Raw genomic sequence first — 52,568 nt, forward strand, 5'->3', positions numbered from 1 at the left:
GATCGGCTTCGTGCTGGCCTACTGGATGTATATCCGCCGGCCGGAACTGCCGGGCCAACTCGCCGCCCAGCAGCCGAGCCTGTACCGGTTCCTCCTCAACAAATGGTACTTCGACGAGCTCTACGACCGGATCTTCGTCCGCCCGGCCAAGGACTTCGGCAAGTTCCTCTGGAAGGAGGCCGACGGCCGCGTCATCGACGGCATGGGCCCGGACGGCATCGCCACCCGCGTCCTCGACGTGACCCGCGGCGTGGTCCGCTTCCAGACCGGCTACGTCTACCACTACGCCTTCGTCATGCTCGTCGGCGTCGCCGCCCTCATCAGCTGGTACATGCTGACCGGCTTGCCCAAGGTCGCCCATTGATGGCCGCCGTCACGTATCGGAGCGCCCGCTCATGTTAGGCCTCGGAATCCTGTCCGGCCTGCTCATCGTGCCGCTCTGCGGCGCGGCCTTCATCCTCACCCTGGGCGAGGAGACGGAAGCCGCGAAGCGCAACGCCCGCTGGGCCGCACTCATCACCACGCTCGCCACCTTCCTGCTCTCGCTGGTGGCCTGGGGCCGCTACGACGCGACCACGGCGAACTTCCAGCTCGTCGAGACCCATGCCTGGCTGAGCGAGGCCACCCGGTTCAAGCTCGGCGTCGACGGCTTCTCGATGCCGCTGATCCTGTTGACCACCTTCCTGATGCCGTTCTGCATCGGCGCCTCGTGGCTCTCGGTGAACGTCCGGGTGAAGGAGTACTTCGTCGCCTTCCTCGTCCTCGAGACGACGATGATCGGCGTGTTCTGCGCCCTCGACCTGGTGCTGTTCTACCTGTTCTTCGAGGCCGGCCTGATCCCGATGTTCCTCATCATCGGCATCTGGGGCGGCAAGCGGCGCATCTACGCCAGCTTCAAGTTCTTCCTCTACACCCTGCTCGGCTCGGTGCTGATGCTGCTCGCCATCATGGCGATGTACTGGCACGCCGGCACCACCGATATCCCGACCCTGCTGCACACCCGCTTCCCCGTGGAACTGCAGACCTGGCTCTGGCTGGCTTTCTTCGCCTCCTTCGCGGTGAAGATGCCGATGTGGCCGGTCCATACCTGGCTGCCCGACGCGCACGTGGAGGCGCCCACCGCCGGCTCGGTGATCCTGGCGGGCATCCTCCTGAAGATGGGCGGCTACGGCTTCATCCGGATCTCGCTGCCGATGTTCCCGGACGCGAGCCACGCCTTCGCCCCGATGGTGTTCGCCCTCTCGGTGATCGCGATCATCTTCACCTCGCTGATCGCCCTGATGCAGACCGACATCAAGAAGCTCATCGCCTACTCCTCGGTGGCGCATATGGGCTTCGTGACGCTGGGTCTCTTTACGATGAACGAGCAGGGCATCCAGGGCGCGCTGTTCCTGATGATCTCGCACGGCATCGTGTCGGGCGCGCTCTTCCTCTGCGTCGGCGTGGTCTACGACCGGATGCACACCCGCGAGATCGCGGCCTATGGCGGCCTCGTGAAGCGGATGCCCCTCTACGCGGCGGCCATGATGGTCTTCACCATGGCCAATGTCGGCCTGCCCGGCACTTCCGGCTTCGTGGGCGAGTTCCTCGCCATGATGGGCGCCTTCCGGGCCAACCCGACGGTGGCGTTCTTCTCGGTCTTCGGCATCATCCTGTCGGCCGGCTACGCCCTCTGGCTCTATGCCCGCGTGATCTACGGCAAGCTCGAGAAGCCCAACCTGCAGGGCATCCTCGACCTGGACCTGCGCGAGAAGATCATCATCGCGCCGCTCGTCGCCCTGACGATCTATTACGGCGTCCACCCGGCCCCCGTGCTCGACACCTTCGCGCCCTCCACGGACGCGTTGATGCAGAGCATGCGGACCGCGCTCTCGAACACGCAGACCGCCGCGGCCACCCTGCCGCCCGCGTCGCGCTGAAGGCTTGACCCGATGAACGCCGCTCAGATCGTCCTGCCCGCGCTCGGGCCCGCCCTGCCGGAGCTGATCCTCAGCGTCGGCGTGCTGGTGCTGATCCTCTACGGTGCGTTCCGGGGCGAGCGCTCCGCCGAGGGCGTCAACGTCGGGGCCCTGATCCTGCTGGTGGTGGCGCTGTTCGCGGTCATGTCCCAGTCGGGCGCCAAGGTCACGACCCTGAACGGCTCCTTCATCGTCGACAACTTCTCCAAGGTGATGAAGGCCCTGATCCTGCTGGGCTCTGCGGCCACGATCCTGCTCTCGCGCGACTATTTCCAGCGGGAGCGCATCGACCGGTTCGAGTTCCCGATCCTGCTGATCCTCTGCACCATCGGCATGATGGTCATGGCCTCGGCCAACGACCTGATCGCGCTCTATCTCGGCCTGGAGCTGCAGTCGCTCGCCGCCTACGTCATCGCGGCCTTCCATCGCGACAACCTGAAGTCGACGGAAGCCGGGCTGAAGTACTTCGTCCTCGGCGCGCTCTCCTCGGGCATGCTGCTCTACGGCGCCTCCCTGGTCTACGGCTTCACCGGCACCGTCTCGTTCCCCGGCATCGTCGCGGCGCTGGACGGCACCGCGGGCTTCGGCATCGTGCTCGGCATCGTCTTCGTGGCGGCCGGCGTTGCCTTCAAGCTCGCGGCGGTGCCGTTCCACATGTGGACGCCCGACGTCTACGAGGGCTCGCCGACCCCCGTGACCGCCTTCTTCGCCTCGGCGCCCAAGATGGCCGCCATGGCGATGACGGTGCGCCTCTTCATCGGCGCCTTCCCGGACGTGACCGCGATCTGGCAGCAGATCATCGTCTTCGTGGCGATCGCCTCGATGGCGCTGGGCTCTTTCGCCGCCATCGGCCAGCGCTCCCTGAAGCGCCTGATGGCCTATTCCTCCATCGGCAATGTCGGCTACGCCCTGGTGGGCCTCGCCGCCGGCTCGCAGGAGGGCATCAGCGGCGTCGTCGTCTACATGATCATCTACCTGGCGATGACGCTGGGGGCCTTCGCGGTGCTGCTGTCGCTGCGCCGCGGCGGCCGGATGTTCGAATCCGTCGACGACCTCGCCGGGCTGTCGCGCACCCATCCGGTCATGGCCTTCTGCCTCGCCGCGATGATGTTCTCGCTGGCCGGCATCCCGCCGCTGGCCGGGTTCTTCGCCAAGTACTACGTCTTCCTCGCGGCCATCAAATCGGGCCTCGTCGCCCTGGCGATCATCGGCGTGGTCACCAGCGTGGTGGGCGCGTTCTACTACCTGCGCCTCGTCAAGGTGATGTATTTCGACGAGCCGGTCGCCGCCTACGAGCCGATGCCGCCGGGGGCCCGCATCGTCCTCGCCCTGGCGAGCCTGGTCGTGGTGCTGCTCGGGATCGTGCCGGGTCCCATCGTGGGCGCCGCGGGTGCGGCCGCCAAGTCGCTGTTCTAGGTCCTTGAGCGGCTACGTCCTCGGCACCCGGGCGCGGGGGGAGGGGCACCGCCTCCACGTCCACGAAAGCCTCGGCTCCACCAACACCGAGGCGCTGGCGCGCTTCCGCGACGGCGAGGCCGGGCCGCTCTGGGTGGTGGCGCGGCGGCAGGAGGCCGGACGGGGCCGGCGCGGCAACAGCTGGCTGTCCGAGCCCGGAAACCTGACCGCGAGCCTGCTCTGGCCCGTGGACGACGTGGAGCCCGGCTTGGTGCCGACCCTCGGCTTCGTCGCCGGCCTCGCCCTGGTCTCCGCCCTCGCGGCGGCCGGCGTCACCGGGTGCCGCCTGAAGTGGCCGAACGACGTCCTGGCCTCGGGCGCCAAGCTGGCGGGGCTCCTGCTGGAGGCCGAGAGCCGGCCCGGCGGGCGCCGCGCGGTGGTGATGGGCTTCGGTGTCAATGTCGCTGCGACGCCGCAGGGCTTGCCTTATCGCGCCACGTGCCTCAGGCAGATGCAGTACGACACGCGCGCCGAGGATCTGTTCGTCCACCTGACGGATGGAATCGTCGACGCCGCGCGGCTTTGGGCGTGTGGCCACGGATTCGCGAGGATCCGCGAGCGCTGGATCGCGGACGCGGCCGGAATCGGCGCGCCGGTTTCGGTGCGCATGGGCGACACGTCCGTACAAGGAATTTTCGAGACGATCGACGAGGCAGGGCGGCTCGTGGTCCGATCGGAGGATGGGACGCGACGGACCGTGACGGCGGGCGAGGTGCATCTGGGAACGGCCGCGACGGCGGCTTGAGGTTTGGACGGACAATGACGACAGGGCAAGACGAACTCGTCTTCGTGCCGCTCGGCGGCGTGGGCGAGATCGGCATGAACGCGGCGCTCTACGGCTTCGGCCCCCCGAAGCGGCGCAAATGGATCATGGTCGATTGCGGCATGGGCTTCGCCGGCGAGGAGGGATTCCCCGGCATCGACCTGATGTTCCCGGACCTCAGCTTCATCGAGGAGCGCAAGGACGACCTCCTCGCCATCTTCATCACCCACGCGCACGAGGACCATATCGGCGCGATCGGTGAGCTGTGGCCCAAGCTCAAGGCGCCCGTCTACGCGACGCGCTTCGCCAAGAACCTTCTGGAGGCCCGGCGCCTCAGCGAGCCGGGCGCGCCCAAGGTGATCCTCAAGGAGATCCAGGCCGGCCGACGGGTGCAGGTCGGTCCGTTCGAGATCGAGTACGTGCCGGTCTCGCACTCGATCCCCGAGTCGAACGCGGTCGCCATCCGGACGCCGCACGGCCTCCTGCTCCACACCGGTGACTGGAAGCTCGATCCGACCCCGATCCTCGGCGACGTGACCTCGGAGACCGCCTTCCGGGCGCTCGGCGACGAGGGCATCCTGGCGATGATCAGCGATTCGACCAACGTCGTGCGCGAGGGGCGTTCCCCGAGCGAGGCGGAGGTCGCCGCCACCCTGCGCGAGCTCATCGCCGACGCCCCCCACCGGGTCGCGGTGACGACCTTCGCCTCCAACGTCGCCCGCATGCGGGCCGTGGCCGAGGCCGCCCAGGCCTGCGGCCGCGAGGTCGTCGCGGTCGGCCGCGCCATGGACCGGGTCATCGCGGTCGCCCGCGAGTGCGGCTTCCTCGACGGGCTGCCCGAGTTCCGGTCGTCGGACAGCTACGGCTACCTGCCGCGCGACAAGGTCGTGGCCCTGCTCACCGGCTCGCAGGGTGAGGAGCGGGCCGCGCTCGCCCGCGTCTCGCGCGACGACCATCCGGACATCACCCTCGCCGCCGGCGACCGCGTCATCTTCTCCTCGCGGGCGATCCCCGGCAACGAGCGGGCGGTGGGCGCGATCATCAACGACCTCGTCAATGCCGGCATCGAGGTGGTCACCGACCGCACCAAGCTCGTCCACGTCTCGGGCCACCCCCGGCGCGACGAGATGGCGGAGATGTATGCCTGGACCCGGCCGCAGACCGCGATCCCGGTCCATGGCGAGGCCCTGCACCTCGACGAGCACGCCCGCTTCGCCCGGGACCAGGGCGTTCCGAACATCGTCAAGGCCCGCAACGGCAGCGTCGTGCGCCTCGCGCCCGGCACGCCGGAGATCGTCGACCACGTCAAGGCCGGGCGCCTGTTCAAGGACGGCAACGTCCTGATCGACGCCAAGGACCGGGCCATCCCCGAGCGCCGCAAGCTCTCGCAGGCCGGCCTCGTCTCGGTGGCCATCGCCATCGACGTCCAGGGCGAGATCCTGGGCGAGCCCGCGATCGACATCATCGGCCTGCCCAATCGCGGCCGGACCGGCCAGGCGATGCTCGACGTCGTCGTGGAGTGCGTGTCGCGCACGCTCTCGGGGCTGTCGAAGCCCAAGCGCAAGGACGCCGAGGGCGTCGAGAAGGCCGTCGACCGCGCGATCCGCTCCGCGGTGAACGAGGTCTGGGGCAAGAAGCCCGCCTGCCACGTGCAGGTGGTCGAGGTATAATGGGCGAACCCTCCCCCCCCTCTGCGGGGGAGGGGTGTCGCCGATGCGGGTGGGTTGCGCGGGACGTCGGCGCGCAGCACACCGTCATCCCGGGGCCGCGCAGCGGAGCCCGGGATCCAGAACCATAGGTTTCGTCGCGTCCGGCACCGTCGGCGGCTCTGGATTCCCGGGCTCGCCTGCGGCGCCCCGGAATGACGCCGCGGTGCCATCGATATCGCCCGCTTCGACGGGGGAGGGGTGGCGGTCGGGATTGAGGGAAGGAAGGGGAGGACACCATGATCGGACGCCTGAACCATGTCGCCATCGCGGTCCGCGATCTCGACGCTGCCTGCGCCATCTACCGGGACACCCTCGGGGCCACCGTGACGGAGCCGCTGCCGCAGCCCGAGCACGGCGTCACCGTGGTGTTCGTCAACCTGCCCAACAGCAAGGTCGAGCTGATGGCGCCGCTGGGCGCGGGCTCGCCCATCGAGAGCTTCGTCGAGCGCAACCCCAACGGCGGCGTCCATCACGTCTGCTACGAGGTCGACGACATCATCGCCGCCCGCGACAAGCTCAAGGCCCAGGGCGCGCGCGTCCTCGGCACCGGCGAGCCGAAGATCGGCGCCCACGGCAAGCCCGTTCTCTTCCTCCACCCGAAGGACTTCCTCGGCACCCTCGTCGAGCTGGAACAGGTCTGAGCCGGATGGGCGCCGTCCTCCAGGCCCTGGCAGCTTCCACCCTGCGCACCGTCGGCGTGATGGTGGTGGTGCTCGCCGGGGTGGTCGCCCTCGCGGTGGGCCTGTTCAAGCTCTCGGTATTCGGCGCGCTCGCCCTCTACTTCGTGGTCTGGTGGACCCTGCTCTTCGTCATCCTGCCCCTGCGCAACCAAGTGGAGACCGACCCGGAGCGGATCGTGCCCGGCCAGGATCCCGGGGCGCCCGCCGTCCCGCGCCTGCGCGAGAAGGCGATCCTGACCTCGCTCCTGGCGAGCGTCGTCTTCCTGGTGGCGATCCAGGTCTTCGAGCTGGCCGGCCTCTGAGGGGGTTCGGCGTGGTCCGGTCGAACCGGACGTGAGCCCGCGCACGGATGTAAGGTCACGCCGCCGTCGTCTTCCAGACCGGGCGCGTCGCTGCCCCCGCGAAGAACGGACGTCGCGCACGCGGGACATCGAACCACGGCCGCAGTGACAGCACCGCGTCATTCCGGGGCGCCGCAGGCGAGCCCGGAATCCAGAACCGCCGACGGTGCAAGGTCTTGCGCCACCTGTGTTTCTGGATCCCGGGTTCCGCTGCGCGGCCCCGGGATGACGGCGCGTCGGCGTGAGACGTCGGTCGGACCGCGACGCAGTGGCGACAGCCTCGCGCAAGCGTCGAGACATAAAAAAAGCAAGGCCTAAGCCTTGCTTTTATGAAGATGGTCGTTTGCTCAGCCTCGATTGTCTCACGCATTGCTGACGGCGTGGCGGCTGAAATTCCTCCCGAGACTCGGACCGTGTGGCGCCACTGCTTGGGCGGCGCATCCATCACGGACGCGCTTATAGGAACAACAATTCTCATTGTCACCTGCTTCGTGAGACATTCCTGCGCTTTTCTACCGGAATGGGAGGCGGCGCTTGCGGGCGGAGCCTGGCTCGCGGGCAACGTTCGGCCGGACCACCCTGCCTCCTGAGGGCGAAACGCCACGCGGCGGACCCGTGTCACCCCTCCGCGCTTGTGTTTTCCCGATGCAATGTGTTGTGTGCCCCGGCGTACCGCCGACCCGCTGGCACGCTGTTTCCAGGGCCTTTCATGCGTCTCTCCCGCTACTTCCTGCCGACCTTGCGCGAGACGCCCAAGGAGGCCGAGATCGTCTCCCACCGCCTCATGCTGCGCGCCGGGCTCGTGCGCCAGGAGGCCGCCGGCATCTATGCCTGGCTGCCGCTGGGCCTGCGCGTCCTGAACAGGGTCTGCGCGGTGATCCGCGAGGAGCAGGACCGGGCGGGCGCCATCGAGATCCTGATGCCGGCGATCCAGTCGGCCGAGCTCTGGCGGGAATCCGGCCGCTACGAGGCCTACGGCAAGGAGATGCTCCGCATCTCCGACCGCCACGACCGCGAGATGCTGTTCGGCCCCACCGCCGAAGAGGTCGTCACCGAGATCTTCCGCGGCAGCGTGCGCTCCTACAAGGACCTTCCGAAGAACCTCTACCAGATCTCCTGGAAGTTCCGCGACGAGGTCCGGCCGCGCTTCGGCACCATGCGCTCGCGCGAGTTCCTCATGAAGGACGCCTATTCCTTCGACATCGACCAGGCCGCCGCCCGCCACGCCTACAACCGGATGTTCGTGGCCTACCTGCGCACCTTCGCGGGCCTCGGCCTGAAGGCGATCCCGATGCGGGCCGACACGGGTCCGATCGGCGGCGACCTCAGCCACGAGTTCATCATCCTGGCCCAGACCGGCGAGAGCGAGGTCTACTGCGACAGCCAGTACCTGGATTTCGAGGTCCCGCCGGTGACCACCGACTTCGAGGACGTCGCCGCGCTCCAGGGCACCGTCGACCGCTGGACCTCGCTCTACGCCGCCACCTCCGAGATGCACGAGCCGGCGGCCTTCGCCGAGGTGCAGGCCGACAAGCAGATGGCCGCGCGCGGCATCGAAGTCGGGCACATCTTCTACTTCGGCACCAAGTATTCCGAGCCCATGGGCGCCAAGGTCACCGGTCCCGACGGCGTCGAGCGCCCGGTCCACATGGGCTCCTACGGGATCGGCCCGAGCCGCCTCGTGGCGGCGATCATCGAGGCTTCCCACGACGAAGCCGGGATCATCTGGCCCGACGCGGTGGCGCCCTTCGACGTGGCGCTGATCAACCTCAAGACGGGCGATGCCGCCACCGACGCCGCCTGCGGCGAGATCCAGGCCACCCTCGAGGCGGCCGGCCTCAGCGTGCTCTACGACGACCGCGACGAGCGCCCGGGCGCCAAGTTCGCCACGGCCGACCTCATCGGCCTGCCCTGGCAGGTCATCGTCGGCCCCCGCGGCCTCGCGGAGGGCAAGGTGGAGCTGAAGCGTCGGGCCGGCGGCGAGCGCGAAAGCATCGCCCCGATCGATCTGCTCGCCCGCCTGAAGCGGCTCTGAGGCACCCCATGGCGGCGACCCTCACGGACAGGCTTGCGGGCCTTCGCGCCCGGTTCCGGCGCGGGAGCACGCCCCCCTTCGCCGGGTTCGAGTGGATCATCGCCGGGCGCTACCTGCGGGCCCGGCGCCGGGGCGGCGGCGTCTCCGTGGTGGCGTTCTTCTCGCTCCTCGGCATCGCCCTGGGCGTCGCCACGCTGATCATCGTGCTCTCGGTGATGAACGGCTTCCGCACCGAGCTCCTGTCGAAGATCGTCGGCATCAACGGCCACGTCTTCGTCGCCCCGATCGACAAGCTCTTCACCGACTATGCCGACCTGTCCGAGCGCCTGTCGAAGGTCGCCGGGGTGCGGGCGGCGATCCCCCTGGTGGAGGGGCAGGCCTTCGCCTCTTCGCCCTATGGCGGCGCCGGCAGCGGCGTGCTGGTCCGCGGCATCCGGGGCGAGGACCTCGACAAGATCGGCGCCATCGCGAGCAACATCAAGGGCGGCAGCCTGGAGGGCTTCGACGACGGGTCGGGCGTCGCCATCGGCCGGCGCCTGGCCGAATCCCTCGGCGTCCAGGCCGGCGACCAGATCAACCTGCTGACGCCGAAGGGCGCCTCGACGCCGTTCGGCACGGCGCCGCGCACCAAGGGCTACACCATCAAGGCGATCTTCGAGATCGGCATGACCGAGTTCGACTCGACCTTCGTGTTCATGCCCCTGACGGAGTCCCAGGCCTTCTTCAACCGGGACGCCGATGTCAGCCTGATCGAGATCTACCTCGACAATGCCGAGGCGGTGGGCACGATGCGGCCCGACCTCGAGATGGCGGCCGAGCGCCCGGTGCTCCTCACCGACTGGCGCCAGCGCAACCGGACCTTCTTCGGCGCCCTGGAGGTGGAGCGGAACGTGATGTTCCTGATCCTCAGCCTGATCGTCGTGGTCGCGACCCTGAACATCATTTCGGGGCTGATCCTGCTCGTGCGCGACAAGTCCAGCGACATCGCCATCCTGCGCACCATGGGGGCGACCCCCGGCACCATCATGCGGGTGTTCCTCATCAACGGCGCGCTGATCGGCGTGGTGGGGACCCTGAGCGGGCTGGCCCTCGGCATCCTGATCACGATGAACATCAAGGGGATCCAGCGGGTGCTGTTCCCTTCCGCCTGGGACCCCACGGTGCGCTTCCTGGCCGAGATCCCGGCCGAGATGAACGCCAACGAGATCACCGTGGTGGTCGTCACCTCCATCGCCCTGTCGCTGATCGCGACGCTGTATCCCTCGTGGCGCGCCGCCCGGCTCGATCCGGTGCAGGCCCTGCGCTACGGTTGAGGCCCGAGCATCCATGACCACGACAGCCGAGGCGCCCGGCGCGCAGCCGGTCCCGGCCCTGTTCTTCGCCAAGGTGGAGCGGCGCTACGCCCAAGGGGCCGGCGCCCTCGAGATCCTGCGCCAGGCGGATTTCGCGATCTGGCCGGGCGAGCTCGTCGCCCTGGTGGCGCCCTCGGGGGCCGGCAAGAGCACGCTGCTGCACCTCGCCGGCCTGCTGGAGCGCCCCGACGGCGGCGAGATCTACATCGGCGGCCGTCCGACCGCCGCGATGGTGGATTCCGAGCGCACCCGCCTGCGGCGCGAGGAGATGGGCTTCGTCTACCAGTTCCACCACCTCTTGCCGGAATTCTCGGCCCTGGAGAACGTGGTGATGCCGCAGCTGATCCGCGGGCTCTCGCAGCGCGAGGCGCGGGCGCGGGCGGACGAACTCCTGAGCTTCCTCGGCCTCAAGGAGCGCCTCCAGCACCGGCCGGCCGAACTCTCGGGCGGCGAGCAGCAGCGCGTCGCCATCGCCCGCGCGGTCGCCAACGGCCCGCGCCTGCTCCTGGCCGACGAGCCCACCGGCAACCTCGATCCGCACACCGCCGCCCACGTCTTCGGCATCCTGGTGGCGCTGGTGCGCGCCTCCGGCCTCGCCGCGCTGATCGCCACCCACAACATGGATCTCGCCGCCCGCATGGACCGGCGCGTGACGATCCGGGACGGGCTGATCGAGCAGCTGCCCTGAGGGCCGGGCACGGGTATCAATGGCGGCGGATCGCTGGGCCGCGGAGGTCCGACGCCTTCGCGTGAGCACGCGGAGCCGATCCGCGACCGATGGCCAAGGCGACGGGATTTACCGGGCCGTAACCACGATGCGGTGCGCCGACGAGTTTTGCTTTACATAGAACAAAACAGGAACAAAACTCGGGGCGTCAACGAAAGGCGAGGCCCATGTTCAAGCGGATGATCCTGACGGGTGCGGTCGAGTTCATGGCCTTCGGGCTCCTGGCGATGTCCATCGCCGCCTGGGCTGTCGCACTGGCGCCCTTGCGTTAGCGTTGCGGCGGGGTCACAGGGGTCGCGCGGTCCACAGGGAAACGCGTCCGGGCCCCGAATTCTCATGGATTGGAAACCACGACTCGGGCTGGTGGTCTCATGGCGCGCATCCTGAAAGACCCGGCTTACGTCCACCTCCACGTTCACTCGTCGTTCTCCCTGCTGGAAGGGGCCCTGAAGGTCGGGGACATCGTGAAGGCGGCGCTCGCCGACCGGCAGCCGGCCCTGGCGCTCACCGACACCAACAACCTGTTCGGGGCGCTGGAATTCTCCGAGAAGGCCGCCGGCGCCGGCCTCCAGCCGATCCCGGGCCTCCAGCTCACCGTCGCCTTCGAGGCGCCCGATCCGATGGCGCGCGTCGGGCAGGGCCAGGCCGGCTGCGCCAACATCGTCGTGCTGGCGAAGGACGAGACCGGCTACGGCAACCTGCTGCGTCTGGCGAGCCGCGCCTATTTCGACGGGGCGCTGGGCGACGCCCCCCGGGTCGGCGTCGAGGCCCTGGCCGAGTCGAGCGCCGGCCTGATCGCCCTGACGGGCGGTTCCACCGGGCCCCTCGACAGCGCCCTGCGGCAGGGCCGGGCCGAACTCGCCGCCGGCCGCCTGGCGCAGCTGCGCGCGGCCTTCGGCGAGGACGGCCTCTACGTCGAGATCCTGCGCCACGGGCTGCCCGACGAGCGCATGGTCGAGCGGGAATTGCTGCGGCTCGCCGACACGAACGGCCTCTCGGTGGTGGCCGCCAACGAGCCGTTCTTCGCCCGGGAGGGCGACTACGACGCCCACGACGCGCTGCTGGCCATCGCGGACGGCCGCCTCGTCTCGGACGACCGCCGCCGCAAGCTGACCCCGCGCCACGGCTTCAAGACCCGCGCCGAGATGGCCGCGCTCTTCGCCGACCTGCCGGACGCTCTGAACGCCACCGTCGAGATCGCCATGCGCTGCGCCTACCGCGTGCGCACCCGCAAGCCGATTCTGCCGAATTTCGGCGTGGTCGCCGCCCTCGACGCCGCCGCCCCCGAGGGCACCCCCGAAGTCCCGGCGGCGCCCCCCCCCGACGAGCCGGCGGAGCTGCGCCGGCAGGCGGAGGCCGGTCTCGAACGGCGCCTCGCCCAGCACGGCACCGCGCCTGGCATGTCCGAGCAGGTCTATCGCGACCGCCTCGCCTTCGAGCTCGACGTCATCGTCGGCATGAAGTTTCCCGGCTACTTCCTGATCGTGTCGGACTTCATCAAGTGGGCCAAGGACCACGACATCCCGGTCGGGCCGGGCCGCGGCTCCGGCGCCGGCTCCCTGGTGGCCTGGTCGCTCCTCATCACCGACCTCGACCCGCTGCGCTTCGGCCTGCTGTTCGAGCGCTTCCTCAACCCCGAGCGCGTCTCGATGCCGGATTTCGACATCGACTTCTGCGTCGAGGGCCGCGAGCGGGTGATCAGTTACGTGCAGCAGCGCTACGGCGAGCGGCAGGTGGCGCAGATCATCACCTTCGGCACCCTGCTGGCCCGCGGCGTGCTGCGCGACGTCGGCCGCGTGCTGGAGATGCCCTACGGGCAGGTCGACAAGCTGACCAAGCTCGTGCCGCAGAACCCGGCCAATCCCGTCACCCTGGTCCAGGCCATCGAGGGCGAGCCGAAGCTCCAGCAGGCGATCGAGGAGGAGCCGATCGTCGCCCGGCTCATGGAAATCTCGAAGAAGCTCGAGGGCCTGCACCGGCACGCCTCGACCCACGCCGCCGGCGTGGTCATCGGCGACCGTCCCCTCGAACAGCTGGTGCCGCTCTACCGCGACCCGAAGACCGGCATGCGGGTGACCCAGTTCAACATGAAGTGGGTCGAGGCCGCGGGCCTGGTGAAGTTCGACTTCCTCGGCCTGAAGACCCTGACGCTGCTGCGCTGCTGCACGGACTTCCTGGCCCGGCGCGGCATCATCGTGGATCTCGCCTCGCTGCCCCTCGACGACCCGGCGACCTACGCGCCGATGAAGCGCGGCGAGACGGTGGGCGTGTTCCAGGTGGAATCGGCCGGCATGCGCAAGGCCCTGGTCGAGATGCAGGCCGACCGCTTCGAGGACATCATCGCCCTGGTGGCGCTCTACCGCCCGGGCCCCATGGCCAACATCCCGGTCTATTGCGAGCGCAAGCTCGGCCGCGATGCCGGCAACGAGGCGAGCTGGTACCCGCACGAGAAGCTGGAGCCGATCCTCAAGGAGACCTTCGGCATCATCGTCTACCAGGAACAGGTGATGGAGGTGGCCAAGGTCCTGGCCGGCTACTCGCTCGGCGAGGCCGACATGCTCCGCCGCGCCATGGGCAAGAAGATCAAGGCCGAGATGGACGCCCAGCGCGACCGCTTCGTGAAGGGCTGCGTCGAGCGCGACCTCACCAAGGCCAAGGCCAACGAGATCTTCGACCTGCTCGCCAAGTTCGCCGATTACGGCTTCAACAAGTCGCACGCCGCCGCCTACGCCCTGCTGACCTACCAGACCGCCTACCTCAAGGCGAACCATCCGGTGGAGTTCCTGGCCGCCGCGATGCAGCTCGACATCGACGTCACCGACAAGCTGGCGGAGTTCCGCCAGGACGCCCAGCGCCTGAAGATCACCGTCGAGCCGCCCTCGATCAACACCTCGGGCGTCGGCTTCGAGGTGCGCGAGGGGCGCATCCACTACGCGCTCGCGGCGATCAAGGGCGTGGGCCGGGGGGCGGTCGAGGCCCTGATCGAGGCCCGGGGGGACCGGCCCTTCAAGGATCTCGCCTGCCTCGCCCGCCGCCTCAACCCGCGCATGCTCAACAAGCGCACCCTGGAGAACCTCGTGGCGGCCGGCGCCATGGACACCATCGAGCCGGATCGCGCCCGGGCCTGCGCCGCCATCGAACCGATGATGAAGCTGGCGCAAGGGGCGGCCGAGGCGGCCAGCACCGGCATCGAGGACATGTTCGGCGGCATCACCGCCGCCGACGTCACCCTGCGGGTGCCGCCCTACGACCCCTGGCCGATGGCCGACAAGCTGAAGAAGGAATACGAGGCGATCGGCTTCTTCCTGTCGGGCCATCCCCTCGACGAGTACGGCGACCTCCTCGGCAAGCTCCGGGTCCAGACCTGGGCCGAGTTCTGCCGCGCCGTCCGGGCCGGCACCACCAGCGTGGGCCGCGTGGCGGCCTCGGTGCTCGACCGCTCGGAGCGCCGGACCAAGACCGGCAACAAGCTCGGCATCGTCATCCTGTCCGACCAGACCGGGCATTTCGAGGCGATCATCTTCTCGGAGGGCCTCGGCCAGTACCGCGAGATCCTCGAGCCGGGCCGGCCGCTGGTGCTCCAGCTCCAGGCCAACCTCGAGGGCGAGGACGTGCGCGCCCGCATCATGACCGCCGAGCCCCTCGACGTGGCGGTGGCCCGCCACCAGAAGGGCATGCGCGTCTACCTGCAGGACGAGCGCCCGATCCCATCCGTGCAGCAGCGCCTGCAGGTGCGCGGGGAGGGCGAGGTCTCCCTGATCCTCCTCCTCGACGGCGCCCGCGAGGTCGAGGTCAAGCTGCCGGGCCGGTACCAGGCGACGCCCCAGATCGCCGGAGCGCTCCGGGCGGTGCCGGGCGTGGTGCAGGTCGAGGTGAACTGAAAGGACCGGCGACGGTCAATGATCGTCGCCGTGGAAAATCTAGATGTCACTTAGATTCAAGTAATGCCCATTCTGTTGCAAAGGTATCCTGCTTTTTTCGTGCAACGTTTTTCTTAAAATCCTTTTCCATATTTCTTGTTAGGTTTTTAACCCATTCGTCATCCTTAATTTTTCTTCGATAGTCAAAATTCTCGTCGAAATCATCACTCTCGACGTTGATGTCGATTATAATGTTGGCGACAAAACCAGATATTACGAGTCTAAACCTTTCGCGCGAGCTCTGGTTGCGCATGTAATCCTGAGGGCGAGCAACGATCTTCTGGAATGTTTCATCATCGCTAAGCATTTCTTGTATGATATATATTATCATAAAACGAGTAAGTTTATATTTGGCAAGTAGTTGCTCTTTTAAGTTGCCAAGTTGTGATTTTATCTCATTGTCAATAACTCGAAGTAGCACGATACGATCAGCGGTTACTTCGGGTCTTCCAAATAAGGCGCTATGTTTATCTTCGAAAACTTCATATTTATAGTGTGTTCGCCAGGGCTCTTTGTGGTCAAAAGCCATGAGATACAAGCCGGCTTCTTCATTTGAAATGGGCTCTCCTGATATTGAGGTTTCGCCCCTTTTTATTTCATAACTAAAAAGTCCTTTGTAATTTTGATTGAACTCATTTTGTAAACGGATCTGGATTGAGCTGTTAGACTTGAAATCGCGCGATCGAACGCCGTTCTGATTGTTTGAATATTCAGTAATAAGTCTAGCTTTGGGCGATGCTGGATCCATTGAGATAAATTTTGCTAGAACTCTGAGTTCATCTGTAATCGCATCTTTATTTTCATGTAGCGACGTCAAGCTCTGACATCCGTTGATGACGTAATACTCTTCGATGCTAAGACTGTCTTTTTCTAAAAATATACTTTTCGCGATTATTGTGATGCCATTATGAAATAGTGGAAACATCTTGTGAAGACCGACATCCCTTATGCTTTTACGAGATCTTTGTTTACGCTTGTTCTCCCTAAAGGTCCTCGGACATTATACGAGAAGACAGATTGATCTTTAATACCATCAAGTTCGACAAGTTGTCTGGCTTTAACCGGGACTATCATCGCTCCAATTTCGCTGTCGACTTTGTATACGCCTACATCAAATCCATAAATATCGAATGTCGCTGGCTTCTGAATGGGTAAATCGCGTTCATTTGAAATGTAGCTGTCAACAAGTTCAGTTCTTCCTACAAATAATATTTTGTCTCCATGTTGTTGTAAGAAGTCTTTTCCATTCTGGTCAAGGTCGATATTTGTGATAAACTCGCCTCTGAGCGTGTAGGAATCTAATTTTGAGAGAAGGCCTGACCTTCTGATCAAGCTTGCGACTTGCGTATTATTCGCGGTCTGCATCAGATGAGTAGCTGACTCAACTGACTCGAATTGCTGCAATGTACCTAGGAAGTCACGCAAGGCTGCATCGCCAACGGTCGAATTGAGGCGTTGAGAAATTTTTGACTGGAATATGGTTATAGTAGTATTGCTATCATTAATAAAGATTCCATCAACACCCTTGTCGCCAGCCTGATCGCATACAGCATCAACCGCTTCAATCGGATCGAATCTATAATATTGCTCTAGATACCAGATCAGGAATGATGCGCTTTCAGACCTTTTAGGGGCAATATGCTCTTGGAAATTTTTGAGAAGATCCGGATAGTCGACATTGATCGCCATGATTAAGTCGATGCTCGCTCGCCTGTGAGTTCCCACCCTGTCATATGGGTGACAAATGCGACGAGACGCAATGCTGAAAATCGCTCGCTGTTGAGCCGGTAATGCCGGTTTTATTGGCGCCTAGTTGTGCATCATGTAAAATTAGGATATGCGTCTTCGCCAATACCTGGGTGAGTCCTATAAATCTAAAACTCTATTTAAAAAATTCCATCTCCACAAAATATCCCGCAATATTCGTAGGCCTCATTGTCCTTGGGGATGAGGGCGTCACTACCCTTCTGCATAACAATCTTCAGCTGCTCTGCTTTTTTGAAAATGCGCCCCTTCATCCGGCTCGAGATGCAAGCACCGTGCGGCCCTCATCATCGAAGGGCTTTAAGAACCGGCAGTGCTCGAATCGACCGGATCGATCAAGCAGAAGCCATCTCGCATCCGATCTGATTTATCTTTTCGGAATGGCGGATTTGGGAATGGCATATCCGGGCTTCACTTGGGCGCTACGCGGCCTTGTTCGGCGCCGCGCGGGCTGCTTGTCCATGCCCCGGTCTGAGCAACCGACGCCGCGTCTCACGCCGCGCGGATGGCGGCGAGGAAGCCCTCGACCTCCTGGCGCACGGTGACCGACTGGACCGAGAGTTCGCCCGCCGCCATCAGCACCTGCTGGGCCGCGGAGCCGGTGTCGCCGGAGGAGGCGAGGACCTGGGCGACGTTCGTCGAGACGTCCTGGGTTCCGCGGGCCGCTTCGGCCGCGTTGCGGGAGATCTCGCCGGTGGCCGCCGTCTGCTCCACCACCGTCGCGGCGATGCTCTCGGTGATCGCGTTCACCGACACGATGGTCTGGCCGATCTGGCGGATGGCCGCGACGGCCTGGGCGGTGGCCTGCTGGATCGCCGCGATCTGCCCGCCAATCTGGTCGGTGGCCCGGGCGGTCTGGCCGGCGAGCTCCTTGACCTCCGCGGCGACCACCGCGAAGCCGCGTCCCGCCTCGCCGGCCCGCGCCGCCTCGATGGTGGCGTTGAGCGCCAGCAGGTTGGTCTGGCTGGCGATGCCGGAGATCATCGTGACGGCCTCTCCGATCCGGTCGGCGGCCTGGATCAGGCTGCCCATGCTGGCGTCCGTCGCTTCCGCCTCGCGGGCCGCGGCACCGGCGGCGGCGTTCGATTGCTGAACCTGGCGTTCGATCTCCTGCAGGGAGGCGACCATCTCCTCGGCGGCCGCGGCCACGGTTTGTACGTTCGTCGCGGTTTCCCGCGCGGCCGCGCTCGAGGCGAGCGCCTGCCCGCTGGTGCTCTCCGCCACCTGGGTCATCGACCGGGCCGTGGCGTCGAGTTCGGTCGCCGCGGAGGTGACGATGCCGATGTTGCCCGAGATGGTCTGCTCGAAGCTCTGGACGAGCTCGTCGACCCGGTCCGCCCGGCGCTGGCGCGCCGACAGCGCGGCGACCTGCTGCGCCTCCAGTTCGATGCGCGCGATGGCGTTCTGGCGAAACACGTCGACGGCCTTGGCCATCGCGCCCATCTCGTCCCCCGCCGTCTGCGAGGGGACCGTGACGGCCGTCTCGCCGGCGGCCAGGCGACTCATCGCGTCCGTCATGCCGGAGATCGGCCGGATGATGCTGCGGGCGATCAGGACGGCGAGGGCGCCGCCGAGCGCCAGCGCCAGGCCGACGAAGGCCATCTGCAGGACGCGGGCCCGGCTCACGCTCGCGTCCGTGTCGGCGATGATCTCGCTCACGGCCGACTCGATCTTCGCCCGGACTCCCAGGCCCGCCTGCATCAGGGCCGCCGCATGCGGTTTGAGCGTGTCGTCATGGGCCGCCCGCGTCGCCTCGATGGCGGCTGCCGCCGCGTTGAAGGCGTCGATGTAGGCGGCGACCGTGTCCTGCAACCGCTTGATCGGACGCGTGAACGCGCCGCCCGTGTCGAGCTCCTTCAGCGTCCTGATGGCGGTGTCGGCCTTGAGGCTGTTCGTGGCGAAGGTCGCGGGACCCTGGGGATCGCGGGTGGCCAGGAAACGCCAGTTCGCGACCCGCATCAGCAGCACCGCGCTGTCGACCGTCGCGACCTGAGCGATCTGCGCCGCAGAGCCGTTCTGACGGATGTCGGAGATCAGGAGGCCGGCCACGCGCGTCAGCTCGTCGCCGGTCCGGAACAGCTTGGTCTTGCTGTCCGTCAGCGCCAGACCGGCTTGTCCGAGGCGCTGGATATCGTCCTTCAGGGCGGCAGACTGGTCCCGCATGCTGGCGTAGATCGCGCGCCGCTCCTCCGACACCGCGATGTCGACCTGGCGCTGGAGCACCGTGGTGATGGCCTGGCGTGTCTGCTCGACCTGCTCGAGCTGATCGGGCGTCTGGCTCGACTGCAGATCCAGAGCCTGCCCGGACAGCCGCTCCGCGAGGCCGTTCATCGCGAAGACGTTGCGTGCCCCCTCCTCGAGGCGAGCGACCCGTTCGTATTCGGCTACGATGGAGCCGAGTTGATACTGCGCGGTCAGGCCAATTCCGCCGGTGATCAGGATCAGGCTGCCGAATCCGGCGTAGAGGCGAGCGCGGATACCGTATGTCATCGAGAGGCCTGATCCGTTGCGTGGTTTGTGCATTTCTCCTAGGTGTTGACCAATAAAAATGTCTTAAATTACATTATATATCTGCATCGTCAGATCTACCTGAACTAATATGGTCCATCTATACAATCGAAGTGAGCATTTTTGAACCAGCAGCGTCACGCGGATCACCGATCGCGGGCGTGTCCGGTCGATCGGGGTCGAACGAACGGACCGCCCGACGTCCACCCGCGCGCCACGCCCCGTCGTTCCGGCGGAACCCGCGCGTCGAGGGTCCGAAAGGGCGCGTCAGGCGCCGGCCGCCGACGAGCCGGCGGTGCCGGCCCGGACTCGCGCCCGCAGGCGCTCCGCCACCATCGCCTGCAGGGTGAGGAGGTGCGGGCAGCGGATGCCCGCCTCGAGGCAGGCGGCCACCGTGCGAAACAGGTACTCGGCGCTCGGCCCGAGATGGCCGGCCCCGGCGGCGATCCGGTCCGCGATCACGTCGTCCGGGATCGGGCCGGTGTAGCGGTCACTCTCGGGATTCACCAGGAAGGTCAGCGCCTGGATCGTGCCGGCGGCCGTCTCCACCGGGACCCAGCGCCCGAGATAGCCGTTGCCGCCCATCTCGCGGCGCCAGACCGGCAGCAAGGTCTCGGCGGCCTCCGCACCGGTCAGCCGGAAGGCGACCCCCTCGCAGGAGCCGCCCGCATCGAGGGCCAGGACGAGGCCGGGATTGTCCACGCTGCCGCGGAACCGGCGCTGGAGGAGGCAGAAGCGCCGGTGATAGCCGTGCACGGTGCCGACCCGGCGCTCGGAATAGGCGAATTCCGGCTGCCAGATCAGCGAGCCGTAGCCGAACACCCACAAGCCCTCCGCGGGCATCGGCCGGGCGGCGAGGGCGGCGGCGAGGCCCGGGGCCAGTTCGGCATCGCTCAGCAGCGCGAGGGCCGTCGCGTCGTCCGCCACCGGCGTCGGATGGGCACGGGCGATGAGGGCGAGGGTCAGGGCGAGGGGCTGGTCGGGCATGGGGCCAGCGAACCACCGGGCAGGCCGGGGCGCAAGACCGGCTGCGCCGAAGCGCAAGACCGGCCGCGCCGAAGCGCAAGACCGGCCGCGCCGGGGGGCGTGCCTCAGCCCCGGCCGGCCGCCAAAGCCTCCAGTTCCGGCAGCGGCTCGGTCCGGTGCCCCTCGCAGATCTCCGGATCCTCGTCGACGCGGGTGAGGACGCCGCCGGCCTCCTGCACGACGATCTTCGGCCGCTCGGCGCGGCCGAAGGTGCGTCCCGTCATCCGGCTCGAGAGGCAGTAGAGCGTGCGGCCGGCGTCTTGGAACGGCTGCGAGACCCGGCTGTGCGCGAACCGCACCGGGATCAGCGAGACCGCGCCGAACGCGGCCTGCCCGAGGGCGAAGGCGGCGAGCCGTTCCCGCAGGGGCGCGGTCGCGGCGGGCGTCGGGATGGATGCCCGCGGCCCGCAGGCCGCGAGGGGCAGCAGGGCGGCGAGGACAAGGGCGGGGCGGCGGCGGGCCGCGCGCGCGGGCAGGGACATCGGGGCAGGCTCGACTCAGTGTGATGGCGAGCCTATCGGATTTCCCGTCTTGGGGGAAACCGTGTCCACTTGCAACCGGAATGGACGCAGCGCGCTTGCATCGCCTCGACGGCGCCGTAAGACACGGGCATGCAATGGACCGACGAGGCCCTGGTGCTCGGCCTGCGCCGCCAGGGCGAGACTAGCGTCATCCTCGAACTCATGACCCGGACCCACGGCCGCCACCTCGGGCTCGTGCATGGCGGGCGCTCGCGCCGGATGCAGCCGGTGCTGCAGGCCGGTAACCGGGTGCAGGCCACCTGGCGGGCGCGCCTCGACGAGAGCCTGGGCGCCTTCGCGGTGGAGCCCGTCGAATCCGTCGCCGCCCGGCTGATGGGGTCGGGGCTCGCCCTCTACGGCATGAGCCATCTCGCGGGCCTGCTCCGCCTGCTGCCCGAGCGCGACCCCCATCCCGAACTGTTCGAGGCAGCCGGCCTCCTGGTGGCGCACCTGCACGACCCGGACATCGCCCCGCCGCTGATGGTCCGCTTCGAACTCGCCATCCTGGCCGAGCTCGGCTTCGGGCTCGACCTGGCGGCCTGCGCCGCCACGGGGGGCAACGACGCGCTGATCTACGTCTCGCCCCGCAGCGGGCGGGCGGTGAGCGCCTCGGCCGGCGAGCCCTATCGCGACCGGCTCCTGGCGCTGCCGGACTTCCTGCGGGCCCGGGCGCCGGGTGCGTCCCTGCCGATGACGCCGGACGCCCGGGACGTTACCGCGGGGTTTACCTTGACGGGGTATTTCCTCGACCAGCACATCTGGGGACCGCGCGCGATCCCCGTGCCCGAGGAGCGCGCGCGCTTCGTTGCATTGGGCACGGGAAGCGCCTAAATTCCGTTCGTGTTTTGTTCTGAATTGGGTCGTCTGAGGCCCGGGAGTTCGTGATGGGCCAGCCCTTCGAGCCGCCATCGAGTCCCGATGGCATCGAGAGCGTCGAGCTGAAGACCGCGCTCGAGGATCGCTACCTCGCCTACGCGCTGTCGACGATCATGCACCGGGCGCTGCCCGATGCCCGCGACGGGCTCAAACCCGTCCACCGCCGCATCCTGTTCGCCATGCGGCTCCTGAAGCTCGATCCGACCTCGGCCTTCAAGAAATGCGCCCGCATCGTGGGCGACGTCATCGGCAAGTACCATCCGCACGGCGACACGGCGGCCTACGACGCCCTGGTGCGCATGGCGCAGGACTTCGCGCAGCGCTATCCGCTGGTCGACGGGCAGGGCAATTTCGGCAACATCGACGGCGATAACGCCGCCGCCCAGCGCTACACCGAGGCCCGGATGACGGAGGTGGCGCGCCTCCTCCTCGAAGGTCTCGACGATGATTCGGTGGATTTCCGCCCGAACTACGACGGGCAGGAGGAGGAGCCGGTGGTGCTCCCCGCCGCCTTCCCGAATCTGCTGGCCAACGGCTCCCAGGGCATCGCGGTGGGCATGGCGACCTCGATCCCGCCCCACAACGCGGCCGAGCTCTGCGACGCGGCGCTCTACCTGATCGGCCATCCCGAAGCGACCTCCGCCCAGCTCCTCACCTTCGTGAAGGGGCCGGACTTCCCCACCGGCGGTATCCTGATCGACAGCGCCGAATCGATCACCGAGGCCTACCGCACCGGGCGCGGCGGCTTCCGCGTGCGGGCGCGCTGGGCCAAGGAGGATCTGGGGCGGGGCACCTGGACCATCGTGGTCACGGAGATCCCCTACGGCGTGCAGAAGGCCCGCCTGATCGAGAAGCTCGCCGAGCTCCTGCAGGAGCGCAAGCTGCCCCTGCTCGCCGACGTGCGCGACGAATCGGCCGAGGACGTCCGCATCGTGCTGGAGCCGCGCGCCCGCAACGTCGATCCCGTCATCCTGATGGAATCGCTGTTCCGGCTCACCGAGCTCGAATCCCGCATCTCGCTCAACATGAACGTGCTGGTGGGCGGGCTGGTGCCCCGCGTCATCGGCCTCGCCGAGGCCCTGCGCGAGTGGCTCGACCACCGCCGCGTCGTGCTCCAGCGCCGGTCGCGCCACCGCCTCGGCCAGATCGACCGCCGCCTGGAGATCCTGGGCGGCCTGCTCATCGTCTATCTCGACCTCGACGAGGTGATCCGCATCATCCGCGAGGAGGACGAGCCGAAGCCCGCCCTGATGAAGCGCTTCGAACTCACCGAGGTGCAGGCCAACGCCATCCTCGACACGCGCCTGCGCTCGCTCCGCAAACTCGAGGAGATGGAGATGAAGCGCGAGCTCGACGCCCTGACCCTGGAGAAGGAGGGGATCGACGGGCTGCTCGGCTCCGACAAGCTGCAATGGGCCGACATCACCAAGCAGATCCGCGCGGTGAAGAAGACCTTCGGTCCCGAGACCAAGATCGGCGCCCGGCGCACCACCCTGGAGAACCCGCCCGACACCGCCGGCATCGACTTCGCCGCCGCCTTGGTGGAGCGCGAACCGATCACCGTCATCGTCTCCAACAAGGGCTGGATCCGGGCCCTCAAGGGCCACGTGGCCGACCTCTCGGGCGTCGCCTTCAAGGGCGACGACGGCCTCAAGCTCGCCTTTCCCAGCGAGACCACGGCCAAGATCCTGGTGCTGGCCTCGAACGGCAAGGTCTTCACCCTGGAGGCGGCCAAGCTGCCGGGCGGGCGCGGCTTCGGCGACCCGATCCGCCTGATGGTGGATTTCGACGACGGCACCGAGATCGTGGCGGCCATCCCCTACCAGCCGGGCGCCAAGGTTCTGGTCGCGGCCACCGACGGGCGCGGCTTCCTGGCGCCGGCCGATGCGCTCGTGGCCAACACCCGCAAGGGCAAGGGCATCATGGGCCTCGACGCGCCGGCGACGGCCGCCGTGCTGGTGCCGGCCACCGGCGACCACGTGGCGGTGTGCAGTGCCGACCGGCTGATGCTGGTCTTCCCCTTGAGCGAATTGCCCGAGATGGTGCGCGGCAAGGGCGTGCGCCTGCAGCGCTGCCGCCAGACCACGCTCACCGACGCCCACGTCTTCCCTCTGGCCGAAGGGCTGCCCTGGCGCGAGGCGGGCGGCGAGGCGCGCCTCGCCAATGCGGGGATTCTGGAGAAATGGCTGGGCCACCGCTCGGACGCCGGCGCCCTGATGACCCGGAGCTTCCCGAAGTTCGAGCGGTTCGGGAAGTAGAAGGCGCGGTCGGCCCCAGGCGCCTGGACGCGAATTTCAGGGCGTCTGGCCGAGCGTTTCCTCGACGAGGCGCGGGTTTCGCTGGAGGGGCGCCAGGAGCATGCGGGCCGGTCCTTCGGGCTGGCGACGGCGCTGTTCCCAGTTCCGCAGGGTGCCGACGGCGACACCGATCCGACGGGCGAAGGCATCCTGTGAGAGATCCGTCGCCTTTCGGATCGCGGCGACGTCGATGTCCTGCGGGACGTGGATGCCGAACCCGGCTCCGATGTCCCCGCGCGCATGGGCGACCGCCTGTTTCAGGCTCAGCGCCAACTCGGCGAACATCGCGTCGTCCCTCGCTCATCGCCCCCAGAGAACGAGATCACGCGGGCGCCGCCGCGCTTGCCGCGCCCGGTCAAGAGAACGCGAACCTTCCGAAGGCCGCTAGGTCCCGGAATCACCTCGCGTGCCTGCGGATGGGCCGCGAGGAAATCCACCACCGCACTTCGCGCGACATCGGTCATGGCGCGTTCGGCAGAGCGCAGATAGACCTCGTCTCGATGACCGTAGGGAGCGCGCTGGTCATGCCCAAGACCGCGCCGTTGGCGCATGTCCGTCAATGGCAGGAGACAGGTCGAGGAGCTCGGTGGAGATCCGTCAAGGACCGGCAGACAGTCGTCAACCGGGCCAAACACACACTGCAAGGCCCGGGAAACCAAGTCTTGCCGCACAGGAATCCCTACAAGGCGAGAAGCCGGGTCGCGCCGCTTGAGTCAGCGGCGGCGGAACTGACCCCGCATGGGCGGGCGCGGACCGGAGGAGCGCTCGTCCTTGTGCCGGAACACGAGGCGGCCCTTCTCCAGGTCGTAGGGCGACATCTCGACGGTGACGCGGTCGCCGGCCAGAGTCTTGATGCGGTTCTTCTTCATCTTGCCGGCCGTATAGGCCACGATCTCGTGCCCTTGGTCGAGCTGCACGCGGTAGCGCGCGTCCGGCAGGATCTCGATCACGAGACCGTCGAACTGCATCAACTCTTCTTTCGCCATCCACACTCTCCAGCCGGACGGCCTGAAAAGGGGCGACCCGGGACACAAAACGAAGCCGTTCGGCAAAACGCGGCGGGCGGCGGGTCCGATCCCATCGGATGCGCAACACCGGCGAGCGTTGCCCCGACATAATGTCCGGATCGGCCGGAAGCAAGCTTTTCCCGATGCAGGCCGGTGATGAACCCGGCACAAGTCGCGCGCGGATCCGACGTGGATTCGGAAAGATCAAGATTTGGCCCGCGATTTCGCTCCGTCGCGCTTCCGGCCGGCCGGACGCGCGACGGCGGCGGCGGGCAGACTCGACTCACGGGGTGACGTCGTTGCCCGCAAAGTCGATCCGCCCATCCGGCATCCGCTTCCAGGCCTGCAGGACCGTGGCCGGGCGGCGGGGATCGGGCTTCAGGTCGCCCCGGGCATCGTAGGCGAGGTCGCCGAGAACCGTCCGCAGGGCCCGGCCCTCATGCAGGTAGGCCGCCACCGCCCGGCCCTCCGCCGATCCGGCGCCGAGGACGCCCTGGCGCAGGACCTCGACGGCCGCATAGGCCTGGGCGGCCACCGCGTTCGCGTCCGGGCTGCGGGGACCCTTCGTCGCCTTCGCATCGGGTGTCTTCGGCTCGGGCAGCCGGGGCGGGTCGGCGGCGAGGGTCATCACCGTGCCCTCGGCCGCCGGGCCGGCCGCCTGGGGAAAGGCCGGATCGAGGAGGCCGTCGCTGCCCACCAGGGGCGCGGTCACGCCGGCGTCGCGCAGGCCGCGCAGGAGCACGGCCGCCTCAGGTGCGAGGCCCCCGAAATACACCACCTCGACCCGCGCCCGCTTCAGGCGCGCCACCAGTCCGGAGACGTCGCGCTCGCCGCGGGTCAGGGTCTCGAAGGCCGCCTCCGGCTGGTCCGCGGCCTTGAGCACGCGGCTCACGCCCTCCGCGAGGCCGCGCCCGAACGGGCTCTTGTCGTGCACGAGGCCGATGCGCTGGCCGCCGTGACGGCCGAGGAGGTAGGCGCCGGCGAGCCGCCCCTGCTCGGCCTCGTTCGGCACGGTGCGGAACACGTTCCAAAGGCCCTTGGCCGTCAGCGCGGCAGAGCCGGTGCCCGGCGTCACGGCGACGATGCCGGCCTCCTCGTAGACCGGCATCGCCAGCCCCACGACGCCGGCATTGAAGGGGCCGACCACCAGGCCGACCCGCTCGGCGGCGAACCGCCGGGCGACGGCGAGACCCTGCCTGCCCTCGCCGGCATCGTCGGCGACCACCAGGACCAGGCGCTGCCCGTCGACACCGCCGGCCCGGTTGAGATCGGCCACCGCCTGCTCGGCGCCGAGGCGCAGGCCCTGTCCGAAGGCGGCATCCGGGCCGGTCAGCGGCGCCGACAGCCCGATGCGGACCTGGGCCTCCGCGGAGCCGGAGGCCGAACCCATCAGCAGGCCGGCGAAGGCGAAGGCGGTGGCGCGGAGGCTGGGCATCGGGGCAGGGCTCCATCGGGGCGGGTGACGCGGCCCCACGATAGGGGCGCCCGGTCGGTGCGGGAAGACACGCCCCGGTGGCCGCGCCGCCCGGTGCGCATTGCCACGGCGGCGCGGGACCTTACCTCGGTCTATCGGGTTTTCATTCCAGTTCCACGCAGCGGGCCGGATCCCGCGCCGGAGTTCGCCAGGACCATGCTTTCCACCGACAACGACATTCTCGGCGCGGCCGAAGCCTGGCGTCGCGAGGGGCGCGCGGTGGCGCTCGCCACCGTCATCGAGACCTGGGGCTCGGCGCCGCGGCCGGTGGGAAGTCACCTCGTGGTCGACGGCGAGGGCAACTTCCTCGGCTCGGTCTCGGGCGGCTGCGTCGAGGGCGCGGTGATCACCGAGGGCCTGGAGGCGATTGCCGACGGGCAGGCGCGCATCATCGAATTCGGCGTGGCCGACGAGACCGCCTGGCGGGTCGGACTGTCCTGCGGCGGGCGCATCCGCGTCTTCGTCGAGTCCGTGGCCTGAGGCGCCGGCATGCAGCTCGAGACCCTCGCCATCCTTAACGCCGAGCGCGCCGCGCGCCGCGCCGCCATCCTCGTGACTGACCTCGACGGCGGGGCCCAGCGGGTGGTGCGCGAGGCCGAGATCGCCGGCGATCCCCTGGGCGACCTCCTCGCCCGCCACCTCGCCTCCGGCAAGAGCGGCCTCGCCGAGGCGGACGGCCGCTCGGTCTTCCTCACCGTGCAGGCGCCCCCGGTGCGTCTGGTGGTGATCGGTGCCGTCCATATCAGCCAGGCGCTGTGCCCGATGGCGCGCGCCCTCGATCTCGCCGTCACCGTCATCGATCCGCGCACCGCCTTCGCGACGCCGGAACGCTTCCCCGGCATCGACCTCGTGGCCGAATGGCCGGACGACGCCCTGGCCGGTCCGGTCCCGCCCCTGGACCGCTACTGCGCCGTGGCGGCCCTGACCCACGATCCGAAGATCGACGATCCGGCCTTGGCCGCAGCCCTCCGGGCGGGGTGCTTCTATGTGGGAGCCCTCGGCTCGCGCAAAACCCACGCGGCCCGCGTCGGCCGGCTGACCCAGGCGGGGTTCGCGGAGGCCGAGATCGGCCGGATCGCGGCGCCGATCGGCCTTTCCATCCAGGCCGTCAGCCCGGCCGAGATCGCGGTCTCGATCCTGGCGCAGATCATCGCCGCGCAGCGCACCCCCCGCACCGGAGCCGCCGCGTGAAGTTCGGGGCCGTCCCGACGCGCGAGGCTGCCGGGCTGATCGCCGCCCATACGGTGCGCTCCCACGACGTGACCCTGCGCAAGGGCCGGGTCATCCCGGCCGAGGACGCCGCGCGCCTCGCGGCCGCCGGGCTGTCCGAACTCGTGGCCGTCACCCTCGAGCCGGGCGACGTGGCCGAGGATCCGGCGGCCGAACGTCTCGCCGCGCATCTCGCCGGTCCGCACCTGCGCCGCGAATTGCCCTTCACCGGCCGCTGCAACCTCCATGCGGCGACCGCCGGGCTCCTGCACATCGACCGGGCCGCCGTCGACGCCGTCAACGGCGTCGACGAGGCGATCACGGTGGCGACGCTCGCGCCCTACAAGCCCGTGGTGGCCGGCGAGATGGTCGCCACGGTCAAGATCATCCCCTATGCGGTCCCGGGCGCCGCCCTCGACCGGGCCTGCGGCGCCGCGCCCGCGGGGGCGCTCGCGGTGGCGCCCTACCGGTTGACCCGGGTCGCCGTCGTCTCGACCCTGCTGCCCGGCCTGAAGCCCGCAACCATCGACAAGACCCTCGCCAACCTGCGCCACCGCCTCGCCCCGACGGGCGCCGCCCTCGTCACCGACGCCCGGGTGCCCCACCGCCGCGAGGCCGTGGCCGAGGCGATCCGGGCCGCGGTCACGGAGGATCGCGCCGAGCTGGTGGTGGTGTTCGGCGCCTCGGCCATCGCCGACCGGCGCGACGTGATCCCCGCCGGGATCGAGGCGGCGGGCGGCCACGTCGCGCATCTCGGCATGCCGGTGGACCCGGGCAACCTCCTCCTGGTCGGACGGGTCGCCGCGGTGCCGGTCATCGGCGCGCCGGGCTGTGCGCGCTCGCCCAAGGAGAACGGCTTCGACTGGGTGCTGCACCGGCTGCTCGCCGGCCTCGAAGTGACCCGGGCCGACATCGTCGCCCTCGGTGTCGGCGGGCTCCTCATGGAGATCGGGTCGCGGCCCCAGCCCCGCTCCGGCGGCGACCCGGCCGAAGACGATGCCTGAGAACGATGCCTGAACTCGGTCTCATCCTCCTGGCGGCCGGGCGCGGGACGCGCTTCGGCGCGGAGCCGAAGCTGCTGCAGCCGCTGGCCGGGCGGCCGCTCGTCCGCCACGCCGCGGAGGCCGCGATCGCCTCCGGGCTCGGCCCGGTGGTTGCGGTGCTCGGCGCCCATGCCGGCCGGGTCGGCGCCGCCCTCGACGGGCTCGACCTCGCCCGGGTCGTGAACCCGGCCTATGCGGACGGTCTCGCCACCTCGCTCCAGGCCGGACTCGCGGCCCTGCCGGCGGGGGTTGGCGGCGCGCTTGTGCTGCTGGGCGACATGCCGCGGGTGACCGCCCGCCACCTCCAGGATTTGGCCGACGCCTTCCGCCGGGCGGAGCCGGCCCCCGCGGCGGTGGTGCCGATCCATGCGGGCGTGCGTGGCAACCCGGTCCTCCTGAACCTGCGCCTCCTGGCTCCCGCCCTCGCCGGTCTCTCGGGTGACCAGGGCGCCGGACGGCTGCTCGCCGGACGCGCCGACGTGCTCGAATGCGCGATGGATGCGGGTGTGCGCCTGGACGTCGACACGCCGGACGGTCTCGCGGCCCTCCGCTGAGGGGGCTCCTCCAAATCCGTTTGATCCCTTCGGGATGGCGGATTTGGGCCTCGCTCCAGCGCCGCGCAGGCTTGCCGAGACGGGCACCGCTCCGATCGAGCGGAGCCCGTATCAGTCCTGCGGCGCCCGTGCCGGCGCGCGCTTGGCCTCGGCCCGGCAGCGGTCCGAGCAGTAGCGGACCTCGTCCCAGACCCGCTCCCACTTCTTACGCCACGCGAAGGGCTTGCCGCACTGGACGCAGATCTTGTTGGGAAGATCGGCCTTCTTGCGCATCCGCGCCATGGGGTCTGCTCGATCGCTTTCGTGGAGGGGTCGCTTCGATATAGGGCAGCCTACCGCCCCAGCTGTCCGGCCTCGCTGACCGGGACCGGGCTCCAGCGGGTGAGCTGGATGTAGCCGTCGCGGGCGGCGATGACGACGTGGCGGCGGTAGCGCTGCACCACCGTCCCCGGCGCATGCCGATGCGCCTCGCGCCAGCCCTCGGCCGCCGCCACGTAGACCCGGGACTCGCCGACCCGGGCGATCGTCTCGATCGTGCCGAAGGCGCGGACCCGGCGCAGGATCGCCTCGACCTCGGCGCGGAAGTCGAGGGTGCGATCCGCATCCGTCACCCGCGGCCAGTAGGAGCCGGTGCCCTGGGGAGCGGGCGTCCGCCACAGAGCGGGCAGGTCCCGGGCGATCGGGCCGGCGGCGATGCGGCGCGCCGCCATCTGGCACTTGGCCAGCAGGGTCTCGTGCGATTCCAGGGCGGCGAGCGGGAAGCGCTCCTGGGCCAGGATGTCGCCGGTGTCGAAGCCGTCCTCGGCCAGCACGTGGGCGGTGACGCCCCAGTCCGGCTGCCCGTCGGAGATCGCCTTGAAGAGCGGGTAGGGTCCGCGGCCCAGGGGAAGCGGGGAGGGGTGGAAATTGAGCGCGTAGGCGCACCGCCCGCGCCAGCCCCGGATCAGCCAGGGATAGCCCGCCACCACCAGGGCCCAGTCCCGGCCCTGCGCCTCCGCGAGCCCGGCGAGGTCCTCCGGCCGCATCCGCGAGATCTGGATCGGCACGCGGTGGCGGCGGGCCTGCGTCACCACCGCCTCGTTGTGGTCGTAGATCCCGTCGCAGGGCCGGGTGAACAGCTTGATCGGCGTCCAGCCCGCCCCGATCAGGGCCTCGAACACGCCGCCGAGGAAATCGATTCCGGCAAAGGCGAACTTCATGCGGCTCCCGACGGTCCTGCGACGTCACGGATCGGTCGATCCCGCGCGGGGACGGCTCCCCGTCCCCGGCATCCGCCATACCTACCGCATCGGGAGCGAATTGGGAGCGGGCATGAATATGGGAGCGCGCATGAGGCGGGAGATCGTCATCGGCAACGCGGGCGGACGAGCGCCCGGCCGGCGCCCGCCGCGGGACGATCTGCGGGCTCTTCGGCAGGCCGAGGGCTGATCGCCATCCGCACGCTCCGCTTCCTCCTCGGCGACCAGCTCACCCGCCGCATCGCCACCCTCACCGATCTCGATCCGGACCACGACGTCGTCCTGATGGTCGAGGTGCGGGCCGAGGCCACCTACGTGCGCCACCACAAGCAGAAGATCGCCTTCCTGTTCTCGGCGATGCGCCACTTCGCGGCGGAGCTGGAGGCGGAGGGCATCACCGTCGACTATGTTCGCCTCGATGCCCCGGGCAACACCGGCAGCTTCACCGGTGAGCTGGAACGCGCCGTCGCGCGCCACGCGGTAGACCGCGTCGTCGTCACCGAACCCGGGGAGTGGCGGGTCTGGACCATGATGGAGGGCTGGCGCGCCGATCTCGGCCCGCCCGTGGAGATTCGCGACGACAACCGCTTCCTCTGCCCCCGCGCCGACTTCGCCGCCTGGGCCGGCGACCGCCGGAGCCTGCGCATGGAGACGTTCTACCGCGGCATGCGCCGCCGCACCGGCCTGCTGATGGAGGGGACCGAGCCGACCGGCGGCCGCTGGAACTTCGACCCCGAGAACCGCAAGGGGCTGCCGAAGGGCCACGGCGTGCCCGAGCGCGTCGGCTTCCCGCCCGATGCCGTGACCCAGGAGGTCATCGCCCTGGTCGAGCGCGACTTCGCGGATCACTTCGGCGAGACCGACGCCTTTGCCTGGCCGGTCACCCGGGCCGAGGCCATCGCCGCCTTCAAGCACTTCCTCGCCGTCGGCCTTCCGGCCTTCGGCGACTATCAGGACGCGATGCGCGCGGACGCGCCGTTCCTGTACCACGCACTGATCGCGCCGGCGCTGAATGCCGGGCTGCTGACGCCGGAGGAGGTCTGCCGGGCGGCGGAGCGCGCCTATCGCGCCGGGGAGGCCCCGCTTCACTGCGTCGAGGGGTTCATCCGCCAGATCCTCGGCTGGCGCGAATACGTGCGCGGCCTGTACTGGGCCCGGATGCCGGACTACGCGGCGTCGAACGCCCTCGAGGCCACCCGCGATCTGCCGTGGTTCTACTGGTCCGGCGAGACCGCGATGAACTGCCTGGCGCAGTGCATCGGCGCCACCCGCACCCACGCCTACGCCCATCACATCCAGCGCCTGATGGTGACCGGCAACTTCGCCCTGCTCGCCGGCCTGGCCCCCGAGCAGGTGGAGGAATGGTACCTCGTCGTCTACGCCGATGCCTACGAATGGGTCGAGCTGCCCAACGTCCACGGCATGGTGCTCTGGGCCGATGGCGGCGTGATGGGCTCGAAGCCCTACGCGGCCTCGGGCGCCTACATCAACCGCATGTCGGATTACTGCCGGGGCTGCGCCTACGACGTGGCCAAGAAGACCGGTCCATCGGCCTGCCCGTTCAACTATCTCTACTGGAACTTCCTCATCCGGCACGCGGAGCGCCTGGCGGACAATCCGCGCCTCGCCATGCCCTACCGCACCCTGGCGCGGATGGACCCGACGAAGCGCGCCGCGATCCTCGACGACGCGGCGCGCTTCCTCGACGGGCTCGACGCGGCGCCGCCGGCCGCCCCGGCCGACCAGGGCACCCTCGCCCTGGCGCCGCCCCGGTCGAAGCCGGCCCGCCATCCGGCCCGGGACACGGCTACCAGGGCGTCCAGACGGAAAGGCTGAGATAGGGGCCGGGGTCCTGATCGCCGGTGAGCTGCAGCCCGGCCGAGAGGCGCAGGCTGAAGCGGCCGAGGGCGAAATCCGTCGCGTGCAGGCCGACGTTCCACTTCCGGTAGCCGGTCCCGTCCCCGGAGAAGGCGATCTCGGGTCCGAGATAGGCGCCCCAGTGCCGATAGCCCCAGGCGAGGCGACCCCAGGCGCTCATGCGGGTGGTGCCGGTGACCAGCGTGGCGGCCAACAGGGTCGCGTCGGTGGGGTGGGCCCACACCTCGCCGTGGAGGCGCAGGCCGAAGCGGGGCGGCAGGGCCTGCACGCAGCCGCAGCCCGACACCACCTCCATCGATCCCTCCGGCCCCGCATAGGCCGCCACGACGCCCCAGTCGCGAAACCACTGGTAGCCGAGCACGACGGCGCCGATCGCGGTGTCGCGCGTGGCGGCGCCCTCGCGGCGGCGCTGGCCGCCGAGGCTCCCCAGGGCCACGAATCCCTCCCGGTCGACCCGGTCCAGTGCCAGCTTCGCCCCGGTGGTCACGAAGACGGAGGGGCTCGCCTCCAGGCTTCCGAACAGGACGAGCGAGGCCGGCGAGGAGGACAGGGCCGGCGTGCCGAGGAGACCGGCGGCGCAGGCGGCCGGCACGACGAACCGCCTGGGCTTTCGCTTCGCCTCGGACAGGGCTGTGGTCGTCGCGCGCACGGGCGTCCCAGGTTCGACCCCGAGGACGCCCTGGCGGTCATGGCGCCGGGCCGCGGAATCAATCTATAATGGGCATAGCATAAAAATATAAGTTTCTGATTGTATTCCGACCCATCGCACAGAACACATCTGGTCAAGATACCTCATCGCAACTAACCGAGATCTTTCGCAACCTGAGATTGATTATTTGTGCGCGAGTCGATTTCCAGGACCGGGTGGATCCGTTCGAGGACCGCATTTCGGAGCCTTCCCGGCGCGCGGATGCGCCGCTTGGCCTCGGCGCCCATCTCGGCTACAGCCCGGCTCAGGACCGTCGCCAATGGCCGAGCTTTCTTGTCACCAGCTGCCAGAACTTCCGAGGTTCTCACCGTGCTCGCCGAGCAGGAAGGGGAACGGCTGACCGTCGGCGAGATCGTCGCCGTCCTGAAGGATCGCGCCTTCGCGCTCCTCATCGTCATCCTCGGATTGCCCAATTGCCTTCCGATGCCGCCGCCGATCCCCCTGGTCTGCGGTCTTCTGCTGCTGTTGGTGGCGATTCAGATCACGGCCGGCATGGCCTCGCCCTGGCTGCCCCGCGCGCTGCTGCGCCGGTCCGTCGCCCGCAGCGACGTCGAGCGGGCCGCCAGCCGGGCCGTGCCGCTGCTGCGCCGCCTCGAGCACTGGTCGCGCCCGCGCATGAGCCTGTTCGAGACCGCCCTCGGCATGCGCGGCGTCGGCCTCATCCTGCTGACCCTGTCGCTGGCCCTGATCGTAGCCGCGCCGATCGTGGGGCAGATCCCCCTCGGCCTCGCCATCTGCCTCGTCGGCCTCGGCCTCGTCGAGCGCGACGGCGTCGTGGTTCTGGGGGGCCTCGCCATCGGCGCCGTGGGCGTCCTCCTCAATGCCGGCTTCGTCTATGCGATCATCTCCGGCCTCATGAGCCTGTTCGCTCTCTGACGGACGGACCGCGCCGAGGATCGCCGCGCTCCGAGGGGCGCTGCGCCCGTCAGGCTTCGAGATGGCGCGCCCGCACCAGCCGGCGGACCAGGCCGCCCCGGCGCCCGATCAGCATCGAGACCAGGTAGAAGCCGCCCGCCGCGAGTACGATCGCGGGCCCGGTCGGGAGATCGGCCTGGTAGGACACGCTGAGCCCGACCACGCTCGACAGCATCGCGATCAGGACCGAGACCGGGATCATGCCCGACAGGTCCGCCGCCCAGAACCGCGCCGCAATGGCCGGCAGCAGCATCAGCCCCACCGCCAGCAGCGTGCCGAGGGCCTGGAAGCCTCCGACGAGGTTCATCACCACGAGGCCGAGAAAGGCGTAGTGCACCGGGCCGCCGGCCCGGCTGACCGTGCGCAGGAACAGCGGATCGACGCATTCCATCACCAGGGGCCGATAGATCGCCGCCAGCCCGAACAGCGTCACGGTGGCGATGCCGCCGAGGAGCCAGAGGGCCGGGTCGTCGAGGGCGAGGACGCTGCCGAACAGGATGTGCAGCAGGTCGATCTGCGAGCCGCGCAGGGAGACCAGCAGGACGCCGCCGGCCAGCGAGATCAGGTAGAAGGCCGCGAGGCTCGCATCCTCCTTGATCACGGTGGATCGGGTCACGAAGCCGGCCAGCAGCGCCACCGCGAGGCCGGCGGCCAAGCCGCCCAGGGTCATGGCCGGCAGGGACAGCCCCGCCACCAGGAAGCCTGCCGCCGCCCCGGGCAGGATCGCGTGGCTCATGGCGTCGCTCATCAGGCTCATGCGCCGCAGCATCAGGAACACGCCGACGGGCGGGGCCGAGAGCGACAGGGCGAGACAGCCGACCAGGGCCCGGCGCATGAAGCCGAATTCGACGAAGGGACCGAAGAGGAGGTCGATCACGCGGCGTGCCCCCGGTCGCGTACCGCCCCATGGTCGTGGGCATGCGGATGCGCATGGCGCCCATCGGGGCCGTGGTCATGGTCGGGACTGTGGTCGTGGTCGTGGTCGTGGGGCGGGCCCGGCTCCTCGTGCCGGCCGCAAACCGCGGCATCCTCGTCCCAGGCCTCCGACAGGCTCTGGGCGCGGGCGAGGTTCTGGGGCGTGAGCACCCGCTCGGTCGGTCCCCAGGCCACGCGCTCCCGCGCGAGCAGGAGCGTGAGCGGGAAGTGGCTCCGCACCTGTCCGAGATCGTGGAGGGCGGCCACGATGGTGCGGCCCTGCCCGTGCCAGGCGCGGACCAGGGCCAGGAGGTCGGCCGTGGTGCGTCCGTCGACCCCCGTGAACGGCTCGTCGAGGAGGAGGACGCGGGCCTCCTGCACGATCAGGCGCGCGAACAGGGCCCGCTGGAACTGGCCGCCCGACAGGGTGCCGATCAGGCGCGCCTCGAATCCGGCGAGGCCGACGGCGGCGAGGGCGTCCAGCAGCGTCGCCCGATGCCGGCGCGCGCTCCGCCAGGGGCCGAGGCGCCGCCACAGGCCCATGGCCACGAGATCGAGGACGCTGAGGGGGAAGCTGCGGTCGATCTCCGCCGCCTGCGGTAGGTAGGCGATGGCCTCCTCGAGACCCGGACGGGCGATCCGGCCCTCGAGACACGGAATCTCACCGACGATGCCCTTCAGGAGGGTCGACTTGCCGGCCCCGTTCGGCCCGACCAGGGCGAGGAGGGCCCCGGGCGGAATGACCCCGTCGAGGTGGTGGACCGCCGGGTGGCGGTCGTAGCCCAGGGTCAGCCCGTGGAGCGTGATGGCGCCGGGCAGATCACAGCTCATGGTCACGACTCATCGGGAGGCCCACAGGATGGCGGCCCAGAGCAGGAGGGTCAGGACCAGCGCCACCGCGAAGCGCAAGGATGCGCCGGCCTGGAACAGCGAGCGGCGGAGGGCGGCAGGGGGGCGCGGGGCTTGGATCACGGCGGGGCTTGGGTCACGGCGGGGCTCGGGTCACCGATGGATCATTTGCCCGAACGGGAGCGCCGGCTTATGTTGGCGGTGATACACTGTAACACTCGGGCAGTTCAACGGGCCGGGTTCACGGGGCAGATCATGCACGACCATGCGGCGACGCATGACCACGGTTGCGGCGGGGCGGAAGAAGCGATCGCCCGGGCGGAGCGCCTGTGTCGCGAGCGCGACCTGCAATTCACCCGCCTGCGTCGCGACGTGCTGGCGGCCGTGGCGGGGCAGACGCGGCCGATGGGCGCCTACGACATCGCCGAGACCCTAAGCGAGCCGGGGCGGCGCGTGGCGGCGGTCTCGGTCTACCGCGCCCTGGATTTCCTCACCGAGCACGGACTCGTGCACCGGATCGCCAGCCGCAACGCCTTCGTGTCCTGCGGCCACGCCCACACCGAGGGCGCCGGCCTCGTCTTCCTGATCTGCCGGAACTGCGGCACCATCGACGAGACCACCTCGCCGGAAGTGGAGGATCAGCTCGGCCGGACCCTGGCCAAGGCCGGCTTCAAGCCGACGAGCCGCATCCTCGAGGTCGAGGGCGAGTGCGGTGCCTGCCTCGGCCGGACCACCGCGGAGTGAGCGGGCACGCCCGCGGCCTCGCGCCGGGCCGCCCGTCGGCTCAGCACGCGTTCTCGTAGGCGCGGGGCGAGAACACGGTCATGAACAGGATCCGCAGGTCGAACCAGATCGACCAGTTGTCGATGTAGTGCAGGTCGTGCTGGACCCGCCGCTGCATGTCGAGGTCGGTGAGGGTTTCGCCCCGGAGGCCGTTCACCTGCGCCCAGCCGGTGATGCCCGGCATCACGTTGTGGCGTAGCGCGTAGAGGGCGATGCGGTTCTCGAAGCTGCGGTCATGCGCCAGGGCGTGGGGGCGCGGCCCCACGAGGGACATCTCGCCAAGCACCACGTTGATGAGCTGAGGCAGCTCGTCGATGTTCGAGCGCCGCAGGACGCGGCCGATCGGCGTGATGCGACTGTCGTTGCGGGTCGCCTGCTTGAAGACCTCCTCCGGAGCGGCCTTCATGCTGCGGAACTTGAAGACGCCGAAGGGCTGCTGGTTGAAGCCGTACCGCCTCTGCCGGAAGAACACCGGACCCGGGCTGTCGAGCTTGATCAGCGCCGCCACCACGAGGAAGAGCGGGCTCAGCAGCACCAGGGCGATCAGGGCCAGGGTCAGGTCCAGGCTGCGCTTCAGGAACAACTCGCCGGCCTGGAGCGGGCGACGCCCGATATTGATGCCCAAGAGGCGGCCGACCCGGGCGAGGGCGAGGTCCGGAAAGCGATCCATCACCGAGCCGGGGCGCAGGTGGAGGGCCGCCGGCACCCGCAGGAAAGCGTCGATGCAGCGCTCGATGTCCGAGGCGTCCGACCAGGGCAGGAGGATGAACACATCGTCCGGGCGCAGGAAGCGCACCACGGAGACCGCGAGATCGAGATCCTCCGATCTCTGGGCGTGCCGGGCCGCCGCGTCGCCGGTCGGGTCGACCTGACGCAGATAACTCGTGCCGATCACGCGCAGGCCGAGGGCCTCGGGGTCGTTGTGGGCATAGAAGCGCGCGATATCCTCCTCGTAGCCGACCAGATGGATCCGGTTGGTGTTGCCTGATGTCGATGTCGCCGCGCTGCGGACGAGGCGCAGCATCGTCGCGCGGGCGAACAGCATCGCCGGAAGGCCGCCGGCGAACATCCCCAGGGACACCAGGCGCGAATACTCATGGGTGGTCTTCGTGGCGAAGCCGATCAGCAGCACGACGGCCCAGGCCCCGATCCAGACCGTCGTCGCCCGCCGCAGGTGCGGCCGGCGGGCGAGCAGCGTCTCGATATGGTAGTCCTCGCGGACGAGGTTCGTCAGCAGCACGAACAGGGCGACCAGGGCGGCGAGCTCGAAGCTGCCGCTGTGTCCCGCCACCGGCCCGGTGACGTCGAAGGCCGTCCGGTAGGCGGCGTCGATCCCCGCGGCGACGCTGACGATGACGAGGATATCGGCAATGGCGGTCGCGGCCGAGAGCCCGATCCGAAACGCGGTGCGGCTGCGTCGGGGGAGAAGCGCCGCCCAGACATCGTGGCGCGCCCGCGACACCGGAAGCTTCTCGAGAGCGGCTGGGATTCGGTCATGAAACATCTGGAGCGCTCTGTCCCGTCCTGATGCGAAGACTGTCCGAAACTGAACCGAAATTACGGACCGGTTAGGGATGCCGAGACGATCGGTGCAAGACACGGGCCCGGAGTCCGTTGCTCTCGTCCGACGGCGCGGCGCGGGGTCTCGACCGCGACGGGGTCGCGCGTTCGACAGGTTGCTCCGAGAAGGACCTCTTCCGGTGGGCCCTTGAGGCGCCGTCCCGCGATCCTGCGGATGCGTCCGGTCGCGCATACCGCCCCACAACGTCGGTCCCGCGCAGAGGGTTGCGCACGACTATCGTTCGACCCGGAGCGCCCGGGCGCTGGGGATCGATCCCGGCCTCCGCCCGACGCCCCTGGTTCAGGCGCGGCCGGCGCGGCGGGCCGGCCGCGCCTCGCCGGGTTGCCCCGCCACGTCTCGACCCGGGACACGTCACGCCGGGTCGATCCGACCGGCCACGCGGCTGCCGCGAGAGGTCCCCACGCATCAGGCGGCGGCGTCCGAATCGGGCCGTGCGACGGTCTGGATCGTCTCGAACCCCTCGAACTGAGGATGGCCCAGGTAGAGGGGCTTGGTCGACGGCACGCGGCCGTGGGCCTTCCGGAATTGTTCCGACCGGGTCCAGGCCTCGAAATCCGCCTTCGACGACCAGATGGTGTGGGAGGCGTACAGCACGTGGTCCTCGCCTTCAGGACCGCGGAGGAGATGGAACTCCACGAAGCCCGGCATTTCGCCGAGATGACTGTCGCGGCCGAGCCAAACCTGCTCGAAGTCTTCCGTCGCGTCCTTGACGACTTTGAAGCGATTCATTGCGATATACATGATCCACCTGGGTTTTTCGGCGTCTCGGACGATCCCGTGCGACACCTCTAACCTGGGGCATAGGGGCACGAAAAGCCATCCGGTGCGGCGGATGCGCCGCGCTCCGGCCCGGCGCGGACCGCCCGATGAAAGCCCGGTCGCGCCCGGTTCGTCAGGCATTCGGAGCCGTGGGTGCGTTCGCGGTGCAGCGAAACTCGCGAGGGACGATCGCAACGTCGCGCTTGCAATCCGTGCCAGCTTTGTGGTCAAGCTCTCAGAACGGTCACCTCCGATGCTCATGCGGAGTAAACATCCAGTGGCGTTCGACTGCAGACAAGGATAGTCTCTACCACCACGTTCAATCGTTGATCGACTGCCTTGGTTTCGTGGCGAATGAACTTAAGGAATCCTGCACGCCTTCGTACGAAAGCGCTCCAACCTCATCGTCCCCGGGGCTGGTCCGGGCGGGGGCTGAAAATTTCTATAGGGACTGAATCGAGAGATGATGCCTAAGCAGACTACCGACGTCGATCGCCTCGTCGGATTGAGGATCACCGCTTTGCGCAAGGCGCGCGGCCTGAGCCAGACCGCGCTCGGGACCGCCGTGGGCGTGACCTTCCAGCAGGTACAGAAGTACGAGAAGGGGCAGAACCGCGTCGGTGCCGGGCGCCTGCGCGAGATCGCCCGTCTTCTCGAAGTTCCGGTCTCGGCCTTCTTCGAGGAAGACGAGGTTGGCGGCACCCAGTCCGATGTCTTCGGCTTCCTCAGCGCGCAGGGCGCGATCGAGTTGCTGCGGGCCTACGCGCTGATCGAGGACGATCAACTGCGCCGCGACGTGCTCGCCATCGTGCGGACGGCCGCGAAGATGGGCAAGCAGGCACCCGAGCCCGCCGCCGCCGGTTAGGGGCTCGCCGAGCCCCTAACCGATCCAGTGGAAGAAGCTGCCCGTCACGGCGCCGCGCCGGTGTCCGGCGTGGCCGAGGGGCACGCCCTCCGCATCGGTCACCGCCGCGAGCCCCGTCTCGGGGGTCGGCGGCGCACTCGTCTCGCTGGCATAGTGGAACTCGTGCCCGACGAGGCGTGCGCCCGCGCCCCCGAGGGGGCCCTCGGCCAGCAGCGTCGCGACGCGGTAGCCAAGGTGCAGGCGGCGGGTCTTGTAGGAGGTCGCCACCGGCAGCAGGCCCGCCATGGCGTGCGTGACCCCCTGCGCATCCTCCAGGCTCTCGCCCAGGACCATGTAGCCGCCGCACTCCCCGTGCACCGGCTTTCCCCGGGCGAACACCCGCAATCCGTCGAGGAAGCGCCTGGCCTGCGCCAGGGCGCCGGCATGGAGCTCGGGATAGCCGCCGGGCAGCCAGCCGGCATCGCAATCGGCCGGGGGCGGCTCGTCGGCCAGGGGCGAGAAGGGCACGAGTTCGGCGCCCGCCGCCCGCCAGCCCGCCGCCATGTGCGGGTACAGGAACGAGAAGGCCGCATCCGACGCGATGGCGATGCGCTGGCCCGGCGGCCGGGGCAGGATGCCGGCGCCCGGGGCGGGGGCCGCGCCGGCCGCGGCGGCCAGGATCGCGTCGAGGTCGAGGCCGGCCTCGGCGAGGTCGGCGAGCCGGTCGAGCCGGGCCTCGAGGTCGTTGGTCTCGCGGGCCTGGACGAGGCCGAGATGGCGCTCGGGCAGGACGAGGCTCGCATCCCGCATCAGCGCCCCGAGCACCGGCATGCCGATGCGGCTCAGGCCTGCCTCCACGAGGCGGCGATGGCGGGCACTCGCGACCTTGTTGAGGATCACCCCGGCGATGCGGATGCGCGGATCGTAGGATCGGCACCCGAGGGCGAGGGCGGCGGCCGATTGCGCGGCGCCGGAGACGTCGAGGACGAGGATCACCGGCCAGCCGTAGCGCGCGGCGATGTCGGCATTGGCGCCCGTGCGCCCCTCCGGTGCCACGATGCCGTCGAACAGCCCCATCGAGCCTTCGGCGATCACGAGGTCGGCGCCCAGAGCCGAGAGGGCCGCCACGGCGTCGAGCATCGGCCCCGGCATGGCGAAGCTGTCGAGGTTGAAGCTCGGATGGCCGGTGGCCGCCTGGTGGAAAGCGGGGTCGATGTAGTCCGGCCCGCACTTGGCGCCGCGCACGGCCAGGCCCCGCCGGGCCAGCGCCCGCATCAGCGCCAGGGTCACGGTGGTCTTGCCCGAGCTCGAACGGGGCGCGGCGACGAGGAGACCGGGCACGCTCACGGTCGGTCTCCGTTTGCGCGCTCGCCCGTCGGCCGGAAGCGCCGGTCGTAATCGGTGGCGTAGAGGGCGCTCTCCCGGAACTCCGCCGGGTCGAGGGCGGGCCCCACCAGGATCAGCGCCGTGCGCTCCAGCCCGGCCTCGGCCACCTGGCCGGCGATCGTCGCCAGGGTTCCGGTGAGCACCCGCTCGTCGGGCCAGGTGGCGCGGAACACCACCGCGACGGGGCAATCGGCGCCGTAGAACGGCGTCAGCTCGGAGACCACCGCGTCGACGACGTGGATCGAGAGGTGCAGGGCGAGGGTGGCGCCGGTGCCCGCGAAGGCCGCCAGGGTTTCGCGCTCCGGCATGGCGCTGGCGCGCCCGGAGGTGCGGGTGAGGACGACGGACTGGGCGAGGCCCGGTACGGTCAGTTCCCGCCGCAGGAGCGCGGCGGCGGCGGCGAAGGACGGCACGCCCGGCGTCACCGTGAAGGGGATGCCGGCCTGGGTCAGGCGGCGGGTCTGTTCGGCCAGCGCGCTCCAGATCGAGAGGTCCCCCGAGTGCAGGCGCGCCACGTCCTGGCCCGCCGCGTGGGCGGCCGCGCATTCGGCCACGATGGCGTCGAGGTCGAGGGGGGCCGTGTCGACGATGCGGGCGCCCGGCGGGCACCAGCCCAGGATCTCGGGCGCGACGAGGGACCCGGCATGCAGGCAGACGGGGCAGCGCGCGATGAGGTCGCGGCCACGGACGGTGATGAGGTCGGCGGCGCCCGGGCCGGCGCCGATGAAGTGTACGGTCATGGCTCCTGCGTGACGGATTGTGCGCGAAGCGCAAGGGCGCAGGTCGCCCCGGCACTGGCGATTCGCCGCAGCAGCAGCGTCGCACCCGGTCCGGCGGCGGCGAGGGCGGCGGCCTCCGCCACCGAGCCGACCCGGCGCGAGGCCTCGATCCGGTGCGAGCGGGTGGCCACTTCGGCGTCCACGGCGATCAGGGCCTCGGGCGGGACGGCCTCCAGGGGACAGCCGAGCGTCTGGGCGACGGCGCGGATCGCCGGCTCCCCGGCCCGGTCGCCGGCGGTGGCGAGGCGGACGACGCGGGCGCGCGGCAGGCCGGCGGCGTCGCAGGCCTGCGCGACCAGGGCGAGAATCTCGGCGGGCGCGGTCGCATGGCGAAACCCGATTCCTGCGACGAGGTCGCCCGGTCCGGGTTCCACCGGCGCCGTGCCATCCCCCCTCATGCCTTCACCCAGGCCCATTGCGTCACCGGCATCGCCCCGCGCCAGCCGTGCAGGTGCCCGACCGGATCCGCATGGGCGACCGTCAGGCGCTTGAGGCTCCCGCCCTGCTGCCCGAAGGCCGCGAGCAGCACGGCTTCGCCCTCCAGGGTCACCACGTTGGCGACGAGGCGTCCGCCCGGGGGCAGGGCGGCGACGGCCGCGTCGAGGACGCCCGGCGCGGTGACGCCGCCGCCGATGAAGACGGTGTCGGGGGCCGGCAGGCCGGCCAGCGCCGCCGGGGCGGGACCCTCCACCACGCGCAGGTCGGGCACCCCGAGGCGGGCCGCGTTGCGGGCGATGCGGGCGGCCCGGGCCGGGTTGCCCTCGACGGCGATGGCCCGCAGGCTCGGGTGGCGCAGCATCCACTCGATGGAGATGGAGCCGGCTCCGGCGCCGATGTCCCACAGGGTCTGGCCGGCGCGGGGGCGCAGGGCTGCCAGCGTCACCGCCCGGATGTCGGCCTTGGTCAGCTGGCCGTCATGTTCGAACCAGGCGTCGTCGAGGCCGGGGCTCACGGTGACCACCTGGGCCGCGGCCGCGCCGACGACCTCGATGCCGAGGGTGTTCAGGGGGTCGATCCCCACGAGGTCGAAGCCCGCGGCCGTCGCGCTGCGCCGGCGCTCGCGCGGGCCCCCCATGGCCTCCAGGACGGTGAGGCGGGATGCGCCGAGGCCGCGCTCGGCCAGGAGCGCGGCGACCGCCGCCGGCGTCGTCTCGTCCCAGGTCAGGACGAGGAGGCGGGCGCCGGGCTGGAGATGCGGGATCAGCCGGGGCAGTGCCCGGCCGTGCAGGGTGAGGCAGCCCGTCTCCGCCAGGGGCCAGCCGAGGCGGGCGCAGGCGAGGCTGAAGGCCGAGGGTTGGGAGAAGACCCGCATCTCCGCGGCCGGGACGAGGCGGGCGATCTCGGCCCCGATGCCGTAGTGGAACGGATCGCCGGTCGCCAGGATGCAGGTGGGCGTGCCGCGCCGGGCGAGGAGTCCCGGATAGGCGTCCGCCATGGGGCTCGGCCAGATCCGCGTCTCGGCGGCGAGCGGCGCGGCCAGCGCCAAGTGCCGGCGTCCGCCATAGACGAGGCGCGCGCCGTCGAGGGCGGCGGCGGCGGCGGGGCTCAGGCCCGCGCGTCCGTCCTCGCCGATGCCCACGATGGTGAGCCAGGGGGCGGCCGGCTGGCTGGTGGACACGGCGTTACCGGTCATGGAGAACGGCCCCGAGGGTGGGGGGAGCATGCGGATACTGATCCTGGGCGGTACCGGCGAGGCGAGCGCCCTGGTGCGCGGGCTCCTGGCCATGGACCGGCGCGATGCCGTCACCCTGTCGCTCGCCGGCCGCACCAGCCGGCCGAAGCCGGAACCCGTGCCGACGCGGATCGGCGGGTTCGGCGGCGTGGAGGGGCTCGCCGCGTGGCTGGCCCAGGACCGCACCGACCTCGTGGTTGATGCGACGCATCCCTTCGCGGCCCGGATGAGCGCCAACGCCGCCGAGGCCTGCGCCCGGACCGGGACGCGCCTGCTGGCGATCCGCCGTCCGGCCTGGAGGCCGGTGGCCGGAGACCGCTGGGTGGAGGTGCCTGACATGGCAGCCGCCGCTCGGGCGCTCGGCCCCGCGCCGCGCCGGGTCTTCCTCACCATCGGCCGGCAGGAGGTCGGGGCCTTCGCCGGCGCGCCGCAGCACGACTACGTCGTGCGCGCCATCGAGGACATCGCCCTGGCGGTCCCGCGGCTGACTTCGGTCCAGGCGCGCGGCCCCTTCGACGCGGCCGCCGAGGCGGCGTTCCTGGCCGAGGGCGCGATCGAGGTCCTGGTCAGCAAGAATTCCGGGGGCGGCGCCACCTACGGCAAGATCGCCGCGGCGCGGGCGCTGAGGCTGCCGGTCGTGATGGTCGACCGCCCGGAGAAGCCGGACGTGCCGAGCGTACCGGACGTCGCGGGGGCCCTCGCGGGGATCGCCGCCCTCTGAGGCCCGCGCCGACCCGCGCATCACGCCGCCGGCACGCTGCGCGGCGTGTAGACGAACGGCGTGGCGTCGCCGCGCGGGATCAGGCGGGTGGCCGAGGCGCCGATGATCACCATTGTGGCCATGTCGGCCGTGGTCGTCCGCGCTTCGTCGAGGGTGAGCACCCGGATCGCCTCGTCGGGCCGCGAGACGGCGCGGGCGAAGATCACCGGCGTGTCGCCGCGCCGGATCTCGGCGGCCAGATCGAGGGCCTTGCCGAGCTGCCAGGGCCGGGCGGAGGAGATCGGGTTGTAGAGGGAGATCACGAAATCCGCCCGCAGCACCGCCTCCAGACGGGCGGTGATGACCTCCCAGGGCTTGAGGTTGTCCGAGAGGGACATCGCGCAGAAATCGCCGCCCAGGGGCGCGCCGAGGCGGGCGGCGGCGGCCAGCATCGCGGTGATGCCGGGCTCCACCGTGATGGGGAGCCGGGCCCAGGCCGGATCGCCGGCCTCCACCGCCTCGAACACCGCCGCCGCCATGGCGAACACGCCGGGATCGCCGCCGGAGACCACCGCGACGCGCCGGCCGGAGGCGGCGAGTTCGAGGGCGTGGCGGGCCCGGTCGACCTCCACCCGGTTGTCGCTGGCGTGGCGGACGAGACCCGGCCTCTCGGGCACGCGGGCGACGTAGGGAATGTAGCCGATGAGATCCTGCGCCTGGGCCAGGGCCTCCTGTGCGGCCGCCGTCAGCAAGCGCGGATCGCCGGGGCCGAGGCCGACGATCGCGACGGACCCGGAAGCCGAGGTCGGGCCGCTCACGGCCGGCGTCCCTCGCCGGGCAGGAGCACCATCGAGAAGTAGGGCGCCTCGTCGTCGGGCTTGTCCTTGAGGGCGATCACCCGCTCGCCCGCCATGGTGCCGCGCTCCACATAGACCGCGCGCTCCAGCACGCCGGCCTCGGCGAGCGCCGCCCGCACCTTCGGCAGGTGGCGGCCGAGCTTCATCAGCACGGCGGCGTCGGTGGCGCGCAGGCGCTCCACCAGGGCGGCGTGCGGCAGGGTGGCGGGCAGCACGGTCAGCACGTCGTCGCCCCAGGTGATCGGGGTGCCGGCGCGGGTCCAGCAGCCGGACATCCCGGTGACGCCGGGCACGACCTCCACGGGGAAGCGGTCCTTCAGGCGCCGCCACAGGTGCATGAACGAGCCGTAGAAGAACGGATCGCCCTCCGACAGGATGGCGACGTCCCGGCCCGCACCGAGATGGTCGGCGAGGCGCCCGGCCGCGTCGTCGTAGAAGGCGGCGAGGGCCGCGACGTAGTCCGGGTGCCCCGGGTGGAGCTCGGTGGTGTAGGGGTAGACCAGGGGGCATTCGCGCCCCGGCTCGGCGGCGAGCACGGCGTCCGCGATGGTGCGGGCGTTGCCGCGACGGCCCTTCTTGCAGAAATGCACCAGCACCGGGGCCCGCTCCAGCACCCGCATGGCGCGCACGGTGAGGTAGTCCGGCTCGCCCGGGCCCATGCCGACGCCGAACAGGGTGCCGGTGCTCACCGCGCGCGGGATCTCGGTCCGCTCCGCCGCATCGGGGGGAAGGCGCTCGCCGGAATCCATCACTCGATCTCTTGCGCGAGCGCGTTGATGGCCGCGGCCGTCATGGCGCTGCCGCCGCGTCGGCCATGGACCACGATGAAGGGCACCCGACCGTCACGGGCGAGGGCTTCCTTCGACTCTGCGGCGCCGACGAACCCGACCGGGATGCCGATGACGGCGGCGGGGGGCGGCACGCCCTCGTCGAGAAGCTCGAGGAGGCGGAACAGCGAGGTCGGGGCGTTGCCCACCGCCACGACGCTGCCGGGCAGGTGCTCGCGCCAGAGCTCCATGGCGGCGGCCGAGCGGGTGGTGTTCATGGCGGCGGCGAGGTCCGGCACGCGCGGATCGCTCAAGGTGCAGATCACCCGGTTGTCGGCGGGCAGCCGCGCCCGCGTGACGCCGTCGGCGACCATGCGGACGTCGCACAGGATCGGCGCGCCGGCCTTCAGGGCCGCCTCGCCAGCTTGCGCGAAGTCGGGGGAGGCCTCCACGTCGCGCGGCAGGTCGGTCATGCCGCAGGCGTGGATCATCCGCACCACGACCCGTTCGGCGGTGCCCTGGAAGCGCGCGAGATCGGCCTCGGCCCGGATCATCGCGAAGGAGCGGGCATAGATGGCCCCTCCGTCACGCAGGTAGTCGAGGCGGGAACTCATGACGGTCGCGGTCCTGGCGGGTGGTCTGGGAAGATCCGGGCGAGGGAATGTGCCGAATCCGCCCTCCTTACGCGCTCCAGCGCGGCCTCGAAAGGGAGGCGCGTCGTTGGCGAGGCATCCGGCCGCCCGGACAGCACCACGTCGTACCACCCGTCCCGCCCGACGAGGGTGAGGTCGGCGGCGCCCGGATGGGCGCAGCCCTTGGGGCAGCCCGAGACATGGGCGCGCAGGCCGCGCGCCGCGAAGGGCCGGAACGCCTCGGCCAGGCGGGCCGCGTCGTGCAGGGTCGGGGTCGATCCCGACGCGCAGGCCGGCGCGCCTGGGCAGGCCGCCACCGCCCCGCGCGGATCGTCGGCCCGCGTCAGGAAGCCGGCCCCGGCCAGGGTTTCCCGCGCGGCTTCGGCAACGGCGGCGTCGGCGCAGACGAGGAGGAGGCCGCGGGTCGGCGAGAGGCGCAGGTCCGCGCCGCCGACGGCGTCCGCCGTGTCGGCGAGCGCGTCGAGCGCGTCGGCGGTGCAGCGGCCGAAGGGGGCGTCGACGAGGAGGGCGACGCGCCCCTCCGCCCTCGGGGGCGAGGATCGCCGGGACTCGCTGTCCGGAAGAGATAGGGGTGGCAGGGCCAGTAAGCCCGGGTTCAGGGCGGCCGACTCGGCCGGCCCGGCGATGCGCTGCAGGCCGAAGCGAGCCAGGGTCTCCGCCCGGGCCGCTGCCGGAACATCGCGGATCCGCCGTTGCCCGCTCGCCGCCAGCAGGCGCAGGGCCGCCTCGATGATGGTCGGCGCCGCACCGTCGGGCAGGCGCCACCAGGCCGCGTCGCCGGCGAGGCGCAGGGCAAAACCCGCGCGCGTGACGACGGCGTGAAGGTCGGCCTCCGCCGAACCGAGGCTGATCCCGTGCGTGGCCGCCTCGACGGCCACCAGCGACTTCGGCGGCAGGCCCGGGATCACCCGCCCGATCGCCTCGATGGCCTGGGCCAGGGCCGGGACCGCCTCGGGTTCGAGCCCGGCCAGCGGCGTGGTCAGGGTCAGGCGTTGCGGGCCCCCGTCGTGGCGGACATCCCCGAGACCGACGGCCGCCAGCGCCTCGGCGAGGTCGCAGCGGGTCGCCTCGGTGACCCCGCGGATCTGCAGGTTGGCCCGGGCTGTGACGTCGACATGGCCGTTGCCGAAGCGGCGCGCGCCCGCCGCCACCGCCCGGGCCTGGGTCGGGGTGAGGCGCCCGAGGGGCGGGTGGACGCGGGCGAGCAGGCCGTCGCCGGTGGGCATCGGCCGGGCGAGGCTGGGGCACCAGCCGCGCCGGCTCGGCGCCTCCGGGGCGACGCGGCGGGGCGCGGTCATTCCGCCGCCTCGCGCAGCAGCTCGTCGGCCGCCATCTCGTCGGCCGCCATGGCGTTGCGCCGGGTGGTCCAGAGGCCGCGCCGGCGGGCCTCGTCGAAGCGCTCGAGGATGGCGCGGGCCGCCTCCGGATTGGCCGCCCGCAGGGTCTCGAAGGTCTCGAGGTCGGCGATCATCGCCCCGTAGAGCCGGTCGAGGTCGGCGTCGCACACCGCGTCCGTGGTGGCGGCGAGGACGAAGACCGCGTCGACCCCCTGTGCCAGTTCCTGGGCGCCGCGGTAGCCGTGCCGGAGCTGCGCCGCGATCCAGCGCGGATGGGCGAGGCGGCCCCGGATCAGACGGGCGGCGTCCTCGCGGGCGGTGCGCGCCTTCGGGCTCTCGGGCGTGGCGACGTCGAGGCTGTAGAGGGCGGGGCTCGCCCCCGTCAGGGCGGCGGCGGCCGAGAAGCCGCCCATCGCCTCCACGGCGGCGTCGCCGTCGAGAAGGTCGCGTTCGGCGACGTCGAAGGCGTGCACGTAGGCGTCGGCGCCGGCCACCCGGGCGGCGAAGCCCGCATCCTCCCTGTCCGCCGCGCCCCCATAGGCGTGCGACGTGGCGGCGAGATAGGCCCGCCCGAGATCGTCGCGGCTGTCCCAAGCCCCGTCGAGGGCGAGGCCGCCGGCCCCCGCGCCGTAGCGCCCGGGCGCCGCGCCGTAGACTCGGGCCAGCGCCTCGCCCCGGCGGCGGGCGGCGGCCAGCGGATTCTCGTCATCCTCTTCCTCCCGCGCTGCCACCGCCTCGGCGGCCCGGGCGAGGAGCGACAGGGTCTCGGGAAAGGTATCGCGAAAGGCGCCCGAGACCCGCACCGTCACGTCGATGCGCGGCCGGTCGAGGAGCGCCAGCGGCAGCACCTCGAAACCGGTGACCCGGGTGGAGGCGTGGTCCCAGACCGGGCGCACGCCCATCAGGGCCAGGGCGTGGGCGACGTCTTCGCCGCCGGTGCGCAGGGTGGGCGAAGCCCAGAGATCCATGACGATCCGGGCCGGGTACTCGCCCTCGTCCTGCAGGTAGCGCAGGACCACGGCGTCGGCGGCCCTGGCCCCCAGGGTGGTGGCGGCCCGGGTCGGCAGGCTGCGCGGGTCGAGGGTGGCGAGGTTGCGGCCCGTGGGCATCACGTCGGTGCGCCCGCGCGACGGCGAGCCGGCGGGACCGGGCGCCACGAAGCGGCCGTCGAGGCCACGCAGCAGGCCGAGGCGCTCGCCCTCCGCGCAGGCGGCCACCGCCTCAGAGGCCTCGGCCCCGGCCCGGCCGAATACGTGCAGACCGTCGCGCGCGGTCACCTCGCCGAGGTCGCACAGATGCGCGTCGAGGGCCGCGAGCGCGTCCGGCATCGGCGTGTCGGCGTCGATCCCGGCACCGGCGAGCAGCCCGGCCGACATCGCCTCGTCCAGGATGGTGCGCGCCAGGATCGCGGCGCGGCGCGGGTCGAGGACGCTGGCGGCGGAGTATTCCTCCACGAGCGCGCGCAGGCGCGCCGCGTCGGGGTCGAGCCCCGTCACGCCGGTCTGCGGCGTCAGGTGTCCGAGGGCGACGCCCCCGAGGCGCCGCTTCAGGGGCGCGGCCTCGCCCGGATCGTCGACGATGAAGGGATAGACCACCGGGAGCGCCCCGACGGCGCGGGCCGGCCAGCAATCCGGCGAAAGGGCGACGGCCTTGCCCGGCAGCCACTCGGCGGTGCCATGGGTGCCGAGGTGAACGAGGGCGTCGAACCGGCTGCGCAGGCCGAGATGGAAGGCCAGATAGGCGTGGGTCGGCACCGCGTCGGGGTCGTGATAGGCGGCCTTCCGGTCCTTCGACCGCCCGCGATCCGGCTGCAGGAAGACCGCGAGGCGGCCGCCCTGCGGGGCCACGCTCGCGAAGCGGAAGGCGCCGTTCCGGCAGGCCGGGTCGGCCTCGGGCGGACCCCACTCGGCGTCGAGGGCCGCGCGGGCGGTCTCCGGCAGCGTGCCGGACCAGTCCCGGTAGGCATCGAGGTCGACCGCGAAGTCCTTCGGCCCCTGCGTCAGACCCCGCATCAGCGCGTCGGCGTCCGGCAATGCGCCGATGCCGTAGCCGGCCTGCGCCAAGTCCGCGACGATCGCCCGCGCGCTCTCCGGCGTGTCGAGGCCGACGGCGAATCCCGCGCGGCCGCCGCGGGCGGGGTAATCCGAGAGCACCAGGGCGAGGCGGCGCTCGGCCCGGGGCAGCCGGGCGAGGCGGATCCAGGCGGCGGCGCGCTCGGCCAGGGCCGCGATGCCCTCCGCGTGCGGCACGGCGCGTCGCTCGGCGAAGCCCTCGGTTTCCGGACCCTCCTCCTTGAACGAGATCGGAAAACCGGAGAGCCGGCCGTCGAATTCCGGCAGGGCGACCTGCATGGCGAGGTCGGCCGCACCCATGCCCCGGGCGGAGGCGGCCCAGGCGTCCCGCGCCGCGCCGATGCTGAAGGCCTGTAGGACCGGGCAATCGGCGGCATCGAGGACGAACCCGGCATCCTCCCGCGCCGAGAAGGCGGTGGCGGCGATGACGATGGCGGGCCGATGCGCCGCGATGGCCGCCCGGAGGGGCGCGATCGCGGCGGGGTCCTTCAGGCTCGACACCGCCACGGCCAGCACCGCAAGGCCGCGCGCCTGGAGCGCGGCGCCCAACGCGGCGATCGGCGCGGTGTCGCCCGAGAGCACGCTGGACCGGTAGACCACGACCAGCGCCAGCGGCGCCTCGGCCGGGGCGGTCTGGAACGGTCGTCCGGCGGCGCGGGCCTGCCCGTCCGCGACGGGGCCGCAGCCCGGGCAGCAGACGAAGCCGCGGGGCAGGGGCAGGGGCGCCTCGACCGCCGCGGGATATCCGATCGCGGCGGCCATGCGCCCGACCAGGCGGCGCAGGTTCGCCGTGCCTCCGGCCCGGAAATAGGCGTCGAAGTCGGGGGCGAGCTCCGGCTTCGTCGAATAGGCGTCGAGGCGCGGGTCGGGCCGGTCGTCGCCCGGCAGCACCACGAGCGCCACCCCGGCGGCGCGGGCGGCCGCGCTGGCGCGCTCGATGCCGTAGCGCCAGTAATCGAGCCCGCCGAGACAGCGGATCACCACCATCCGTGCCTGGGCGATCACCGACTCGACGTAGAGGTCGACCGACATCGGGTGGCGAAGTTTCGCGAGCTTGGCGAGCCGCAGGGTCGGGCCTCCGGCCGAACCCGGCGGGAAGACCGCCGCGTGGGCGCCAGCCATGCCGAAGAGATCCGAATCGGTGAAGGACAGGAAGACGATGTCCCCCGGCGCCTGACCGAGATCGATCGCGGCTTCGCCCTCGTCGAGGGAGACCGTATCGATGCGGATCAGGTGCATGGCGGGCGCTTATCCCGCCAAGGCGGCGGCGACGGCGGCCTGGTCGAACCCCTTGAGGCCGATCACCACGAGGCGGCCGTCGCGGGGCTCGCTGGACTTCCAGGGGCGGTCGTAATGGTGGGCGATGCGGGCACCGACGCCCTGGACCACGAGGCGCATCGGCTTGCCGGTAACCTCGGCGAAGCCCTTGATGCGCAGCACGCCCTCCGTCTCGGCGGCGCGGGCGACGCGGATGGCCAGGTCCTCGGCCGAGGCCGTGGCCGCCACCGGCAGCGCTACCGAATCGAAGTCGTCGTGGTCGTGGTCCTCGCCCTCGCCGTGGTGGGAGGGACGCGCGTCGAGGTCGTCCTCGGCCGCCGCCTGGATCCCCAGGATCACGCGCGGGTCGAGGCGGCCGTGCTCGGCCTCCACCATCTTCACCGCGCGGGGCAGGTGTTCGGTGACCTCGGCCCGGACCTTGGCGCGCCCGGCCTCGTCGAGGAGGTCGGCCTTGTTCATCACCACAAGGTCGGCGCAGAGGAGCTGGTCCTCGAACACCTCCTCGAGGGGATTGTCGTGGTCGACGCTGGCGTCGTCCGCGCGCTGGGCGGCGAGCGCCGCCGGATCGTCGGCGAAGAAGCCGGCGGCCACGGCCGGGCCGTCGATGACCGCGACCACGCCGTCCACCGTCACCCGCGAGCGGATCGCCGGCCACTGGAAGGCCTGGACCAGGGGTTTGGGCAGGGCGAGGCCCGAGGTCTCGATCAGGATGTGCTCGGGCGGATCGGCCCGGTCGAGGAGCTTGTTCAGGGCCGGCACGAAATCGTCGGCCACGGTGCAGCAGATGCAGCCGTTGGCGAGCTCGACGATGTCCTCGTCGCCGCAGCCCTCGATGCCGCAGGCGGCCAGGAACGAGCCGTCGAAGCCGATGTCGCCGAACTCGTTGACGATGATGGCGAGGCGCCGGCCGTTCGCGTTCTCCACGAGGTGGCGCACCAGGGTGGTCTTGCCGGCCCCGAGGAAGCCCGTGACGATGGTGCAGGGGATCTTGGCGACGAGGGTCATTCGGCGGCGTCCGGAAGGGGGGGCGCCGCGACGGGCGGCGGGAATGGGGGAAGGCGGGCGACGACGCCCTTGCGGAATTCCTGCGGCCGGGCCTTCCACGGCACGATGCCGTCCGGCGTCTCGGCATAGAGCGCCACGCCGTCCAGGATGGTGCCGGCCGACGCGACCGGGTCGAGATCGCCGTAGACGTAGGTCCAGCGGCCTTGCGAGGCCACCGCCACCGTGCAGGGGCGCTTGCAGACCGAGAGGCATTCGACGCTCTCGATCGTGATGCCCGGGTGGCCGCCGGCGCTCACGGCGTCCTGAAGCGCGGCGAGCAGGCGGGCGCCCGCCCGCGGCTCCGAGGCGTCGCCGGCCGTCCGGCAGGTGGC

49 protein-coding genes (1 of these 49 only partly in view) are annotated in these 52,568 nt (G+C 70.4%); 22 read left to right on the top strand and 27 right to left on the bottom strand.

The annotated features are described in order from the left end of the window. The 11 genes from nuoL to dnaE form a co-directional block, all read left to right on the top strand. On the top strand, positions 1-364 hold the final stretch of the coding sequence (nuoL, locus tag ASF18_RS14230) for an NADH-quinone oxidoreductase subunit L (RefSeq protein ID WP_056352434.1). It extends 1,730 nt beyond the left edge of the window; 364 of the gene's 2,094 nt are visible here — the last part of the coding sequence; the start codon falls outside the window, past its left edge; the stop codon is at positions 362-364. 31 nt (positions 365-395) lie between these two features. Further along, positions 396-1,919 (top strand): NADH-quinone oxidoreductase subunit M, encoded by a 1,524-nt coding sequence (locus ASF18_RS14235; RefSeq protein WP_056214623.1) that lies wholly within the window; start codon positions 396-398, stop codon positions 1,917-1,919. A 12-nt stretch (positions 1,920-1,931) separates the two neighbouring features. Then, positions 1,932-3,374, top strand: coding sequence for an NADH-quinone oxidoreductase subunit NuoN (nuoN, locus tag ASF18_RS14240; protein ID WP_056214627.1), 1,443 nt, complete (start codon positions 1,932-1,934; stop codon positions 3,372-3,374). 4 nt (positions 3,375-3,378) lie between these two features. Then, complete coding sequence (locus tag ASF18_RS14245; RefSeq protein ID WP_056352436.1) at positions 3,379-4,158, top strand: biotin--[acetyl-CoA-carboxylase] ligase; 780 nt, start codon at positions 3,379-3,381, stop codon at positions 4,156-4,158. 14 nt (positions 4,159-4,172) lie between these two features. Continuing rightward, positions 4,173-5,846 carry a ribonuclease J gene (locus tag ASF18_RS14250; protein WP_056214634.1) on the top strand — a complete coding sequence of 558 codons (1,674 nt, stop codon included), beginning with the start codon at positions 4,173-4,175 and terminating at the stop codon, positions 5,844-5,846. A gap of 275 nt (positions 5,847-6,121) precedes the next feature. Next, positions 6,122-6,526 (top strand): methylmalonyl-CoA epimerase, encoded by a 405-nt coding sequence (gene mce, locus ASF18_RS14255; RefSeq protein WP_056214637.1) that lies wholly within the window; start codon positions 6,122-6,124, stop codon positions 6,524-6,526. Then, positions 6,523-6,867 carry a DUF1467 family protein gene (locus ASF18_RS14260; RefSeq protein WP_056214639.1) on the top strand — a complete coding sequence of 115 codons (345 nt, stop codon included), beginning with the start codon at positions 6,523-6,525 and terminating at the stop codon, positions 6,865-6,867. The genes mce and ASF18_RS14260 overlap by 4 nt, the downstream gene beginning before the upstream one ends. 748 nt (positions 6,868-7,615) lie before the next feature. Beyond that, on the top strand, positions 7,616-8,941 hold the full coding sequence (gene proS / locus ASF18_RS14265) for a proline--tRNA ligase (RefSeq protein WP_056214644.1): 1,326 nt from the start codon (positions 7,616-7,618) through the stop codon (positions 8,939-8,941). Between the two features lie 8 nt (positions 8,942-8,949). Continuing rightward, positions 8,950-10,254, top strand: coding sequence for a lipoprotein-releasing ABC transporter permease subunit (locus tag ASF18_RS14270; protein WP_056214648.1), 1,305 nt, complete (start codon positions 8,950-8,952; stop codon positions 10,252-10,254). Positions 10,255-10,267: 13 nt separating this feature from the next. Then, a complete protein-coding gene (locus ASF18_RS14275) occupies positions 10,268-10,981 on the top strand; it encodes an ABC transporter ATP-binding protein (protein ID WP_056352471.1) in 714 nt (237 codons plus the stop codon). Between the two features lie 410 nt (positions 10,982-11,391). After that, positions 11,392-14,901: a DNA polymerase III subunit alpha gene (gene dnaE / locus ASF18_RS14280; protein ID WP_056352473.1), complete on the top strand. Its 3,510-nt coding sequence runs from the start codon at positions 11,392-11,394 to the stop codon at positions 14,899-14,901. Positions 14,902-14,947: 46 nt separating this feature from the next. On the opposite strand, the gene ASF18_RS23090 is transcribed toward dnaE, so the two are convergent. From ASF18_RS23090 to ASF18_RS14295, 5 genes are all read right to left on the bottom strand, one after another. Next, positions 14,948-15,865, bottom strand: a complete 918-nt coding sequence (locus tag ASF18_RS23090; RefSeq protein WP_082487544.1) for an AIPR family protein — start codon at positions 15,863-15,865, stop codon at positions 14,948-14,950. Positions 15,866-15,885: 20 nt separating this feature from the next. Further along, the gene (locus ASF18_RS23740; protein ID WP_156649823.1) at positions 15,886-16,629 is read right to left on the bottom strand and encodes a hypothetical protein; all 744 of its coding nucleotides are present in this window, start codon (positions 16,627-16,629) and stop codon (positions 15,886-15,888) included. 567 nt (positions 16,630-17,196) lie between these two features. After that, a complete protein-coding gene (locus tag ASF18_RS14285; protein ID WP_056352475.1) occupies positions 17,197-19,194 on the bottom strand; it encodes a HAMP domain-containing methyl-accepting chemotaxis protein in 1,998 nt (665 codons plus the stop codon). Positions 19,195-19,479: 285 nt separating this feature from the next. Next, entirely contained in the window at positions 19,480-20,199 is a 720-nt protein-coding gene (locus tag ASF18_RS14290; RefSeq protein ID WP_056352477.1) for a gamma-glutamylcyclotransferase, read from the bottom strand. Positions 20,200-20,303: 104 nt separating this feature from the next. Further along, complete coding sequence (locus tag ASF18_RS14295; protein ID WP_056352479.1) at positions 20,304-20,720, bottom strand: hypothetical protein; 417 nt, start codon at positions 20,718-20,720, stop codon at positions 20,304-20,306. 129 nt (positions 20,721-20,849) lie between these two features. Between ASF18_RS14295 and recO the strand changes: the two genes are divergently transcribed. Both recO and parC read left to right on the top strand, forming a co-directional pair. Further along, on the top strand, positions 20,850-21,590 hold the full coding sequence (recO, locus tag ASF18_RS14300; protein WP_056275272.1) for a DNA repair protein RecO: 741 nt from the start codon (positions 20,850-20,852) through the stop codon (positions 21,588-21,590). A 53-nt stretch (positions 21,591-21,643) separates the two neighbouring features. Further along, positions 21,644-23,893 (top strand): DNA topoisomerase IV subunit A, encoded by a 2,250-nt coding sequence (gene parC, locus ASF18_RS14305; protein WP_056352481.1) that lies wholly within the window; start codon positions 21,644-21,646, stop codon positions 23,891-23,893. A gap of 36 nt (positions 23,894-23,929) precedes the next feature. Here the strand turns inward: parC and ASF18_RS14310 are convergent, their stop codons facing one another. From ASF18_RS14310 to ASF18_RS14320, 3 genes are all read right to left on the bottom strand, one after another. Continuing rightward, on the bottom strand, positions 23,930-24,217 hold the full coding sequence (locus ASF18_RS14310; RefSeq protein ID WP_056352483.1) for a helix-turn-helix domain-containing protein: 288 nt from the start codon (positions 24,215-24,217) through the stop codon (positions 23,930-23,932). A 428-nt stretch (positions 24,218-24,645) separates the two neighbouring features. Next, positions 24,646-24,918 carry a translation initiation factor IF-1 gene (gene infA, locus ASF18_RS14315; protein WP_056178999.1) on the bottom strand — a complete coding sequence of 91 codons (273 nt, stop codon included), beginning with the start codon at positions 24,916-24,918 and terminating at the stop codon, positions 24,646-24,648. Positions 24,919-25,222: 304 nt separating this feature from the next. Next, positions 25,223-26,374 carry a branched-chain amino acid ABC transporter substrate-binding protein gene (locus ASF18_RS14320; protein WP_056352485.1) on the bottom strand — a complete coding sequence of 384 codons (1,152 nt, stop codon included), beginning with the start codon at positions 26,372-26,374 and terminating at the stop codon, positions 25,223-25,225. Positions 26,375-26,569: 195 nt separating this feature from the next. Between ASF18_RS14320 and ASF18_RS14325 the strand changes: the two genes are divergently transcribed. Genes ASF18_RS14325 through ASF18_RS23750 form a run of 4 tightly spaced genes read left to right on the top strand, consistent with a single transcriptional unit; the run spans position 26,570 to position 29,219 of the window. Further along, positions 26,570-26,893, top strand: a complete 324-nt coding sequence (locus tag ASF18_RS14325; protein WP_056214682.1) for an XdhC family protein — start codon at positions 26,570-26,572, stop codon at positions 26,891-26,893. 9 nt (positions 26,894-26,902) lie between these two features. Then, positions 26,903-27,604 (top strand): XdhC family protein, encoded by a 702-nt coding sequence (locus tag ASF18_RS14330; RefSeq protein WP_056352487.1) that lies wholly within the window; start codon positions 26,903-26,905, stop codon positions 27,602-27,604. Continuing rightward, the gene (locus ASF18_RS23745) at positions 27,601-28,626 is read left to right on the top strand and encodes a molybdopterin-binding protein (RefSeq protein ID WP_056352489.1); all 1,026 of its coding nucleotides are present in this window, start codon (positions 27,601-27,603) and stop codon (positions 28,624-28,626) included. The genes ASF18_RS14330 and ASF18_RS23745 overlap by 4 nt, the downstream gene beginning before the upstream one ends. A gap of 5 nt (positions 28,627-28,631) precedes the next feature. After that, positions 28,632-29,219 carry a nucleotidyltransferase family protein gene (locus ASF18_RS23750; RefSeq protein ID WP_056352491.1) on the top strand — a complete coding sequence of 196 codons (588 nt, stop codon included), beginning with the start codon at positions 28,632-28,634 and terminating at the stop codon, positions 29,217-29,219. A gap of 111 nt (positions 29,220-29,330) precedes the next feature. Here the strand turns inward: ASF18_RS23750 and ASF18_RS23105 are convergent, their stop codons facing one another. Both ASF18_RS23105 and ASF18_RS14345 read right to left on the bottom strand, forming a co-directional pair. After that, positions 29,331-29,501, bottom strand: a complete 171-nt coding sequence (locus ASF18_RS23105; protein WP_200917600.1) for a DUF2256 domain-containing protein — start codon at positions 29,499-29,501, stop codon at positions 29,331-29,333. Between the two features lie 50 nt (positions 29,502-29,551). Then, a complete protein-coding gene (locus ASF18_RS14345; protein WP_056352493.1) occupies positions 29,552-30,418 on the bottom strand; it encodes a formyltransferase family protein in 867 nt (288 codons plus the stop codon). A 234-nt stretch (positions 30,419-30,652) separates the two neighbouring features. Here ASF18_RS14345 and ASF18_RS14350 point away from each other — a divergent pair, with 234 nt between their 5' ends. Then, positions 30,653-32,293: a cryptochrome/photolyase family protein gene (locus ASF18_RS14350; RefSeq protein WP_082487606.1), complete on the top strand. Its 1,641-nt coding sequence runs from the start codon at positions 30,653-30,655 to the stop codon at positions 32,291-32,293. Here the strand turns inward: ASF18_RS14350 and bcsS are convergent. Beyond that, positions 32,265-32,984 (bottom strand): cellulose biosynthesis protein BcsS, encoded by a 720-nt coding sequence (bcsS, locus tag ASF18_RS14355; protein ID WP_244472708.1) that lies wholly within the window; start codon positions 32,982-32,984, stop codon positions 32,265-32,267. The two genes, ASF18_RS14350 and bcsS, sit on opposite strands and share 29 nt — an antisense overlap. A 333-nt stretch (positions 32,985-33,317) precedes the next feature. On the opposite strand from bcsS, the gene ASF18_RS14360 reads away from it, so the two are divergent. Then, positions 33,318-33,920 carry an exopolysaccharide biosynthesis protein gene (locus ASF18_RS14360; RefSeq protein ID WP_274534725.1) on the top strand — a complete coding sequence of 201 codons (603 nt, stop codon included), beginning with the start codon at positions 33,318-33,320 and terminating at the stop codon, positions 33,918-33,920. 49 nt (positions 33,921-33,969) lie between these two features. Here ASF18_RS14360 and ASF18_RS14365 read toward each other — a convergent pair whose 3' ends face one another. From ASF18_RS14365 to ASF18_RS25080, 3 genes are read right to left on the bottom strand one after another with little or no spacing between them, the layout of a single operon-like run. Beyond that, positions 33,970-34,794 carry a metal ABC transporter permease gene (locus ASF18_RS14365; protein ID WP_156389722.1) on the bottom strand — a complete coding sequence of 275 codons (825 nt, stop codon included), beginning with the start codon at positions 34,792-34,794 and terminating at the stop codon, positions 33,970-33,972. A gap of 38 nt (positions 34,795-34,832) precedes the next feature. After that, positions 34,833-35,705, bottom strand: a complete 873-nt coding sequence (locus ASF18_RS14370) for an ABC transporter ATP-binding protein (RefSeq protein ID WP_056352499.1) — start codon at positions 35,703-35,705, stop codon at positions 34,833-34,835. 9 nt (positions 35,706-35,714) lie between these two features. Further along, complete coding sequence (locus ASF18_RS25080) at positions 35,715-35,846, bottom strand: hypothetical protein (RefSeq protein ID WP_274534726.1); 132 nt, start codon at positions 35,844-35,846, stop codon at positions 35,715-35,717. 132 nt (positions 35,847-35,978) lie between these two features. On the opposite strand from ASF18_RS25080, the gene ASF18_RS14375 reads away from it, so the two are divergent. Further along, complete coding sequence (locus tag ASF18_RS14375; RefSeq protein WP_056214709.1) at positions 35,979-36,467, top strand: Fur family transcriptional regulator; 489 nt, start codon at positions 35,979-35,981, stop codon at positions 36,465-36,467. A 40-nt stretch (positions 36,468-36,507) separates the two neighbouring features. Here the strand turns inward: ASF18_RS14375 and ASF18_RS14380 are convergent, their stop codons facing one another. Continuing rightward, positions 36,508-38,010 carry an exopolysaccharide biosynthesis polyprenyl glycosylphosphotransferase gene (locus ASF18_RS14380; RefSeq protein WP_056352501.1) on the bottom strand — a complete coding sequence of 501 codons (1,503 nt, stop codon included), beginning with the start codon at positions 38,008-38,010 and terminating at the stop codon, positions 36,508-36,510. Positions 38,011-38,493: 483 nt separating this feature from the next. Beyond that, on the bottom strand, positions 38,494-38,829 hold the full coding sequence (locus tag ASF18_RS14385) for an antibiotic biosynthesis monooxygenase (protein WP_056214716.1): 336 nt from the start codon (positions 38,827-38,829) through the stop codon (positions 38,494-38,496). A gap of 481 nt (positions 38,830-39,310) precedes the next feature. On the opposite strand from ASF18_RS14385, the gene ASF18_RS14390 reads away from it, so the two are divergent. Further along, positions 39,311-39,712, top strand: a complete 402-nt coding sequence (locus tag ASF18_RS14390; RefSeq protein WP_056214719.1) for a helix-turn-helix transcriptional regulator — start codon at positions 39,311-39,313, stop codon at positions 39,710-39,712. 15 nt (positions 39,713-39,727) lie between these two features. Here the strand turns inward: ASF18_RS14390 and ASF18_RS14395 are convergent, their stop codons facing one another. The 4 genes from ASF18_RS14395 to ASF18_RS14410 are packed head-to-tail and all read right to left on the bottom strand — an operon-like array spanning position 39,728 to position 43,489. Next, on the bottom strand, positions 39,728-41,038 hold the full coding sequence (locus tag ASF18_RS14395) for a cobyrinate a,c-diamide synthase (RefSeq protein WP_056352504.1): 1,311 nt from the start codon (positions 41,036-41,038) through the stop codon (positions 39,728-39,730). Next, positions 41,035-41,817 carry a precorrin-4 C(11)-methyltransferase gene (gene cobM, locus ASF18_RS14400; protein WP_056352506.1) on the bottom strand — a complete coding sequence of 261 codons (783 nt, stop codon included), beginning with the start codon at positions 41,815-41,817 and terminating at the stop codon, positions 41,035-41,037. Before cobM ends, ASF18_RS14395 begins: the two co-directional genes overlap by 4 nt. Beyond that, positions 41,814-42,254 (bottom strand): cobalamin biosynthesis protein, encoded by a 441-nt coding sequence (locus tag ASF18_RS14405; protein WP_056215358.1) that lies wholly within the window; start codon positions 42,252-42,254, stop codon positions 41,814-41,816. The genes cobM and ASF18_RS14405 overlap by 4 nt, the downstream gene beginning before the upstream one ends. After that, the gene (locus ASF18_RS14410; protein WP_056352512.1) at positions 42,251-43,489 is read right to left on the bottom strand and encodes a bifunctional cobalt-precorrin-7 (C(5))-methyltransferase/cobalt-precorrin-6B (C(15))-methyltransferase; all 1,239 of its coding nucleotides are present in this window, start codon (positions 43,487-43,489) and stop codon (positions 42,251-42,253) included. Before ASF18_RS14410 ends, ASF18_RS14405 begins: the two co-directional genes overlap by 4 nt. 28 nt (positions 43,490-43,517) lie before the next feature. Between ASF18_RS14410 and ASF18_RS14415 the strand changes: the two genes are divergently transcribed. Beyond that, positions 43,518-44,249, top strand: coding sequence for a cobalt-precorrin-6A reductase (locus tag ASF18_RS14415; RefSeq protein ID WP_082487546.1), 732 nt, complete (start codon positions 43,518-43,520; stop codon positions 44,247-44,249). A gap of 20 nt (positions 44,250-44,269) precedes the next feature. Here the strand turns inward: ASF18_RS14415 and cobJ are convergent, their stop codons facing one another. From cobJ to ASF18_RS14450, 7 genes are all read right to left on the bottom strand, one after another. After that, positions 44,270-45,046, bottom strand: coding sequence for a precorrin-3B C(17)-methyltransferase (gene cobJ, locus ASF18_RS14420; protein ID WP_056352516.1), 777 nt, complete (start codon positions 45,044-45,046; stop codon positions 44,270-44,272). Next, a complete protein-coding gene (locus ASF18_RS14425; protein ID WP_056352517.1) occupies positions 45,043-45,834 on the bottom strand; it encodes a precorrin-2 C(20)-methyltransferase in 792 nt (263 codons plus the stop codon). The genes cobJ and ASF18_RS14425 overlap by 4 nt, the downstream gene beginning before the upstream one ends. Continuing rightward, complete coding sequence (locus ASF18_RS14430; protein WP_055947476.1) at positions 45,834-46,466, bottom strand: precorrin-8X methylmutase; 633 nt, start codon at positions 46,464-46,466, stop codon at positions 45,834-45,836. Before ASF18_RS14430 ends, ASF18_RS14425 begins: the two co-directional genes overlap by 1 nt. Next, a complete protein-coding gene (locus ASF18_RS14435) occupies positions 46,463-47,803 on the bottom strand; it encodes a hypothetical protein (protein ID WP_056352524.1) in 1,341 nt (446 codons plus the stop codon). Before ASF18_RS14435 ends, ASF18_RS14430 begins: the two co-directional genes overlap by 4 nt. Next, entirely contained in the window at positions 47,800-51,153 is a 3,354-nt protein-coding gene (cobN, locus tag ASF18_RS14440) for a cobaltochelatase subunit CobN (protein WP_056352526.1), read from the bottom strand. The genes ASF18_RS14435 and cobN overlap by 4 nt, the downstream gene beginning before the upstream one ends. 9 nt (positions 51,154-51,162) lie before the next feature. Then, on the bottom strand, positions 51,163-52,197 hold the full coding sequence (gene cobW / locus ASF18_RS14445) for a cobalamin biosynthesis protein CobW (RefSeq protein WP_056214751.1): 1,035 nt from the start codon (positions 52,195-52,197) through the stop codon (positions 51,163-51,165). After that, positions 52,194-52,568: DUF1636 domain-containing protein (locus tag ASF18_RS14450; protein WP_082487610.1), on the bottom strand; the 375-nt coding region annotated here is incomplete at its 5' end. The genes cobW and ASF18_RS14450, both read right to left, overlap by 4 nt.

The organism is Methylobacterium sp. Leaf89 (assembly GCF_001422215.1).
Classification (GTDB): Bacteria; Pseudomonadota; Alphaproteobacteria; order Rhizobiales; family Beijerinckiaceae; genus Methylobacterium.

Coding starts and splice junctions, on each gene's coding strand:
- ASF18_RS14375 (WP_056214709.1), top strand. CDS start 35,979: ATGCACGACCATGCGGCGACGCATGACCACGGTTGCGGCGGGGCGGAA.
- ASF18_RS14365 (WP_156389722.1), bottom strand. CDS start 34,794: ATGCGCCGGGCCCTGGTCGGCTGTCTCGCCCTGTCGCTCTCGGCCCCG.
- ASF18_RS23105 (WP_200917600.1), bottom strand. CDS start 29,501: ATGGCGCGGATGCGCAAGAAGGCCGATCTTCCCAACAAGATCTGCGTC.
- ASF18_RS14410 (WP_056352512.1), bottom strand. CDS start 43,489: ATGACCGGTAACGCCGTGTCCACCAGCCAGCCGGCCGCCCCCTGGCTC.
- ASF18_RS14295 (WP_056352479.1), bottom strand. CDS start 20,720: ATGTCCCTGCCCGCGCGCGCGGCCCGCCGCCGCCCCGCCCTTGTCCTC.
- ASF18_RS14285 (WP_056352475.1), bottom strand. CDS start 19,194: ATGACATACGGTATCCGCGCTCGCCTCTACGCCGGATTCGGCAGCCTG.
- ASF18_RS14415 (WP_082487546.1), top strand. CDS start 43,518: ATGCGGATACTGATCCTGGGCGGTACCGGCGAGGCGAGCGCCCTGGTG.
- ASF18_RS14290 (WP_056352477.1), bottom strand. CDS start 20,199: ATGCCCGACCAGCCCCTCGCCCTGACCCTCGCCCTCATCGCCCGTGCC.
- recO (WP_056275272.1), top strand. CDS start 20,850: ATGCAATGGACCGACGAGGCCCTGGTGCTCGGCCTGCGCCGCCAGGGC.
- ASF18_RS14380 (WP_056352501.1), bottom strand. CDS start 38,010: ATGTTTCATGACCGAATCCCAGCCGCTCTCGAGAAGCTTCCGGTGTCG.
- ASF18_RS14320 (WP_056352485.1), bottom strand. CDS start 26,374: ATGCCCAGCCTCCGCGCCACCGCCTTCGCCTTCGCCGGCCTGCTGATG.
- ASF18_RS14370 (WP_056352499.1), bottom strand. CDS start 35,705: ATGAGCTGTGATCTGCCCGGCGCCATCACGCTCCACGGGCTGACCCTG.
- dnaE (WP_056352473.1), top strand. CDS start 11,392: ATGGCGCGCATCCTGAAAGACCCGGCTTACGTCCACCTCCACGTTCAC.
- proS (WP_056214644.1), top strand. CDS start 7,616: ATGCGTCTCTCCCGCTACTTCCTGCCGACCTTGCGCGAGACGCCCAAG.
- nuoN (WP_056214627.1), top strand. CDS start 1,932: ATGAACGCCGCTCAGATCGTCCTGCCCGCGCTCGGGCCCGCCCTGCCG.
- ASF18_RS23750 (WP_056352491.1), top strand. CDS start 28,632: ATGCCTGAACTCGGTCTCATCCTCCTGGCGGCCGGGCGCGGGACGCGC.
- ASF18_RS14405 (WP_056215358.1), bottom strand. CDS start 42,254: ATGAGGGGGGATGGCACGGCGCCGGTGGAACCCGGACCGGGCGACCTC.
- ASF18_RS14275 (WP_056352471.1), top strand. CDS start 10,268: ATGACCACGACAGCCGAGGCGCCCGGCGCGCAGCCGGTCCCGGCCCTG.
- ASF18_RS14385 (WP_056214716.1), bottom strand. CDS start 38,829: ATGTATATCGCAATGAATCGCTTCAAAGTCGTCAAGGACGCGACGGAA.
- ASF18_RS14325 (WP_056214682.1), top strand. CDS start 26,570: ATGCTTTCCACCGACAACGACATTCTCGGCGCGGCCGAAGCCTGGCGT.
- ASF18_RS14250 (WP_056214634.1), top strand. CDS start 4,173: ATGACGACAGGGCAAGACGAACTCGTCTTCGTGCCGCTCGGCGGCGTG.
- parC (WP_056352481.1), top strand. CDS start 21,644: ATGGGCCAGCCCTTCGAGCCGCCATCGAGTCCCGATGGCATCGAGAGC.
- ASF18_RS14235 (WP_056214623.1), top strand. CDS start 396: ATGTTAGGCCTCGGAATCCTGTCCGGCCTGCTCATCGTGCCGCTCTGC.
- ASF18_RS14435 (WP_056352524.1), bottom strand. CDS start 47,803: ATGACCGCGCCCCGCCGCGTCGCCCCGGAGGCGCCGAGCCGGCGCGGC.
- ASF18_RS14330 (WP_056352487.1), top strand. CDS start 26,903: ATGCAGCTCGAGACCCTCGCCATCCTTAACGCCGAGCGCGCCGCGCGC.
- cobN (WP_056352526.1), bottom strand. CDS start 51,153: ATGCACCTGATCCGCATCGATACGGTCTCCCTCGACGAGGGCGAAGCC.
- cobM (WP_056352506.1), bottom strand. CDS start 41,817: ATGACCGTACACTTCATCGGCGCCGGCCCGGGCGCCGCCGACCTCATC.
- infA (WP_056178999.1), bottom strand. CDS start 24,918: ATGGCGAAAGAAGAGTTGATGCAGTTCGACGGTCTCGTGATCGAGATC.
- ASF18_RS23740 (WP_156649823.1), bottom strand. CDS start 16,629: ATGGCGATCAATGTCGACTATCCGGATCTTCTCAAAAATTTCCAAGAG.
- mce (WP_056214637.1), top strand. CDS start 6,122: ATGATCGGACGCCTGAACCATGTCGCCATCGCGGTCCGCGATCTCGAC.
- ASF18_RS14310 (WP_056352483.1), bottom strand. CDS start 24,217: ATGTTCGCCGAGTTGGCGCTGAGCCTGAAACAGGCGGTCGCCCATGCG.
- ASF18_RS23090 (WP_082487544.1), bottom strand. CDS start 15,865: ATGTTTCCACTATTTCATAATGGCATCACAATAATCGCGAAAAGTATA.
- cobW (WP_056214751.1), bottom strand. CDS start 52,197: ATGACCCTCGTCGCCAAGATCCCCTGCACCATCGTCACGGGCTTCCTC.
- ASF18_RS14345 (WP_056352493.1), bottom strand. CDS start 30,418: ATGAAGTTCGCCTTTGCCGGAATCGATTTCCTCGGCGGCGTGTTCGAG.
- ASF18_RS14430 (WP_055947476.1), bottom strand. CDS start 46,466: ATGAGTTCCCGCCTCGACTACCTGCGTGACGGAGGGGCCATCTATGCC.
- ASF18_RS14270 (WP_056214648.1), top strand. CDS start 8,950: ATGGCGGCGACCCTCACGGACAGGCTTGCGGGCCTTCGCGCCCGGTTC.
- ASF18_RS14390 (WP_056214719.1), top strand. CDS start 39,311: ATGATGCCTAAGCAGACTACCGACGTCGATCGCCTCGTCGGATTGAGG.
- ASF18_RS14425 (WP_056352517.1), bottom strand. CDS start 45,834: ATGGATTCCGGCGAGCGCCTTCCCCCCGATGCGGCGGAGCGGACCGAG.